Origin of the sequence: Mesorhizobium sp. B2-1-3A, from assembly GCF_006442655.1 — a bacterium.
GTDB lineage: Bacteria > Pseudomonadota > Alphaproteobacteria > Rhizobiales > Rhizobiaceae > Mesorhizobium.
The window spans coordinates 1-56,977 of the sequence record NZ_VFWK01000007.1 but is presented as its reverse complement, the minus strand read 5'-3'; the positions used below and the strand labels follow the sequence as shown (position 1 = coordinate 56,977).

Here is a 56,977-nt window from a genome sequence, read left to right as displayed (position 1 = left end):
TCTGATCGACTTCCCAATTTCACGCCAGGACGTCGCGGAAATGACGGGCACCACGCTTCATACGGTCAGCCGGCTGCTTTCCGCATGGGAGGACCAGGGGCTCGTCAAGAGCGGACGGCAGAGGATAGTCGTGATCGAGCCGCATCGTCTCCTTGTCATTGCTGAAGGTCGCGCGGCAAAGAGTTAACCCACGTCACTTTCGATGGCCGCCTCCAGATCGTGGCGAAGCTGATCCTCATCCAGGTCATGCTCGCGCGCCGCGTCGAAAACGGTGTGAAAGGACGCGATCGGGCAGCCGACGCACAGCATTCCGTGCTGGAGAACGACACGAATTGTCGCCGGCGTCTCGCGCATGATCCCGTCCATGGTCGCATCGGCGTTCAATTTGCGTTTCATGTTGCTTGTCCGCATCTTGCAAACAACTATCCTGCCTGGCCTTTTCAGGGCGTTCGTTGCTCTGAAGCAAAGACGGCGCTGTCTTGCCCTGCGGTCGCGGCTTCGAGGCGCGGTTTGGAGCCGCAGTCGGCCTGCCCGGCATTTGCGATGGATCAAAGCTCGACGCTTCTTGGCCGGATAGATCGATGGCGCCCGGTCTTGACACCGGCCGGTCATGAACCGGTGGCAGCGTCGAAGCGTTGTGCTTCAGCCGGTTCGGTTTAACCCAGCGAAGGAGTCGGAAATGACCGTGCATCCCAGCACCAATCGCTTGTCCGCACAGGAACTGCACGACATCGATGCCTATTGGCGTGCCGCCAACTACCTGACCATCGGGCAGATTTACCTGCTCGACAATCCGTTGCTTCGCGAGCCCCTTCGGCTGGAGCATGTCAAGCCAAGGCTGCTCGGCCATTGGGGAACCTCGCCGGGTCTCAGCTTCATCTATGCGCATCTCAACCGCGCTATCAGACAGCGCGATGCCAATGTCATCTATGTCTGCGGTCCCGGCCATGGCGGACCTGCGATGGTTGCCAACACCTACCTCGAAGGCACCTACAGCGAGATCAATCCGGACGTCGCGTCGGGCGAGGCCGGGATGAAGAAACTCTTCCGGCAATTCTCCTTTCCAGGCGGTATTCCCAGCCATGCCGCGCCCGATGTGCCCGGCTCGATTCATGAAGGCGGCGAGCTCGGCTACGCGCTGTCGCATGCCTATGGCGCGGCCTTCGACAACCCGGATCTGATCGTCGCCTGCGTCGTCGGCGACGGCGAGGCGGAGACCGGTCCGCTCGCGACGTCCTGGCACTCCAACAAGTTCCTTAATCCTGCGCTTGATGGCGCGGTGCTGCCGATCCTCCATCTCAACGGCTACAAGATCGCCAATCCCACCATTCTGGCTCGCATCCCCGAGGACGAGCTGCGTGCGCTGTTCATCGGCTACGGCTACGAGCCGCTGTTTGTCGAGGGTGATGATCCGGCCCTGATGCATGAGCGGATGGCGGTCGTGCTCGACGATGCGCTGGACCGCATCAAGGCGATTCAAGACACGGCTCGCAGCGGCGCAAAGACGGCGCAGTCGCGGCCGAAATGGCCGATGATCGTGCTGCGGAGCCCGAAGGGCTGGACCGGCCCCAAGGAAGTGGATGGCCTGAAGACCGAGGGATTCTGGCGCGCCCACCAGGTCCCGCTGTCGGGCCTTGCCGAAAACCCCCAGCATCTGAAGATGCTCGAGGAATGGATGAGAAGCTACCGGCCCGAAGAGCTTTTCGATGCCGCCGGCGCGCCCGTGGCCGCGATCCGCGCCACCGCGCCGGAAGGCGACAGGCGCATGAGCGCCAACCCGCATGCCAATGGCGGCCTGCTGCGCCGGTCCCTGGAACTGCCCGGCCTCAATGAGCACGCCGTCCCGGTCGAGCGGCCCGGGAGCGTCAAGGCAGAGTCGACCCGCGTGATGGGCAGTTTCCTGCGCGACGTCATGACGTTGAACCAAAGCGCCAGGAATTTCCGCATCGTCGGGCCAGACGAGACGGCTTCGAACCGGTTGCAGGACGTCTTCGAGGTGACGGAGCGCGCCTGGATGGAAGAGATACTTCCCGAGGATGTCCACCTGGCGCGGGAAGGCAGGGTTCTGGAAATTCTATCCGAGCATACCTGTCAGGGTTGGCTGGAAGGTTACCTGCTTACCGGGCGCCACGGCTTCTTCTCCTGCTACGAAGCCTTCACGCACATTGTCGATTCCATGTTCAACCAGCATGCGAAATGGCTGGATGCCTGCCGCAAGCTCGCCTGGCGGCGACCCATCGCTTCGCTGAACTATCTTTTGTCTAGCCATGTCTGGCAGCAGGAGCACAATGGGTTCAGCCATCAGGATCCAGGCTTCATCGACGTGGCGCTGAACAAGAAGGCGGACGTGGTGCGCGTCTACCTGCCGGCGGATGCCAACAGCCTGCTTTGCGTGACCGACCATGTGCTGCAGACATGGAACCGCATCAACGTCATCGTCGCCGGCAAAGCCAATTCCTGGCAGTGGCTGTCCATCGAAGACGCGAAAGTCCACTGCAGGGCCGGCATCGGCATATGGGAATGGGCATCGACCGACGGTGGGGCCGAGCCTGACGTGGTGATGGCCTGCGCCGGCGACGTGCCGACGCTCGAGACGCTTGCCGCCGTTCAAATCCTCAGGCGCCACATTCCCGACCTCAAGGTCCGCGTGGTGAACATTGTCGACCTGATGACGCTGCAGCCGAAGGAACATCATCCGCACGGGCTGTCGGATCGCGAGTTCGATGCGTTGTTCACCAGGGACAAGCCTGTCATCTTTGCCTATCACGGCTATCCATGGACTATCCACCGCTTGACCTACCGGCGGACCAATCACGACAACATCCACGTGCGCGGCTACAATGAGGAAGGGACGACGACGACGCCGTTCGACATGACCGTGCTGAATGGACTTGACCGCTATCATCTCGTGCTCGGCGTGCTCGACCGCATTCCCGGGCCGGCCGGCGCGCACATCCAGCTGAAACAGGCCATGGAAGGCAAGCTGATCGGGCACGCAGCCTATATCCGCAAGCACGGGCAGGACATGCCCGAGATCCTCGGTTGGAAGTGGGAGCGGTAGTCGATGACGAAGCGCCAGGCAGAGAGGACTAGCCCTGCAAAAGCGGCCGGGACCGGTCGGCCATGACCGATGCGATTCTCGTCCTCAATGGCGGCTCGTCGAGCCTGAAGTTCGCCGCCTTTCAAGGGGGCGACGAACTGCATCTGCTGGTGCGCGGCAGCGTTTCGTCAATCGGCGAGCGGCCCCGGCTCCATGTCGCGCCCATGGCGACAACGCCGCCCTTCGACAGGAGCCTTGGCGAGCAGCCGATCTCCATTGGCAAGGCATTCGAGGCCGTTGCGTCCTATCTGGCGGACCGCGGCCTGTTGCGCCAGGTGCGCAAGGTCGGGCATCGTATCGTACATGGCGGCCGGGAGTTTGCCCGCGCAACGTTACTCGACGCGCGCACGCTCGACGCCTTGCGCAAGCTCGAGCCGCTCGCTCCGATTCACCAGGCGATCAACCTGGAGCTCGTCGACCTGGCCAACCGCCTTGTGCCCGGCGCCATGCAGGTCGGCTGCTTCGATACCGCCTTTCACGCCGCCCAGCCTGGGATCGCCAGACTTTATGGCCTGCCGCATGAGATGTCGGAGCAAGGCATCGTGTCCTACGGTTTCCACGGGCTCTCTTACAGCCATATCGCCAGCGAACTCCACAATCGCTACGGCGCCGCCGCCGGTGGCCGAACGATCGTTGCCCATCTCGGCAGCGGAGCGAGCCTGTGCGCGATGAAGGCAGGCGTAAGCCACGCCACCACCATGGGTTTCTCGACGCTTGACGGCCTTGTCATGAGCACGCGCTGCGGCGCGATCGATCCCGGCGTCCTCCTGCATCTTCTGCAGGATCGGAAGCTGTCGCCTGACGAGCTGACCGACCTGCTCTACGAGCGATCCGGCCTGCTGGGGGTATCCGGCATCTCCGGGAGCATGCAGACTTTGCTTGCGTCGAAAGACCCGGCGGCGGTGCGCGCCGTCGATCTTTTCGTCTACCGTATCGGGCGTGAGATCGGATCACTTGCCGCGGCGATAGGCGGGCTCGACACCCTCGTGTTCACCGCTGGCATCGGCGAGCATGCGCCTGTGATCCGACAGAGAATCTGCCAAGCGGCCGGATGGCTGGGCGTCGCGCTCGACAAGGAGCTGAATGCGAACGGCGAAAAATTGGTCAGCACCATGGATTCGCTCGTCGACGTACTTGTCATTCCAGCCGACGAGGAACGTGCGGTGGCCGAAGAGATAGAGCGCTTCGGCACCTCCGCGAGCGGGGGACCGTTCTAGCCTGGCAATTTGGCACCGAGCTTCCGCTGAACAAGGACGAGTGTCGGGTCGTCGGAGTCCGTTGTGACGGTGAAACCCATCTCACGCTCGAGTTCGATAGCCGCGCGGTTTTCGCGGCTCTCGATCGACTCGATCGTCTCGATGCCGTGGTCGTCGGCATAACGCGCGAATAGCCGAGAAACTCCCAGCCGACGCCGAGATGCTTGCGATCCTCGCGAATGCAGATGGCGACTTCGCCACGCCGGTCGGCCGGATCGCTGGCAAGCGTTGCCACCGCGATCATCATTCCGTCGGTCGAGAAGGCGAGAAAATTATGGACGTGCGGATCGTCGGAGCGGGTCATCGCCACCAGCCGCTCGTGCGAAACTTCCTTCACGGCTCCGAGAAAGCGGAAGCGCAGGTCCTCCGGCGTCACATGGGTGAAGAACTCGGCAACAATCGGCTCATCATTGGGACATGCATGACGCACTTCGAAGCGAAATCCGGTGTGAGTTGCAAGTGTGGTTTTCATTTTGCGCCCCTTTCAGGATTGATGCGCGGGATTGGCTCGAATGGCCTCATTCCCCCATTGCCAGCAGCGTATCGCGCTTGAGAATTTCGATGCTGCGCAAGGTGAGCAGGCGGATTACGCCTTTCTCCTTCAGCCGGGTGAAGACCCGCGATACGGTTTCGATGGTAAGGCCGAGATAGTCGCCGATGTCGTTCCGCGACATTGGCAATTCCACCTGCCGCAACCCGCCCTGACGCTCCGACATTTCGACGAGGAATGCCGCGACGCGCTCGATGGCGTTCTGGCGGCCAAGCACGAGGAGATGTTCCTGTGCCCGGGTCAGGCCCTTGAGCGCGAGAGGCAGGAGCTGGCGGGACATGTCCGTGCCTGATGGAGCGCGCAAGACCCGGACGCCGGTTGCGCTGATCGCTTCGGCGAAGAAGTGGTGAGTGGCGTCGGCCTCGAACCCGAAGGTTTCTCCCGCCAGATGGAACGCGCTGATCTGCCTGCGGCCATCGGCCAGCAGCCGGTAGATGCGGACCGCGCCGAACTCGACGTAGTAAAGAGCTCCGGCCTTTTCGCCTTGAGCGTAAATCTCGGTGCCTGCCTGGAAGAAGCTCACTGGCTGCACGGTCGCGCCGTCAAAGATGGCGGCTGGGTTCTGCTGGGGGAGATAGGACGGCAGTTCGATCTTGGCGGAGGCTTGAGCGTACATGGCTGGGGTCCCGGTGAATTCGTGACAACAGCAATCGCGCAAATCCGGCCACGCCGAAATTCGGTTATCTCCCTAAGGGAAACTACTTAGAGCAAGCCCGAAATCATCCGATGGAGCCTGATAAGGCGTGCGCGCAAGATGGTCGGTGCGATTGACCACGATCAAGGCCGGCATGACTTGGCTCGGCAATTATCTGGTCAGGACCAACCAGGAGAATCTGACCATGACCTCCGATATGATTGAAATCTGGGCTGGGATACTGGGCCTTGCCTATCTCGCCGCCGCGGGCCTTTATTTCGAAATTCTTTCTGCCGGAAAGCATGGCCATGGTCCGGCGAGGTACGGTTTCGGTCGTCACATCCGGCCGTGCCCGGTCAAGATCAGGAACCCGCGATAGGAACGAGGTGCCAAACCCGCGCGTTTCCATGCCGAGTGGACGCGGGGCCGTTCTCATCTACTTCTGAGAAACCGGGGAAGCGTGATGAAGGCAATGGTGCTGGAAAAGCCAGGCACGCGTTTGACGCTCGTCGACCGCCCGGATCCCTTGCCGGGAGCGGGCGAGATCAGGCTCAAGGTTGAGGCATGCGCGGTCTGCCGCACCGATCTGCATGTCGTGGACGGTGAGTTGCCGTGGCCGAAGCTGCCGCTCGTGCCGGGTCACGAAATCGTCGGCATCGTCGATCTTGTCGGTGAGGGCGTGTCGCGATCCCGGCTCGGGCAGAGAGTAGGCGTTCCATGGCTGGGGCACACTTGCGGACATTGTCCCTATTGCAGCGCCGGCGCCGAAAACCTGTGTGACCAGCCGCTCTTCACCGGCTATACGCGCGATGGCGGCTTCGCCAGCCATGTCGTTGCCGATGAGCATTTCGCTTTCGAGCTCGACGCTGCCGCCGATCCGGTGTCGCTGGCGCCGCTCCTGTGCGCAGGGCTGATCGGCTGGCGCTGCCTCAAGAAGGCAGGCGACGGGCGGTGCCTGGGCATTTATGGCTTCGGCGCCGCCGCGCATATCATCGCACAGGTTGCGATCTGGCAGGGACGTGAGATCTTTGCCTTCACGCGGGCCGGCGACATTCAGGCACAGGAATTTGCGCGCTCGTTGGGCGTTGCCTGGGCAGGGGCGTCCGACGAATTGCCCGCTGTCGACCTTGACGCCGCGATCATTTTCGCGCCGGTCGGCGAACTGGTGCCGGCGGCGTTGCGGGCTGTTCGCAAAGGCGGCCGGGTAGTCTGCGGCGGTATCCACATGAGCGACATTCCGTCGATGCCCTACAAGCTTCTCTGGGAAGAAAGAGAATTGGTGTCGGTCGCGAACCTGACTCGTCGTGACGCGGAGGAGTTCTTTCCGACAGCGAAGCACGCTCGGGTGCGTACACACACAAAGGTCTATCCGCTGGAACAGGCAAACCAGGCGCTGGATGACTTACGCATGGGCAGGCTGAGTGGCGCTGCCGTCCTCAAGCCGTGACGGCCCTAGCCCGCGCGTTCGCCCAGCCGTTGCATCTGCTTTAGCCATTTCGCCCGCTTCGCGTCGCCGGCGTTCGCGACCATGCCGAACAAGGTCTCGCGCACCGGCCGGATGCCGACAAAGTTGAGGATACCACGCCGCATGCCGGCAATCCCGTGGCTGAAGAACCATATCCGGTAAACGGCCGCCGGCATTCCCATCGTCACCACCAGGCGGGCGGAGCGGCCGCGCAGCAAGGATTTGGTGAAATTTTCGCCTTTGGCCGGGTAGGTGAAAGCCGTGCCTGGTCGCATCACCTGCTCCAGGAAAGCCTTCAGCATGGCCGGCATGGTGCCCAGCCACAGCGGAAAGACAAAGACGAAATGCTCCGCCCAGACGACTGCTTCTGTCGCCTCTCTCAAGCTGCCGGGAATCTCGCCATGCTCGAACTCCTGCATCGTCCGGAGCATCGGAAAGTCGAGCAAGGCCAGGTCGATCTTGCGCACGGTGTGGCCCGCCCTCTCCGCCGCTTCGGCATAGGCCGAAGCCAAGGCCCGGCAGAGCCGGTCAGGGGAAGGGTCGGGGTGGCCGACGAGGACAAGTATACGGCGCGACATGGCTCCCTCCGGTCAGATGCGAGAGACGTTGCTATGGCTGCTCGACCCGGGCCACCTGATAGGTGTGCATGGCGCCGTTGCGCCTTATGGAGACATATTCGCCGGTGACGAAACGCTCCTCGCCGAGATGAAAGCCAACCTCGTCGTCACGATCGCCCTCGGCATAGTCGAAATACCATTGTCCACCTGGCTTGCGGCGCAAGCGGCCGACAAGATCCTGTCCGCCGGTGCCAAAACGGCGGACACGGCAGAAGGCCTTATGCGATTTCCATTCCTCGGCATCCAGCCGTCCCTCGCCGGTGAGCGGAGCCAGCACATCGTAGCCTTCTTCGCTGTCACCTTCCGGATGGCCCTTCTCGCGGGCCAGAAGCAGGCGGATGCTCCTGAATTTGGGGGTAAGGTCGTGCAAGCTGGTCATGGCAAACTCCTTTGACGCCATTCCTACCGCGGCGACCGGGCGTGACCTTGATTAGAGTCAAACACATGATCATCGACTTCCCTTGCCTGGTCTTCCTCGACCATTGCGACAATGAAGATCCGCCAGGCGGTGGTCAGCTCTATGATCCGGTCTTCCTGAAACTGGCAGAAGCGTTGCCCTCAACCACGGCCACCATCTCGGTTGTGATTTCAGCCACCTTGCGGTCCGCCTCGATTCTGCGCCAGGTCAACGGACCGGCATCGCGCTGCAGCTGCCGCGACAGGATGTCGACCGTGGCATCGGAAGGGCCCCCCTTGCGCTCGCTGACCCGGCGCCAAAGTACCGGCGGATCGGCCGCCAGCCAAAATCCTGCAAACGGAACATCCGCCTCGCTCGCGGCACGCTCGATCCTGCCGCGATCCTCCAGCTTGTCGAATACGGCGTCGGCGACGACGGAGCCGCCTGCGGCAAGGATCAGCTCCGAACGCCGGGCGATCTGGCGATAGACGCGTTCCGACACGTCGGGCCAGTAGGCCTTGTCCGGCAGCTTCGTTTCGGCGGCCACGCCATGCATGGCCTTGCGGATGCGGTCGCTCTCGACGATCCTGGCCCCAGGTGGCGCGCCGATCCGCGGCGCGAGCGCTTCGGCGACCGTCGTCTTGCCCGAGCCGCTCAAACCGCCGATTGCGACGAGCCGAGGCGGCGTTTCGGCAAGCAGGGTTTGCGCGAGTTTGAAATAGGATCGCGCTTCGGCAATCAGCTTTGTGGAGTCCTGGCTGCCCTCCTCGACCTGCGTCGCGGTCACGTGGGAGCGCACCGCCGCCCGCACCGCCATGAAAAAAGGCAGGAGCATGAAGCCGTCTTCGTCATCGGCGTCGTCGAGATAGCGGTTCATCACCAGATTGGCGAGTTGCGCAAAACCGCGATGCCACAGGTCCATGAGCAGGAATGCGAGGTCGTAGAGGACATCGACGGTGGCGATCTGATCATTGAACTCGATGCAGTCGAACAGGCGAGGCTCGCCATCGAAGGCGCAGATGTTGCGCAGATGCAGGTCGCCATGGCAACGGCGGACCCGGCCTGCCGCCTCCCGCCGGTCAAGCAGGCCGGTATGGCGAGCGAGGGTGGCGTGAAACGCCGCGTTGAGCGTTTCGATCTCCTTCCCATCGAACACGTGGCTCGTCCCAAATCCGGCCGAATTGATTTCAAGCACACCGCCAATGTTCCCTGACCCGCTGCCGGCGTGGATCACCTCGGCATTGCTGTGATATCGCGCAATCATGCGCGCCACGGCGGTCATCAGCGAGGGGGTCAACTTCGCCGCGACGGCCATGCGATCGAGGAGGTTCGACTGATCGAAGCGAACCATCTCGATAACAGCGTCGACCAGTTCCCCCGATCCATCCATCGCAAGCCGATTTCCCGCACGCGTGATGCGGCGGACATTGAGATAGAGACCGGGCGCCGTCCTGGAGTTCAACTCCACTTCCTTTTCGCACGCGGCGACCCGCAACTCCGGCGTCGAAAAATCGACATAAGGCAGCTTGACCGCGCGCTTCATTTTGAATGCGCGTTGCCCGATAAGGAATATCCGGGAAATGTGGGTTTCGATCGTCTCGACGGGACCGGCCTCGCCATAGGTGGCGGGGTCCTTCAGCATCTCGACCACGGCGTCCTGATTTTGAGCGATCATTGCGTGCACCAGTCCTGCTAGCGTTGAAGTGTCTGGACATAACCGGCGAGGTTTTGAATGCGTTCCGTAGTGATCGCCTCGCCGCCATAGGGGCCGTAGCGCTTCACATCGTCGGGCAGGAACTGATTGCCCCAGACTGGCATGTCGCGCTCACCGTGCTCTGGCACGAGGCCGCGGCCGTCGATGGTGGCATAGACCCGCCAGTAGGGAAATTCGCCGCCATTGCGGCTTGTGAGCGTCGTCAAATTCGCGGGGCGCTTCCGCAATACGTCGGCCATGGGTCCGTCGCCGCTGCCGTCCACGCCGTGGCACACAGCGCAGGAATTCAGATATTCCTGCTGTCCATTGCTCATCTGTTGTGCCGCCGCGGTGCTCAGCGTCAGCGCCAGGAAACCCATCGTCGTCCCGAATCTCATTTGATCCGCCTCCAGCCGTCGATGTCAGGCTAAGGCTTGCGAGGCGCGCGTACGTTGATCGGGATCAATCCTGCGAGGCGATCGGTTTGATCCAGCGCAAGGCAGGAATCCGACCGGCTGGCTACGGCTATGACCACTGTGTACCTTTCCCGAACGAGGAGACGCCGCTATGCCATTCAAGACATTGCTCACGGTTACAGGACCCAATCAGGGAGACGCTGATCTGAAGCTTGCCGCCGGCCTGTGTGAAGAAATCAATGCCCATCTCTCGGTGCTTGTTCTGGTCATCGCGGCGCCTCCCTCCGGCGGGGCATATGCCGAGGTGGTCTCTCCGGTTTGGCTCGCGGAGCGAGAAGCCGAAACGGAAATGCTGCAAAAGCGGAATTCGGCCGTTTCCAAAATGCTGTCGGCGAGCCCGGTATCGACGGACCTGAGTGATGACTACCCGGACTATGCCTGGGCAGACGAGGTCATCGGCCGGCGCGCGCGTTACGCCGATATAACCGTCCTTGGGCCAGACCTGCTTGCGAGCCAAACGCTCAAGGAGAAAGTCATCGAAGGCACGCTGTTTTCGTCTGGAAAGCCAATCCTGTTTGTCCCCAAAGGGGCGCCCGCGACGTTGAAACCGAAACGCGTCCTCGTCGCATGGGATGCGAGCCTGGAGGCGTCGCGCGCCTTGCGAGAGTCGCTCGACATCCTTTCAGGTGCCGATGAGGTGCGGATCGTCATGGTCGACCCGATCGAGGACGAACGGCATCACGGCGCGGAGCCCGGGGCAGACGTGGCGACCTATCTCTCCCGTCATGGCGTAAAGGTAACGGTAGACCGTTTGCCGAGTTCAAACCACTCGATAGCCGACGTTCTCCGCCAGCACGCGGTCGACACTGGCGCCGAACTCATGGTCATGGGGGCCTATGGTCATTCGCGGCTGCGGGAACGGATTTTCGGCGGCGTGACAAGGTCCATGATCGAGGATCCCGGACTGCCGATCATCATGGCTCGTTGAAGGCTGGGTCGAAGTCGCGTGGTCAAGCCGCGCTCATCCCGTCCTGGAACTCCGCTGCCAGCTTTTTGAGGCGGACATCGTCGTCGACAAAGCGGATGTCGTGCGAGGCGGCCGGCATAACTGTCGGCCTCTGCCTTGCGCTGGTATTGTGTGTGGCGGCGGTTCGCTTCCGATTCCCGGATTCGAACTGAGTGCACCAAGTGATTGAAAAACGGCACCAAGCCAGGAATTTGGGTGTTCACCCTACCAATTGCCAAAATGCAACAGGTGGCTGGATGCAATCAAAAATACCAACACCGAGAGAGCGCGTTGTGACTGACGCAAGGGTTGCGTCAAAAATTTATGACGAAAAACCAAGTACTTACGATATGGAAATCGCAACTTGAAGCTGATGGTGCCAGAGGCGGAATCGAACTGTAAGCTATGTATTTGATTTAAATCGGATAATATCAGCGGGGATATCGATCCGTACCCACAAAATTACCCAATCCAAAATCATACCGGTGGTTCGGTTCCGTTATCCACAGAAATTGCATTGCATGATGAGATAGATCCTATCATTTCACCAGTTCCCGCAACCTGATAGTGTTTCAGTTCGAAATTTGGCCGGCTTCTTTCCGCCGCCGTCCGGCCGTCGCGCCACGCGCCGAACTTCTATATGCTTCGTAGAAAGCCTGGGGGATGGAATGGCAGGCGTGAAACTTTCTGGGAATGCAACGGTACTCGACGTGGTCCGAACGCTGGACCAGCCTCGGGGGTATGTTCTTGGCGTGTTCAACAACATGCACGATTACAAAAGGCGCCACGGGTCAGCATTCGTACGCATTGGCATAACGGGAAGAGGTATGATGCCGAACTATCGGCTTGAACCCACCAATGACAGTGTCATCGGCTTCCTGGCCGATCTCGTCCAAGGTGGTGATGTGGATCGACATTTTGTCGCTTACCACGGTCGAAATCATGAGCAATTGGACTGGGGACCAAAAGAACTTAAGGGGCCGCATTGGAGTAGTGCCTATTTGGACCACGAAACGGTGCGCACCCTTCTCCTAGAATTGCCTACTGGAAAGAGAACTTGAAGAATGCCTACTGGACTTAAAGGCCTAGAGCGCGCCGCCAATGTCATTGGAAACGCCGTCAGCGTCATGCGCATTGTAACTGGCGAGGACGCAGACACCGTTTGACAGCAAAGACCCCGCTCAGACGGTTCCGAGTTTCAAACTGAGACGCTACCCGCAACCGGATTTATCGCATTTCATCACCTTCTCGCATCGGCCTCCAAGATACCGGATCCTCTACCCACCGATTGATATCGGATTCGCGCCACCCCGCACCGTTGACGCTTATTTTCAACTGAGCTGGGAAAGTGCCATCGGCGATCTTACGATAGAGGGTGGAGCGGGACAGGCCGGTACGGACAAGCACGGTTCTGAGGCGGATTATTCGGTCGGGTTCGGGCATGGCGCGCGGCCTCCGGCTGATGGTGATCGACACTTGCTGGGACACAGAGGGCGGCCTGCGCCAGTCCGGAAGATCCATTCCCGTCTCACCGCATCGTGGCGTGCAAACGGGGGCAAATCGGAGGGGTGTCAGAGTCCAATCCCCCGCCCCTTACCGATGCCATGGCTGAAGGCCAGTTCCGCGCCCAGGCGACGACCCGAATCCACGTTGATGCCAAGCTCGCGTTTGCGGTTTGCCAGTAGAGATTCAAGCTGTGGATCGCGTTCAAGGCTCTTGGCCATATCGGACATGGCCGAGCGCGTTGACTTGTAGCCGGACATGTCGCCGGCCTGATATTGCTCCCGTCCTGTCCGATCGAGCTTTTGCCAACGTTCCACGAACCGGTCGGCGCGACGGCCCGGATCGATGTCCATCCCGGTGCGGATTTCCGTTTCAAGCTGGAGAGCAAGCACGACGCGGCTGACGCGGCCGGCGCTCGCCTCGCGGACAAGTTCGGGATTTTTCACATAGGCCGCTTCGGCATCGCGCCAGCCATGAGGCCGAACCTTCTCGAAAGCGCTACGCGCATCCCTCAATTCGCGCAGTTGGTCGGGACTGCCCTGCCCATCCGCATTTCCAGTACTGAGGATCGCGTCGAGCGCACGCGCGTGACGCACAAGCGCTTTCGTACGAGCGCTGCGCAACGCCGCTTCCGCGTCCACCGGCACTTTGGTGTCGCGTGGCACTCCCCTGGCAGCAGGATCTCTTTCCGGCGTCCGGCCTGCATCTCCGATCCGCGTCCCGACACTTTCCCTTCCCGGCCCAGGTCCATGTACCTGCATGGGCTCGCTGTCTGCGGGCGAGCGCAACCCGTCCAGCAATCCGCCGATCCTGTCGCGCAGCTTCTCCGGAACGATCCGGCGCACGATCTCGACCACGCGCTCACGGAACGTGATGCCGCGCCGTTCGGCATAGTGTTGCGCCGGGTCGATCCGCTCGTAATCCGACGCCATGTCCTTGGCGCGGTCGCGGGACAGCGTGCGGACGAGCCGGTCCCGCGTACTGAACTCGTCGCCGCCATAATGCAGGTCCATCCCGTCGCGATGCCGCGACAGTGCGACGTAGCTGCCATGTGCATCCATGCCCGGCGTGGCGAGCACATGGGTGCGGTCGACAGTCATGCCCTGCGCCTTGTGAATGGTCGCGGCGTAGCCGTGGTCAATGTGTGCGTAGTCTTTCAGGTCGAACCGCACGGAACGGCCGTCGTCGGTGCGAACCGTCATGCGCTGTGCGCTGACGTCCTCCACGATGCCAAGCGTACCGTTCTTGACGCCGAGCCCGCGCTCGTTGCGCAGGAACATGACGCGGTCGCCGCTGGCGAAGGCCCTTGCACCGCGTTCCACATCCACGTGGACATCGTCGCCGAGATCGCCGGCAGCGCGCATGCGCTCGCGCGCGGCCTGGTTTAGGGCGCGCACCTCGTGGTTTGTGTGGGTGAGGATGATCCGGCCTGCCTCAGGCTCTGCCTGCCTGTCGCGATCCCAGCGTTTGACGAGTTCATTCCGCGCGTCGTCGCGCGTTGCAGCCTGATGCACCATGCCTTGCGCGTCGTAGGCGCTGATCGCAGCGTTGATCCTGCCGGTTGCCAGATCGCGCGTGGCATCACGCTGCCAGTCCTCGCGCTGCCGCCGCACCTGGCCGATTTCGACGCCGCCGTGTCGCTCGTGAATCGAGCGGAATGCAGCGCCGGCTTCGATTGCCTGCAACTGCTGCGGGTCACCAACCAGCACAACCTTTGCGCCAACGTCCGCCGCATGGGAAAGCACGCGCTCCAACTGGCGCGTGCCGACCATGCCGGCTTCGTCGATCACCAGGACATCGCGAGTGGTGAGCAGATCCCTGCCCTGTCCCCAGCTGTGTTCCATACTGGCGATGGTGCGTGACGCGATGCCTGATCCGCCTTCCAGATTCTCGGCGGCAATGCCGGAGAGTGCTGCGCCTCGAACCTCGTATCCCGCTGCTGCCCATGCCTGGCGCGCAACGCCCAGCATGGCGCTCTTGCCCGTTCCGGCAAAGCCGACAACGACACCAAGACCGCGACCATCGGTGATATGCGCAAGCGCATCGGTCTGCTCGCCCGAAAGGACAAGCCCGCGTTGCGCAGCCCGCGCCAGAGCTGCCTCGCGATGTGCCTCACTCACCGCATGTCGCTCGTCCAAATCCATACGCTCTGCCGCGCGGTGAAGGCGCTGTTCGGTCTCGATCATCTGCCTTGTGGTGAAACGGTCTTCGCCGCGTCCGTCCTTGCCGAGTTCGACCAGATCGGGTGCGTTGGTGATGGCGGCCATGACCGCGTTGAACTGCTCCATTCCATCGCTGTGGCGATGCGCGAACTTCGCGATGTCCTTTCGGGTGAAGGTCGATTGCTGATGCGTGATGGCGTCCAGCGCCACGGATGGATCGTCAACGATGCGCGCGCCATTGTTGCGCGCGATCTCGCGATGCAGTTCGGCGCGATCTGCTTCAATGTCGCCAGCAGCAAGGCCACCGTCCTCGATGCGCTGCGCCGGCGCACCAATCTGCGTTTGCGGCTCCAGGGCAATGCCCTGCGCTTCCAGACTGCGATGATCGATGCGGGCGTCGATGTCGAGTTCGGCCAGGCGTTCATTGGCCAGTTCCGCCCACCGCTCGCGCCAGCGCTCGACCAGCTGGGTAGCATTCCAGTCTCGCACCTTTGGACCAAAACCGTTCTCATCGACCGACCGCATGGTCAGCATGACATGAGCGTGCGGTTTGGGACTGCCATCCTCTGCCCTGTCCCAATGCACATTGAGATCGGCGACCATGCCCCGACTGACAAACTCGGCTTGTACAAAGTCGCGCGCCAGTTCGATGCCTTGCGCCTGGCTGAGTTCACGCGGCAAAGCAAACTCCACCTCGCGGGCAAGCTGCGCATCCTTGCGCACCTCGAACGCCTCGACATCGTTCCACAGCCTCTCGCGGTCGCGCCAGGCTTCCGGCGCATCCTGCGGCAACATCACCTCGGAATGGACGACACCGCGCTTGGCGGAGAAGTCGTGGCTGCGTTCGATGCGTTCATCGCGCAACCGCGAGGCCGAGCGGTACGCCGCAGATGCCACAGCACTGCTCCCTGCCTTGCGGCCAATGACCTTGACGTGAAGATGATAGATCGCCATCGCGACCAGATCATTTGCACGTCAAAGCGCACGTCGGCACGACGTATAAGCGCGCCCTCCCTCGAAAAAATCTCGGGATGGACCAGCCCGTCCCGGGCTGTCTCGGCAACCCTGAAGCCTTCCGGCGGACGCTCAACTATCATCCAGAGATCGACAATGAATGGAGGACAGCCATGCGCAAGCCACGGGACTTCGACGCCGAACTGAAGGCGCTAGAGGACAAAGCGCGAGAGCTCAAAACGCGAAAGGTGCAGCAGCTTGGCGAGCTGGTGATCGCCACCGGCGCCGATCAACTGAGCACCGACGAACTGGCCGGCGCACTGGTCGCAATCACTGAGACGAAAGACACGGCAAAGCGCGAGGCATGGGCCAAGCGTGGAGTGATGTTTTTCGAGAGCCGGCCCCGGCGAGCTGCTCCGGAATCTCAGCGCAACCCTCGCGGCGCTCCGGCGCAACCGGGCAGCCCGCAATCGCCGGCAAGCGGCACAGGCTCGGCATGATATGCGCACCTGGCAGGTCGAGCGACGCCAACGCACCCGACATCTGATTGAACTCGGCGGTCTCGTCGTCAAGGCAGGCATCGTCGAGCTCACCAATGACGATCGCGCTACCATCTACGGTGCGCTGCTTTGGATTGCTGATAAGCTCCGAAGCGAGCAAGGCGGACAAGCGCGGGCGCTCTGGGCCGGAAAGGGGAATGCGGCGTTCGCTTTGGAATGGAATGAAGAGCTAACGGGCTAGCGAATATAGCAGTGCTGGCGCGAGCGGCCGACAGCGCGGAGACCTCAAATATCGTAGCGCCGCCCGCGTTATGCTGGCAGCCAATTTCAGGTTCTAAAATCTCGAAGGTCTCGCTGGGGGCAGATTGCGAACCGGCATCTTTAAGGCGCTTCCACTAGCGGACGTTCAAGACGGGACTCTGATAGTCCCAGTCTGCTCTACGCGCGAACGTTCGAAGCGACCGCCTTTGGTGATTTGACTCAGATCGGAAAAACGGTTCGCTCAAAACTGATCTTGGTCGTATCTAGAAGTGCGGCGCCCGACAGGATGAAACTGGGCACTCCTATGTATTGTCTGCAAATTGTAATTCTCAGTCGCTGCTGAGGGACTGCCGTTTGCGCTTGAACGCATGGCCGTGATCCTGTCTCCGTAAAGGCCGGGGTCCGCTCGGCCTGTATGCGGAAAAGTGTATCGTCACGATGCTGTTATGAGTTAGGCTAGATTACCTGCCGCATACCGAAAATGCCACTAGAGCAATCGATGCGAACATCGCCCAGCTGCCGCTGGCGAAGCTGTAAGGATGCCGGAAGAAGAAAGTGAAATGCCATCAGTTCTTGAAACGCACATCGACAATTTGAGTGCCGCCCTGTCAGAGCTAAAGGCGACGGGTGATGATGGTTTTGAGGGCCTGATCGCAGCCACCCTCAATGCGATCACAGGCATTCCGTTCCGGCTCGCCAATAGCGGTTATCAACGCGGGGTGGATGGCAAGCCTGCCTTTGAAGGCGCGGTAGCGTTCGAGGGGAAGCTCTACACGAACGACCTGCCGCGAAAAGACGTTCTCTCGAAAATCCCCGATCTCGTCCGCCATAACGACCACGCCGATCTTGTCTGGGTGCTTGGCGCGACCTGCGCGGTTCCGAGCCAGCTTGCCGATGATCTGCGTGCCGATGGCGCCAAAGAAGGCATCAGCGTGCTGATCCTGGACTGGGTTCCTTCTGATTTTCCTCGCCTCGCCGTGGCGCTCGCAATAGGCGGCGGCAAGGTCGAGGAATTTCTGAATGCCAATCTCAAATCGGATGATGCGCGAAAGAAGGCATCCGCTGCACTGACTGCTATTCGCGCCGATGGTCAGTACCCGCGCCACGAAGAGGCGATTCGCAGAAATCTGGATGCGCCGGGGATGGCCACAGCGATGGCGAAGAAAGCCAACGCAGGATGGTTCGAAGATGCACTATCAACCAAGGCCATGGCGCGCAGCGAACTCGGCCAGCCTCTCGCGCCCAATGACACCGCGATCACGGTTTTGGGGCGTGACGATCTGGTCGATATTCTCGGCCCATACTTCTCGGCCCCTCCGAACGATGACGTTGTCTGCGTACATGGTGAGGAAGGCTGCGGAAAGTCATGGATCGTCATCCAGTCTTGGCTCGCACAATCTGATAAGCCGCTTTTGGTATTCGCAACGCCGGATGATTTTTCGGACACGGCTACACAGGACGATATAGAGGCGCTGCTGATCGCAAAGCTCGTCGCCCAGACAGGCGATGTAAAAAGCGAAGAGAGCGCAATCCGCTGGCGGCGTCGACTGAAGGCTTGGAAGACCGACGACAAGCCGTCGCGGCCGCGTTTCATTCTTGTCATTGACGGGATCAATCAGCGCCCCGGCCGGGCATGGGGCAGAACCATCAGCAATGTCGCCAGCTATGTAAACCCGCGTGGCGGGCTGGTCATATTCACGGCGCGCACACACTACTTCGGCACGCGCGTCAAAAAGGCTCTGAATTTTCCTGCCAAGGAGGTCACGGTTTCCAAATGGAGCACGGCCGAACGGGATCAGATACTCAAACGGCGCAATGTCCCGCTGAACAAGCTTAACCAGTCAGTTGCAGAGTTCCTGCGGAATCCACGCCTTCTTTCGATTGCGCTTGAGGTTTTCGGCGATGACATCGCTGCCTTTGAAGAGCTCAATGTCGAGCGCCTGCTGTTCGAGCACATCATGGCAGGCGTCAAAGAGGACTTTGGCGAGCATCCCGTCGATTTCATCGCGCATCTGCAGGGACAAGCAAAAACGCTATTGGAGCGGGCAACCGCCCAGGTCAGAGACGATCTGCGTATCTTTGATTCCGAAGTTCCAGCTGTGGGCGAAGGCCGCTTCTATCGCCCTGTCCCCGGAGAGCCAAAAAAATACGAACTTAGAGATGAGGGGCTGACGTTGGCCCTTGGGCTAGCCATTCTCGAAAATCTGCGCAAAGCAGAGCGCAACGATCGCAACCTAGACAATGCTCTGAAGGAAGTTCTTGAGCCGATCGAAGCCCTGGACAAAACGGCCAGCGCCGTCATAGCGGCAATCACGGTATGTGCGGCTACCGACGATGATTATTCGCCGGAGATTGCGCGCGCCCTCATCAAGGGATTTTCCGAGCTTCAGAATCCGCCGTCAGATGCCCTTTCTGCGCTGGTCAGCTTTGCTAGAGCAAGACCCTTGGCGCTCGCCGAGACGGCTCGCGATCTCAGTTTGCAGGGTGGGCATCAGCCGAATTTTGACTGGATACAGGCCGCGCTCGTTGAGGCCGCGAAATCGAGCGCAGTCTGGGCCACGGTCGAAGAGGAAGTCCGGCGATGGCTGCGCGCATATTCTCTTTCGCCGGAACGTCGGATGTACAGCAACGTCCGTCACGATTCCCAGGACAAAGTTGTGCAAGAGCGTGCAAAGCGGCAGGGCGAAATTGAACACAATCTCTCCGCCCTTTCTCCTGCCGAAAAGAGCCGTCTGGGTCGACTCATCGAGACAGACGGTGAACTGGATGCGCTGTCACAGCTCGCGCTTGTATTGCTGGCAGGCAAAGCACTTGAGCCGTTCGCTGATGCTTTGACCGACTGGAGTTTCGCACACGCTCTCAGCGGTAGCTACCGGGTACCGACCAAGGACTTCGTCGCCCTTATCGGCCTAAACCGTCGGGATTGGTCGAAAGCGCGTCGCGCATTGCTGCGAGGCTGCGAAGATCTGTCCGCCGATTCAGTGTCAAAAGTAGGCAAGTGGGCACGGCTCCGCGTGCTGCGTGCAACGGGCGAACCGGAAGATGACCAAACGGCAAGCGCGCTCTACGAGGAGCTGATCAAAGACCGCCCAATACCACCAGGTTTGCGTAGTGCGGGGGAAACTTTCGAGCCTTGCGATCCGTTGGCAACAGTCCCGGCCAACCTGAGCGAGACCATCCAGCGCTATCGGAGTCTGGATGCGAGCGCCCTTCGACAGGGTAGGGGCCAAACGGCGCAGGATCACGCGTTTGTCAATGATCGGCCACCCATGGCCCGGTTTGCATCGGACACCGCCATCGAGAAGCATCGTGAGTTTGCAGAGGATGTTGCGAAACGAACGGGCATGCCACTTCGGCAAGGGTTGTTGGAGCTGCGCGAACACGGCGCACTCATCACGGAAAAACTGGCGCGCGCGTTGATCGAAAAATGGAAAATCGGACAGGCGACGGCCGATGTCCAAGGGCTGCCGAAAGATGAGAGCATCATGCTGCAGTATGAACTGCTCATCGCCTTTCCCTTCCTTGATGTCGTGGAGCAGATCGCAATTCTGTTGGCAACGACGAAGGACGAGCCACTTCTGCTTGAGCTGATCAATGAGACTAAGAGGCCAGATGCGCAGACCCTCGACCGTTTCATCGAAGACGTTTTGTCATCCGGTGCGGAATATGAGCAGCATCTCCTGCTTGAGATCGCGGCTGCAACCGGCGCAGAACTCTCAAACAAGGCATGCACCTTCGCCTCAGCATTGATTTCATCGAAGTCGGAGCAGCTTCGTAGCAGCGCGCTCGGTCTGGCTGCCCGTTCCGGGCATCCCGACCTCCTAAAAGCTGTCGCAGAGAGCGACTGGGAAAACAGCGGCGAGGAGGGCAAAGATAGTTTCGAGAGTTGGTACGGCTCGTTTGCATTGCTGGAAGCTGCAAAAACGAGTTTGGCCGATGGAAGTGCAGTTCTCGACCGAATCTCACCGAGCCTCTACGGACGCGCAGCGTCTATGCTCAAGGGGCCCGCGTTGCAGGAAATCGCCCGACGCATCGATGCTTCGATCCGTTTTGCCGCTGGCCTACCGGACGAATTGATTGCCCCCGAAATCGAATTGGAAGCAGAGGATGCCACTTCCGACGAGCCGGTACGCTTTTCAGTTTCGGAGCGGGAATCGGCCTCGGCATCTCCAAACGACTTCTTCAGGCTGCTTTCGGAAAGCAACGACGAATTCCGCGAACGGCAAAACCGCAATTACGATACGTTCGTCGCTTTCAGGGGAGAGCTGACAGCAGCAAAGGCACACATCATTCTCGACCACCTGACGCAAGAGGAGTTTGCGATGATCGTCGCTTCCGATCCTGCAGTTGCAACCCGATGGTATAACCTCTTCATGGAACTTAATGACGCCAAGCTCCCTGCAGTGCACAATCTCATTCTGCTTTTCGCTGGCGCGATTGCCAATACTGACCCGGAGAAGAGTGCGGCGCTCTTTGAGCGCACGGCCTACAGCCGCCCGTTGGTTCGTTTCACGTTCGGCAAGAGCGGCATCGATCTTGGGTCAATGAGTGCCTGGACGGGTGGGAGCTCGCCGGCGCTCGACGCATTGCGCATTACGCGCCTTGACGGCGCCGCTACCGATCAGGCCATCGCAGTTGAAGTATTCTCCGCGCTGCAATGCGGTCAGGTGTCCTTTCTTGAATCTTATGTCGATGAAAAGCTCACGCGGCCCGAGCCAGCCGAAATTGCGCGCGGGATTATGGTCGCCGGCTTCTGCAACCAGAGCCTCCGCAACGACCGGATACTGGAGAATTACAAGGATACAGCGGGTCTGCCCGGTAAAGCATACGCGGCGGCGAGCGCTGCCTATCGGAGCGATAGCTGGGCGCGTCACTGGTTCAAGGTCATGTGCGACACAAACGATCCCGCCACGTTCTGGCAAGCCGGTGTTCTTTTCGCACAATGCGTTGATGGCCGGTTTTCGGTTTGGAGAGACGATTTTGCGCAGGCTGGCGCACCAATCGCGGCTTTCGGGACGAGCCTCAACAACCCGATGACACGGCGGCTCGAAAAGCTCGGAAAAGAGCGCGCGAAGAAGCTTTTCGGTCAGGACGCTCCCGCAGGTATCTTTATATACTCGGCCAACTGACGTTCTTTCTGCGGAGCAAAACATTTGGCTGGCGTTCAATTGGAACAGTGTCCGTTTCCCGCCGGAAGCGGATATCGGGTCGGCAGTCCTCGCGCCGACGCCGTCGCTCACCGCCCAGGAACTTTGAGCGTGGCCCGCTGCTTCTTGTCGCGTGTTTTGTTGGGATCTTCGATAGCCTCAACCGACTGGATGTATTCGGTAATATACTCCGGCGGCAGGCCGTGTTCCCTGCTACCTGCCAAGACAAAGTCTTTGTACCAGCTATAGGGTTTGAGGTTATCGTAGATATAGTCGGGGGTGGCGAGATAGGTAAGGACCTTCCGCCTGCGACCTTTGTCGTTGATGACAGTGACCATCGCGTGCTCGTAGCCGCTGCCCACGCCTTCGGCCTCATCTAGCTTGGCCCGGTCGGAAGGATCGAAGCTAAACAGTACTCCGATCACGCTGTGATCGTTGCCACAGGCAAATGCGTTGCATTTCCCGGACTTGTCCACGCTACGCTTATGAAAGCGAAGCGCATGACCCGGCAAAGTGGCCTTGCCGATTGGCTTGCAGCTCGGCATGCGATCGCGCAGCCGGGCGGTCGACATATTGGACCCGTAGGCAAAATAGACGACTGGCTCCGGTGGCCCGGCCTCTGTGTTCTTCAGGGGCTCGATCGAGGGATTTCCCGGCCTAAGGATCGTGCGCAGCGGTACTGTCATGATGCTGCACTCATCGGTTTCTCCGCCTTGGCGTGTGATGATGGGCTGTCCGTCCCCGACGTCGAGGATTGGAACGGGCCTGCCTGCCCATCCACAGTCGGTACACTGCGTTCGTTCCCAGAGTACACCGGGCGTCTCAGTATTCTCGCCATGTCGGGGTTCGAGATGCGGCGAGCCGCAGTTTGGGCATTCCTTAGGCACACCGCGCAACTCGCGAATGATCAATGATGTCGCCATGCCGATGGCATGTTGGATCAACGAGTGCGCCATCTCGGCATCAATCCAGGTGGCGGACTTTGAATGCGTCAGCCAGTTGGAAAAGGTCCATGCGGACTCAAGCGCACTCTTGAGAGCCCCGCGACGCTCTCTGTTGGTGTCACCCGGCAGGAGATCGTTGCAAATGATCTCGGTCCACGCGCGGAAGTTCGCACGCTGTGGCGGTGTGTCTGTCCAAATTGCCGCGTCTTGCGCGACGCCGATCAGTTCGAGTAGGGCTTCGCGGCAGCGAACACCGACGGCCTGATAGTCCGCGAGGTTATGCGCCTGTGTCAGGGCGGTGCCGGCTTCTTCTAGGTTCTCAAAGACCGGACCGAATGGAAGGATGCGTAGATCATCTTCCTGTTGTTTTTCCGTACGCGGGATGCGGAGCATTAGGCCAATATGGAAGGTCAGAGCAAGGTCCATGTTTGGAAATTGCTCCTGAGAGTAGAGGTTTGTGCCGCCCGTTATTACCCACCAGCGATCCCGGTTGGTGTGGATATCCCACACGTCGTGGCGGGTGTTCAGGACCGCCTCCGAATAGACTTTCTGCATGAAGGTCACTTCGAGGTCGGGCGCCTGCCATTCGAAGTATTCTCGGACCTCCTCGAGTTCCTCTTCCGTAGCTTTCAACATGATCGGCTCCCGCGGCGGCGCATCGCACCGCGCTCTAACGTGTCTGCGAAAGCCTCAACAATAGGCGATCTCGCTGAGCTGAGCCTTAAAATCTAGCGCAGCACCCCAGGATATTCACTTTGTGCCAACAGCGATCCAGGCTCCCAGCTTTGTTCTGGAGCGGCGGAGATTTGGCGCCAGGACGGCCGAATGCCCTTCCCAAGCGGGCCGGCAGCGTCCAAGATTGTGTTGCTTTACGACCACCGGCTAACGCATCCGGATAATCACCATAATTATGCAAGAGGGGCGGCATGGCCGACTATCAGATCAAAATAGAAAATTGCAACAGCATCGATTGTGCAGATATTGTTATAAAAAAAGGAAGCTTAAATATAAAGTACGGCCCTAATGGATTAGGCAAGAGCACCGTCGCCAAAGCCATAGTGAGTCAGGCTCGCAATGATGGCACTCTTCAAGACCTGGCGCCATTCAAAGGCAGGGGCAAGGTCGGCTCTGGCCAACCGAAAGTAGGTGGCATAGAGGGGATCGCGTCGGCTCTGGTATTTGATGAAGAATATGTCAATCAATTTGCGTTTCGGCAGGACGAAGTCGTCAAGAATAGCTTTGATATCTTTATCAAAACTCCAGAGTATTCGAGCACGATGATTGAGATTGAAGGCCTATTTGCAGGTATCAAGAAGGCGTTCTCCGACAATGCGGAAATCGAGCAAGCGACAAAAGACCTGAAAGAGCTGCGTGACGCATTTGGCAAAACTAACGCGGATGGCTCAATTCCGAAATCGAGCAAACTACTCAAAGCCTATGGCTCGGGGAATAAAATTGAAAACATACCGGAGGCCCTTAAGCCGTTTGAATCGTTTATCAAAAGTCCCGACCCATCGAAATGGATTGGTTGGCAGATTAAGGGCAACGAATTCCTGAAGCTCGGGGATACATGTCCCTACTGCTCAACAGTGTTGCCCGAGGGTCCACAAAAGGACATCCCTCTGGCCGTCGCCAAAGAGTATGATGCCACTGCGATTGGCCATCTTAATACCCTCAAGGCGGTAATTGAACGTCTCGGAAAATATTTTAGCACCAAGTGCCAGGAAAACCTTGAAAAAATCACCAAAGCGAAGCTCGAATTAACTGCTCCTGAAAAAAGCTTCTTAAGCGGGCTCAAGACGGACATTGAAGCGCTCATTGTGAAGCTCGAAGGTCTTCGAACAATCTCGTTCTTCTCTCTGCGCGACGTGGATGAGATCGGCGACAAAATACAGCTGCTGAAGATCGACCTTGGCATGATCGACAAGCTGGACTCCGATGAAACTCGAAATGTGACTGATCCAATCAACGCGCAGCTCGAAGAGCTTATAAAGAAGGTTGGAGCGTTGAAAGGCAGCATCAACAAACACAAGGCGAAGATTAAGAAGACTATCGAGGATAATCAAGACAGCATCAATAACTTCCTTAAGTCGGCTGGCTATAAATATTCCGTTATTATTATTCCAGAGCCAGATTCATATAAAATGAAGTTATTGCACCAAGATTTGACGGGACACATTGATTCGGCGTCAAAACACCTAAGCTATGGTGAAAAGAACGCCTTTGCGTTAGTGCTTTTCATGCATCAGGTTCTAAGTGAAAATCCTGATATCATCATCCTCGACGATCCTATATCGTCCTTTGACAAAAATAAGAAATTTGCAATTCTGCACGAGCTTTTTCGGGGCAAGGCAAGTCTTCGAGATCGCACGACGCTTATGTTGACGCACGATATAGAGCCGGCAATCGATGTGATCAAGAGCACGGCCAAGGTGTTTCAAGGATCTCATCCCTCAGCGACTTTCTTGTCATCTAGGAATGGACTGGTAACGGAGGTAGAGATTAAGTCTGATGACATTCATACGTTCGCGACAATCTGCACGGAGATACTGTCGGGACACAGTGATACGTTGATCAAGGCCATATATCTGCGACGTTACTATGAAATAACGGATAACATGAGTCTGGAGTACAATCTGCTCGCAAGCTTGTTTAAGAAACGTGCGACGCCAACCATCCAATCTGCGGCGGAAAATCGGGATATGACGGCGGCTGAAAAAGCTGAGGCGGAGTCAGATATCAAGAAACGTATTCCTGAGTTCGATTACGATTCGCTGTTGAGCGAAGTGAGCGATGACAAGGTTATGAAAGAGAAGTTTTTCGCGACCGAAGTGGGCTACGAAAAAATCCAGCTATTTCGCATTATTAGAGGAAAGCATGAGGACGACATCATAACGAAATTTATCAATGAGTCCTATCATATTGAGAACGAGTACGTCATGCAGCTCAACCCCCATAAGTTTGAGAGTGTTCCTGAGTATGTCGTTGGTGAGTGTACAAGGCTGCTTAACGCCGCTTAGAATTTAGGCAACCATGGCTTAAATGGTCGAGAGCTCACAGCGGTCGCCTATTGCCGCTATGCATAAAGGGGCACTTCTGCATATGAAGCGCCTCCACAGCCGTCACGGGGCATGTGGACCGGAAAGTCTAAGCCGCTGTTCGGAACGAGCGAACCAACGACAGTTTTCGGGGTCGTACATCTTCATTGCGGCCAACCAAGATGAGTTCGAAGCCGACGGGAGGGCGCGCTCGCGAGTGGCTAGGCGCGCATGCAATTGATCGACACGTTAGACGGCGCTACCGGTCGTCTTCGGGCTTAACTAGTTCGACGTGGCAGACACCCAACGCCTGGGAGAGCTCGAAAAGGGTAATAACAGTCGGATTGCGCCGGCCACGTTCTAGACTGCTTAGGTACTGCTGGCTGTAGCCCGACCGAGCTTCCACCTGCTCCTGCGTCAGGCCCTTCTCTCTTCGAAGTCGGGCAAAGTTCCTTCCAACCAGTTGACGCATGTCCATGCGCCACATTCGCCGTTTACATACTTTAAGTTTATCAACTATAATATGTATTTCATGGCCAGTCGAATGGCCATGACGAAAATTGGTGAGGAGGTGTTCGATGCCGCTAGAGACCACACCCATATTCAATGAGCCGACAATTCGGACAACTGCAATTCGGAGGGCAGATGATCCCGCATTGAGCCTATGGACCGAGTGGCATCGGGCTCGACATGTGTCGTTAGTGCTGTGTCGGGTGCAGCAGCGGTTGGAGACACGAATAATGGTCAATACCGGAAAACCGGTATTGACTGCTGGCGGTCCTACAGGGGAGCGAAAGTCGTCGGTCGCGTCGGATGCGGGGTCGAACTATGCGGTAGCCCGAGAGGCCGAGGTGTTTGCCATAACAGAGGTGCTCGGATTCCAGGATGCCATCCCCAACCTTAGGGCTCTATCGCTCGCTGGGATCATCGCAAAGCTGGAAATGATTGTTGGCGCAGACCGGGATATCGGCGACCCAACCGATTTCCCATGGCCGCACATCGCATCCGTTCTTCGCGACTTGAAGGCGATTGCGGGCGATCTGCCGGCCTATCGGTCACACCGCGCTGCTACCCGCGCGGATGTGGCGCGGTATCGCGACGAAGCAGCCAAGCTCGTCGCAGCCTTGGAGGCTTATGGTTGAGCGGCTCAGGTGCATATAGCGTAGGGATCACGCCAGCACGGAAACTGCGATCCGATCGTGGAATGTCCGTCAAACTAATGGTTAGCCTTTAGCGAATCTAGCAGATCTCCCCACTCCTGCATTAGCGCGACCCGCTGGTCCCAATAGGTCGCTCGGTTGTAGGTCCGCCTGATGGCGTTCGTGTCCTGGTGCGCCAGGACTGCCTCAATGACGTCTGGATCGTAGTTGCGGGCGTTGAGGATGGTGCTGGCGGTCACCCGGAACCCATGGGCGGTCACTTCGTCCTTTCCATAGCCCATACGCCGCAGCGCGGCATTCATAGCGTTCTCGGAAAGCGGCCGCTTAGTCGAGCGGATCGAAGGAAAGACAAGGCCGCCATGTTCGGAGAGCGGCCAGACCTCTTCCAAGACCAGAAGCGCCTGTTTGGATAGTGGCACGTCGTGCGGAGCACGCATCTTCATGCGCTCGGCCGGGATATTCCAGATGGCCTTCTTTCGATCGAACTCGTCGCGCATGGCGCCCCGTATCTCGCCGGGACGGACACAGGTGAGGGCGAGGAACTGGAGGGCGGCTTTGAGGGTTGGCCAGCCGTCGTACTCATCGATCGTCATGAGGAGCTGGCCGAATTTCCTTTGATCGGTGATAGCGGCACGACCGTTGACTTTCGGCGGTTGGAGAGCGCCTCGGAGGTGAAGAGTCGGGTCTGTTTCGGCCCGTAAGGTGACGATCGCCAGCCGGAAGACGCTGCCGATCACGCCGCGTAAACGTCGCGCTGTCTCTCTTCGACCACTCTTTTCGATCTTTTGGAGGAGCTGGAAAATTTCGGCTGGAGTGATCTCTTTGATCGGACGCCTGGCGAGTGGGCTGGCTAGGTCTTCGAGGAGCCATTTGGTTTTGGTGACGGTAGCCGCCGCAGCGTCCCGTTCCTCCATCCGCGTGACATAGTCCTCGGCGATTAGGCCGAAGGTGGTGCGGGCTTCCGTGATGGCCGCATCCTTCTGCTCCTTGCGCTTGGCGGAGGGGCTGATGCCAGCGATCAGCAGCCTCTTGGCTTCGTCGCGCTTCCCTCTCGCGTCGAGAAGGGACACCAACGGGTATTTTCCAAAGGAGAGGATGTTTTCCTTCTCTAGGTAGCGGTACCGCAATTGCCAGAGTTTGGAGCCGTTGTTCCTGACGAGGAGATAGAGGCCGTCGCCATCAGCAAGGCGATACGGCTTGCCTCGGGGCTTGGCGTTCTTGCAAGCGAAGTCGGAGAGTGACATGGGTAACGGACCTCCCAGGTATGGGTAACGTCCGGATCGTTACCCACAAACCGATGCGTTGCAACGGCACGCCACGGGTCGGTATGAGCAGCCGAGAAAAGCCAACTTGTTGATTTTGTTGACTAGCGGGATGCTATGAGAAGCTATGGGAAAAGGAAATGGTGCCCAGAGGCGGATTCGAACCACCGACACGCGGATTTTCAGTCCGCTGCTCTACCAACTGAGCTATCTGGGCCTGTTCCGGCAAACGAATTCCCGTGAACCGGATTTCATGAGGGCGCCAGGGGCGCCCCTTGAAAGCGCGTGGGTTATAGCACGGGAATTCGGCCTGTCCAGCGCCCAGCTGTCGATTTCTGGCAGGAAAAGAGATGCCATGGAAAGGCGGCTTCCTCGGGTGCTTTCATCGCTGGAATGGCCTGAGGTCGGCCCCTTGTGGCCAGTCAGCCTCCGTCCCGGCGCCGCCGTTCTTCACCGACAGCGCCGGGCGCGACCATGCGATCGAGCTCGCACTCGAGTTCAGCAGGCGAGAGCGCGATGTCCAGCGCCCGCAAGTTGTCGTCCAGTTCGCCTAGGCTGGACGGCGGCGGCTTGCACGCGGCATAGTCGAAGCCGCATCAAGCCTGAACCTATGCCGGAGATTGGCGTGGCAAGAAATCCCAGGATCACATTCATAGGCGCCGGCTCGACGGTGTTCATGAAGAACATTGTCGGCGACGTGCTGCAGCGGCCGGCCTTGTCGGGAGCAACAATCGCGCTGATGGACATCAATCCGCAGCGGCTGGAAGAAAGCGCTGTCGTCGTCAACAAGCTGATCGCGACGCTCGACGTGAAAGCAAAGGCCGAGACCTATTGCGACCAGCGCACGGCGCTGGTCGGTGCTGACTTCGTCGTCGTCGCCTTTCAGATCGGCGGTTACGAGCCCTGCACGGTGACCGACTTCGAAGTGCCGAAGAAATACGGCCTGCGCCAGACCATCGCCGACACGCTCGGCGTCGGCGGCATCATGCGCGGCTTGAGAACCGTGCCGCATCTGTGGGCGATCTGCGAGGACATGCTCGCCGTCTGCCCGCAGGCGATCATGCTGCAATATGTCAACCCGATGGCGATCAACACCTGGGCCATATCGGAGAAATACCCCGACATCCGGCAGGTCGGCCTCTGCCATTCGGTGCAGGGCACGGCGATGGAACTGGCGCACGATCTCGATCTTCCCTACGAGGAGATCCGCTATCGCTCGGCCGGCATCAACCACATGTCGTTCTATCTGAAGTTCGAGCATCGCCAGCCGGACGGTTCCTATCGCGATCTCTATCCGGATCTCGTTCGCGCCTATCGCGAAGGCCGCGCGCCAAAAACCGGCTGGAACCCGCGCTGCCCCAACAAGGTGCGCTACGACATGCTGACCAGGCTCGGCTATTTCGTCACCGAAAGCTCGGAGCATTTCGCCGAATACACGCCCTATTTCATCAAGGAAAGCCGCCCCGACCTGATCGAGAAATACGGCATTCCGCTCGACGAATACCCCAAGCGCTGCATCGAACAGATCGAGCGCTGGAAGGGGCAGGCGGAAGCCTATCGCTCGGCCGACCGCATCGAGGTCGAGCAGTCCCAGGAATACGCCTCCTCGATCATGAATTCGGTCTGGACCGGCGAGCCGTCGGTGATCTACGGCAATGTCCGCAACAATGGCTGCATCACCTCGCTGCCCCGCGATTGCGCCGCCGAAGTGCCGTGCCTGGTCGATGCTTCCGGCATCCAGCCGACCTATATAGGCGACCTGCCGCCGCAACTGACGGCGTTGATCCGTACCAACATCAATGTCCAGGAACTGACGGTGCGGGCGCTGGTGAGCGAGAACCGCGAGCACATCTACCACGCGGCGATGATGGATCCGCATACGGCGGCGGAACTCGATCTCGACCAGATCTGGTCACTGGTCGATGATCTCCTGGCTGCCCATGGCGACTGGCTGCCGGCCTGGGCGCGGACAAGCCGCAAGACCCACGCGGCTTGATCGGACAACCTGCCGGAAAGACCTCACCGGCGGCGCTTGTACAGACGTTCCCTGCGCATGTGATCAACCGCCACTGCGCAGATAAGGATCGCGCCGATGATGATGCTGTTGTACTGCGGCGGCACGCTGGCAACGATGAGGGCGTTATCGATCGCCGACAGCAGGAGGGCCCCAACCGCAACGCCGGTGATTGTCCCCAGGCCTCCGAGCAAGCTTATACCGCCTATGAGCACGGCCGTGACGACCGAGAGTGTGACCGAGGGCCCACCGGCGGCAACCTGGCCACTTCCAACGCGCGCCGCGTAGATGACACCGGCAAGGCCGGCGGTGGCGCCGGCGGTGACGTAGAGGATCGTATCGAGCCTGTTGACCTTGAGGCCGTTGGCGATCGCGGCTTTGCGATTGCCACCCAGCGCGCGTGTCTCGACACCGAACGGCGTTTGCTCGAGCAGGAACCAGAAGAGCAGCCCCAGCGCGACGGCATAGAGAACGATGTAGGGGATGCCGAGCACGGCTCCCTGACCCAGGGCCTGAAACGTTTCGGGCAGCGGGACAATGTCTTCTCCGCCAGTGAATTGGACACACAGCCCGCCGACGATGAAGAAGGTGCCCAAGGTCGCTATGATCGGAGGCACGTGCAGCCGCTCGATGATCACGCTGTTGACGTATCCGACGGCGGCACCGGCCGCCACGCCCGCCAGCACGGCGAGCGGCCAGGGCGCTCCCCAAACCAGCAGCCACGCGCAGATGATGCCGCCAAGCGTGAAGACGGCGCCCACGGAGAAATCGAGCCCGCCTCCGATCATGAGCAGTGAAGCGCCGCAGCCCATGACGAAATAGATCACCGCCGCGCGGGCGATGTCGGTGAGATTGGCCGGGTTGAGGAATGCGGGGTTGCGAAGCGTGGCAACGATCCCAACCGCCACGATAACCGCCAGCAATGTCGTTTCCTGGCGCAACATCAGTGTAGAAAGGACACCTTGCGAGGCTGTCGAGGATTGGTGTTCTGCCTGTTCGCCGGCCATGGTCTGGTTCCCTCGTTCAGGCAAAGGTTGGATCGGAACTGGCAGTGTCGCCCTGGTTCGCACCTGTGATCAGTCCGATGATTTCATCACGGCTGGTATCCCTGGTGCGTCGCGTCGCGACCGAACGCCCCAGCCGCATGACAGTGATGCTGTCGCTGTTGCGGAACACGAAATCCATGTCGTGGCTGATACAGATGACGGCCTTCCCCTGCTGCCGGAGTTCGCCGAGGATTTCTCCCACATGGGCCGTCTCCCGGACCCCCAGTGCCGCGGTGGGCTCGTCGAGAAGCATGATCGGCAGGTCCATCCGGACCGCGCGGGCGATGGCGACGATTTGACGTTCGCCGCCAGAAAGAAGTCCGATCTGCGTCCGGACCGAACCGACCCTTATCTTCAGGTCGTCCAGCACCTTGGCGGCTTCCGCCTCCATGCGGCGACGGTCCAGCCGGAAGCGTCCTCTGCGCGGAATGGCTCCCAAAGCCATGTTCGTGGCGATGTCCAGGCATTCGACAAGGGCGAGGTCCTGATGAACAACCGAGATACCGAGGTGATGGGCCTCCGACGCGTCGCGCATCTCGACCGACTTTCCGCCCAGCCGCAATTGCCCCTGATCCGGACGGAAAATCCCGCACATGATCTTGAGCGTGGTCGACTTGCCCGCGCCATTGTCACCGACAATGGCATGGATTTCGGCAGCCCCGGCGGTGATATCGACATTCGACAACGCCTTGACGTTGCCGAACGACTTGCCCACCCCGCGCATCTCCAGCGCGGGGGCCGGAATGTCCGGCTGGGCGATCGCCATCACTGCCATCCCTTCGCGAGATACTCCTTGTAGTCGCTCGCGTCGAACATGCGCACGCCAACATCGATTTGCGGCTGAACCGCCTCGCCGTGAGCGATGGCCGCGACGGAATCGACCATTTTGGTACCCGCCGTACAAAGATCCTGCAGCATCAGCTTGTAGACGGTGCCGTCGGCAAGTCCTTGCTCGCCGCCACCTGCCGTCCCATTGGCGACGAATACGACCTTGCCGGTCAGGCCCTTGGACTTGATGGCGGCGGTCCCGCCCTGCGTGGCGGTTCCCATATGCGAGGCGATGACGTTGACCTCGGGATGCGCCGTCAAAAGGGCATTGGCCTGGTCAAGCGCCTTGCTGGCATCGTCATTGGTATAGACCACAGCGGATACGGTGACGTTCTGGGTTTTCGCGGCCGCTGCGGTGAACCCGTCGACGAAGGCTTTGGCCGCGCCGCTTGGTCCCTGCGCCATCAGCCCGACATGCTGCGGACCCTCGCGCTTTGCTATCGCTTCGACAAAGATTTCGCCGACCCGGGTGAAGTTTGCCCCGATGTTCACGTTCGAACCGGATTCCGTTCCGGAAGCGCCATAGAACGTGCCGACCGTGATACCGGCCTTCCCCGCCTGCTGGAGCAAGGGAACAAATCCCGCCGTCGCCGGAAAGGTTAGTATCGCTCCCGCCTTGTTGGCGATGCCTTGCTGAATCTGCTGAATCATGACGGTGGCATCGAGATTGCCGGTGGTCGGGCCGGATTCGGTCGTGGGAATGTTCAGCTCCTTCGCCCGGTTGGCGACGCAATCGCCGATCAATCGCCACGCCGGATATTTGGGCAGCGGATTGACGAAAAGGATCGAGGAAAGGTCCGCCGCTCCAGCAGTCGCTGGTCCGAAGGCGGTGAAGGCACTCAACGTGCATGCCAGCGCTATGCGCGGCAACCGCAGACTATTGGTTCGCATGAAATCCTCCCATTGACGCTTGCGGCCACGGCTCGCCAGCTTTCGAGGACGTTATGCAACAAACATTGGCACGTGTCAATAATAAGTCAGAATGACTTACTAAATATGCCATTACTCGAATAGGGCCATGTCGATGGCTTGCGCCATGGCCCTGTAGCCTGCGTCGCTCGGGTGGATGTGATCGCCGCAATCATAGGCTGGGAGGAGCCTGGTTGGCCGGCCGGGATCGCGGACTGCGGCATCGAAGTCGACAAAGCCGTGAACGCCCTCGGCCTTTCGGATCCATTCATTGACTGCGGCGCGAACCTTCTCTTTCTCGGGCGTGTGAAAATCGCCGACCGGCGATTCCGATGTTGTTCCTTCGAATGGGGTCAGGGTCCCCAGTATGACGCGAATGCCGGCGGTCTCGGCGCGCGCGGCAAGCTGCCTGATCGCCGATATGATTTGTCTTGCCGTTATGGCCTCGTCGGCGCCCGCAAGCGCGGTGTTGGGCCAGCCTATGTCGTTGACGCCCTCCAGAATGACGAGATGCGATACCCTGGGCAGGCTGAGCACATCGCGGTCGAACCGCTCCAAAGCCTTCGCGCCGCGGCGATTGCTCAGAAGCCGGTTGCCGCCGATGCCAAGATTGAGCACGGCCAGGTCCCGCGTCGCGGTGCCGGCGCTGAGCCGCTCGCTCAGAATGTCCGGCCACCGCCTGTCGCCATCTATCTGCGAGCCGTAGCCGTCGGTGATGGAGTCGCCGAAGCAGGCAATCGCGCGCGATCCTTCCTTTGCGTCGACGTAGATGGCTGAAGCGAAGTAGCGGCTGGTGGTGGTTTGCTGGAGCGGCAGGATCTCGGAGGCGGCGAAATTCCCCGGAATGGATATGAATGCCGTCTGCTGCGCTTCGTAATGATGGGTTTCCACCGGAAGATGGCCGCTCACATAGAAACTCAAGGCAAGCCGGGACAGCGCCGGCGTTGCCAATTCCACGGGATCGCTCAACAGCGGAGCTCCCGGCGCGATCGAGGCGGTCGCCTCGCCGCCAAAGGTGAGGGGGCGGCTCGTCAGGGGCTGGATGGCTCCGTCCTCGCCCGCCAGTGCGACATGGGCCGCATTGATGACGACCGGTGCGCTGCCGAACTCGTTCGACAAACGTATCCTTAGTCGCTGGCCGCCGACGCTGATGCGGGCAATCTCGCGAACCGTCTGGTTGTAGAACCCTGGGATCACCATGTCGGCGGCCCACACATTCATAGGGCTGGCAGTCCATGTTGCGATCCAGTAGCCGCGTACCATCTTCGCTTCCCTCGTCTTTGGTCCATGTCAGCTACTTTCAGGTCGCGGATCAAGTCAATAGGTAATTTTGATTGACTTATTTGCCTCCCTCCTGCAAATCCTTGCCAAGGGTCGTATCTGCGTCTGCCAACATCCAGGTCGGCGGGCGCGTCCGTATTGGGGTATTCACGGTGACCGGACGTATAGGGGGCGGAAGCTCTGCCCGAACGAGCGCGAACGGTATCTATCCAGGTTACAGGGGCGCGAACCAGGTCGGCCTCCGCGCGTCGAATGAACGTCTTGCCCTGTCGCTGATCAGGATTCACGGTCAGCTGTCCAAAGCCCAGATCGCCGAGATCACCGGGCTCACCAAGCAGACCGCGTCCGTCATCGTCCGCTCCCTCGAGGCGGAAGGACTGCTGGTGGCGGGAAGGCCCGTCAAGGGCAAGGTCGGACAGCCGTCGGTGCCGATGTCGATCAATCCCGAGGGAGCGCTGTTTCTTGGCCTGCGGCTGGGGCTGCGCCATGCGGACATAGCACTGGTCGATTTTGTCGGCGGGGTCCTGGAGCAGCGAAGGCTGTCCTACGGCGCGGGCGAAATGGGTGAAATAGCACGCATCGCATATACGGCGATCGCCGAGATGCGCTCGCGCCTGACCGCGGCCCAGCATGCGAGGCTGGAGGACATCGGAATAGCGGTCGCTTCGGATATTCTTGCGGCGGTCGCCAACGGCAAGGGCACGGACGGTCCGGAGAGCGCGTGGGCCGAGTTTGAGGACCTGGCCCTGCAAATGGGCAAGGAAACACGTCTATCGATCTATCTCGACCGGGACGCGGTGGCGGCATGCAGCGCGGAATTGGCCTATGGGCTGGCCGGAGGCGCGCCCGACTTCCTCTATATCTTCATCGGGCATTTGCTTGACGGAGGCATCGTCCAACATGGTCGCCTCGGCTTCTCGCGGCGCGATGCAAGGCCTGGGATCGGACGCATCCTGGTGCCATCTGCGACCGGCGGCATGGCACCGCTCGGCACGTCGGTTTCGGTTGACGATGTCGGCCTGGCGCCAGGGTCTCGCGCCCCGGACCCGGAACTCAGGAAATGGATCGAGGCAACCGCGTCCAGCATATCGCTGGCGGTCCATTCGGCATCGGCGCTTGCCACATTCAGGGGCATCGTGCTGGACGGCCTCATGCCGCAATGGGTGAGAGCCGAGCTGGTGCGCGAAATCAGGGAAAAGCTCACGGCGATCGGCGCCAGTGATCTTGCGGCTCTCTTCGTCAGGGAGGGCACGTCCGACCGGCAGGCAGCCGGTCTTGGGGCGGCCTGCATTCCCCTCCTCGACAGATTCTTTTTGCAATCGGACGCCAATGGCCCCGGGGGCTCGGCGGAGGCCTGATCGAAGTCTGGCTCCGCGCTGATGGGCTGGCCTTATTTCGGCTCGTCGGCGTCCGGCTCTTCCTCGTCGTCGCGGGCCTTGATGACATAGGCCCCCTTCAGCCAGCGGTTGAGGTCGATGTCCTTGCAGCGCGTCGAGCAGAACGGAAAGGTGTCGCGCGCCGATGGCTTGCCGCATTCGGGACAGGGGCGCTTTGGGCGCAGCGGCGTGACCTTGGAGTCGGAGTTCATGGCCGTGCGGTGAGCCAGCTCTGATGGATCTTGAAGCCTTCGCCCGACAGCAGCGCCACCGTTTCATAGAGCGGCAGCCCAACGATGTTGGTGTAGGAGCCGACCAACTTGACGACGAAGGCCCCGGCGAGGCCCTGGACGGCATAGCCGCCGGCCTTGCCGCGCCATTCGCCAGAGGCGACATAGGCGTCGATCTCCTCGCGCGGCAGTCGCTTGAAACGCACCCGCGTCTCGACCAGCCGCTGGCGCAGCTTGCCGCCTGGCGTGATCAGGCAGATGCCGGAATAGACACGGTGCGAACGGCCCGACAACAACCCGAGGCAGTTGGCGGCATCATCGAGTGTTTCGGCCTTGGGCAGGATGCGCCGCCCAACCGCGACCACAGTGTCGGCGGCCAGCACGAAGCCTGGCGCATAGTCCGTCTCGGTCTTCAGCGACGCGAACGCCTTCTCTGCCTTTTCCTTCGACAGCCGCTTGGCAAGCGAACGCGGATGCTCGGCACGCAGCGGCGTTTCGTCGATATCGGCGGGCAGGATCCGGTCCGGCTCGATGCCGGCCTGCTGCAAGAGTTCGATGCGGCGCGGCGACCCCGAGGCAAGCACCAGCTTCTGCAAAATGCTCATCGCGGACCAATCGGCCTTGATCTTACTTGAAGCGGTAGGTGATGCGGCCCTTGGTCAGGTCGTATGGCGTCATCTCGACCAGAACCTTGTCGCCGGTCAGCACGCGGATGCGGTTCTTGCGCATGCGGCCGGCCGTATGGGCGATAATCTCGTGTTCGTTTTCGAGCTTCACCCGGAACATCGCGTTGGGCAACAATTCCGTCACGACACCCGGAAACTCGAGGACTTCTTCCTTCGGCATTCGATACCTTTGCTTGGATGGCAGTTCCGGCGCCCAGGCGCGCCCAGGCCGGAATTTCGGCGGAACCTATATGATAATCGTGCGCTTGTGAACACGCTTAATCCGTCGCGTTTTTTGCTTCTGGAGGCAAAAAACGTTGGCTTATGCGCAACTTCAGCCGCTCGCGCACGTCGCGGTAGGCCGCCATGATCTGCTCGCGCGTGCCGCCGGCACCGGTCGGATCCTGCGTCGGCCAGTATTCGACCTCGACGGCGAGCGAGCGGGTGAGCTCCAGCGCGGCATGGTGCGCCTCCGGCGCCAGCGTCACGATCAGGTCGAAATAGTCGTCCTCGAGATCGTCCAGCGTCCTTGGATGACGCTCGCCCAGCGTGAGACCCTCTTCTGCAAGCACGGCGTCGACGAACGGGTCGCGCTCGCCGGCGCGCACGCCGGCCGAGGCGACGAAAATGGTGGCGGGCAGCATCCGGCGCGCCAGTTGCTCGGCCATCGGCGAACGTACGGCGTTCATGCCGCACAGGAACAGGATCGAGCGGGGCAGGGCGCCGGGTACCAGGGCTAGCCCCGCCAGTGCAGCACGCAGACCAGCGTGAACAGCCGTCGCGCCGTGTCGAAGTCGATGTCGATCTTGCCGGAGAGCCGGTCCATCAGCGTCTGCGAGCCTTCATTGTGCAAACCGCGCCGGCCCATGTCGATCGCCTCGATATGGCTCGGCGTCGAGGAGCGGATGGCGTCGTAATAGCTTTCGCAGATCATGTAGTAGTCCTTGACGATGCGCCGCAGCGGCGTCAGCGACAGGATGTGGGTGACCACCGCGGTGCCGTCCTCGCGCGCCACGGCGAAGACCAGACGCTGCTCGGCCAGCGACAGTTTCAGCCGGTAGGGACCGGCGCCGCTGTCGTTGACGGGCTGAAAACTGTTCTCCTCGATGAGGTCGAAGATCGCCACCGCCCGCTCGTGCTCGACATCGGGCGTTGAACGGCCGATCGATTCATCGAGTTCGACATCGATCAGCTTTGCGCGGGTTTGATCGGGGCCCGTCATCTCAGCCTACATGTTCAGCCGTATGGCGACGGAGCGGCCATGCGCGTCGAGCCCTTCCGCCTTGGCGAGCGCGATCGCCGCCGGCGCCAGCACACGCAACTGCTCCGGCCCGAGTTTCAGGACCGAGGTGCGCTTGACGAAGTCAAGCACCGACAGGCCCGACGAGAAGCGCGCCGAGCGGGCCGTCGGCAGCACGTGGTTGGAACCGCCGACATAGTCGCCGATAGCTTCCGGCGTGTGGCGGCCGAGAAAGACGGCACCGGCATTGCGCATCCGCGACAGAAAACCTTCGGCATCGTCGATGGCCAGTTCGACATGTTCGGCCGCGATGCGGTCGACCAGCGGCAGCGCGGCCTCGATGGTCGCGACCTCGATCACCGCGCCGAAATCGCGCCAGCTCGCCCCGGCGGTCTCGCCGCGCGGCAAGCTCTGCAACTGGCGTTGGACCGCTTGTTCGACTGCCTTGCCGAAGGCCGGATCGTCGGTGATCAGGATCGATTGCGCCGATATATCGTGTTCGGCCTGGGCGAGAAGGTCGGCGGCGATCCAGTCAGGATTGTTGTTGCCGTCGGCCACCACGAGCACTTCCGAGGGGCCGGCGATCATGTCGATGCCGACCGTGCCGAACACCTGCCGCTTGGCCGCCGCGACATAGGCATTGCCGGGGCCGACGACCTTGGCCACCGGCTTTATCGTTTCGGTGCCATAGGCAAGGGCAGCGATCGCCTGGGCGCCGCCGACGCGATAGATTTCGGAAACGCCAGCGATGTCGGCCGCCACCAGCACCAGCGGCGGTATGGCGCCGCCGGAGGCGGGCACGCAGATCGCGACGCGTTCGACGCCGGCAACCCTGGCTGGTATGGCATTCATCAGCACCGAACTTGGATAGCTTGCGGTGCCGCCCGGCACGTAGAGCCCGACGGCTTCGATCGCCGTCCAGCGCCAGCCGAGTTCGACTCCGGCGGCATCGGTATAGCGATTGTCCTTGGGAAGCTGCTGTTCATGATAGGCGCTGATGCGGTCGCGCGCGAATTCGAGAGCCCTGATCGTCTGTGCATCGGCGCCATCATAGGCGCTGGCGATTTCGTCTTTCGATACGGCAATGCCGACGCTTTTCAGGTCGGCGCGGTCGAACCGACTGGAATAGTCGATCAGCGCCGCATCGCCCTCGGCGCGAACCCGAGCGATGATCGCGCGCACCGCGGCCTCGACATCGGCGGATACTTCCCGCTTGGTCGTCAGGAAGGCGGCGAAACGCTGCTCGAAATCGGCATCGGACTGGGCAAGCGTGATGGCCATGGGGCGCTCAAGCCTTGTGGACGGGACGCGACGTGGCTTCCCACGCGCCGCCAATATCGGCAAGGCGGGCCTCGATGCATTCGACATCGAGCATGATGGTGCCGCCGCCCGAAAAGATCAGCTCGACGATGCCTGCCGGCTTGCTGATCTCGATGAAGCTGATCGCCAGCAGGGACAGCACCTCGGCGGGCTTGTCGCGGGCAATGCCATTGGTCTTGGCGCCCAGCACCCGATCGAAATGCAGAACGGCCTGCCGCCGCTCATTGTGCTGGCGAAACAGGCCCGACTTCGCCTCCCAGACGAAACGGTTCATGGTCAGCACGAAGCGCTTGGCCGAGGGCAGGTATTCGAGATCACTGACTTTCAGGACGGCGTCCTGAACATGGGCCGAAACGATGCCCAGGTCCTGGTCGTCGAGCGCGATAAGCTTGAGGGCCATGCGGAATTGCACCTGAAGGTTGGTTTCAGCCTTCTGTTAGGCGGTCTTGGCGATCCGTGCAACCGCGCCAAGGGGAGCTGCGACCGGTCAAGCTGCTGATCTCCCCCGCAAGGAGGGAGATTGGATGCAACATCTGCTTTCGCAAATCGCCAGCGCCGAAGGCAGGGTCGCCCTTGCTACGCCGAAATCCGTTCGATCACCGCGCCGCAATTGGAGAGCTTTTCCTCCAGCCGCTCGAAGCCGCGGTCGAGATGGTAGACGCGGTTGACGGTGGTCTCGCCTTCGGCGGCAAGGCCGGCGATGACCAGCGAGACGGAAGCGCGAAGATCGGTGGCCATGACCGGCGCACCTTTCAGCTTCGCGACGCCGTCGACGATCGCCGTCTGGCCCGAAAGCGTGATGTGGGCGCCGAGCCGGGCCAGTTCCTGCACATGCATGAAGCGGTTTTCGAAGATCGTCTCGGTGATGCGCGACTTGCCCTTGGCCATGGTCATCAGGCCCATGAACTGCGCCTGCAGATCGGTCGGGAAGGCCGGGAAGGGCGCGGTCGTGACGTCGACCGGCGAAATGCCGGCGCCGTTACGCTTCACGCGGATGCCGGAATTGGTCTGTGTGATCTCGGCTCCCGTCTGCGAAATCACGTCCAGCGCGGTCTGCAGCAGCTCTGGCCGCGCGCCTTCGAGCACGACATCGCCCCCCGTCATGGCGACGGCCATGGCATAGGTGCCGGTCTCGATGCGGTCCGGAATGACGCGCACGCGCGCGCCCGACAGCGCTTCGACGCCATCGATGGTGATGGTCGGCGTGCCGGCGCCGGAAATTTTGGCGCCCATGGCGTTGAGGCATTCGGCGAGGTTGACGATTTCGGGCTCGCAGGCGGCGTTTTCCAGCACGGTTTCGCCCTTGGCCAGCGATGCCGCCATCATCAGCACATGGGTGGCGCCGACCGAGACTTTCGGGAAGACATAGCGGTTGCCGACCAGGCGGCCATTCTTGGTCTTGGCGATGACATAGCCGGTGTCGACGTCGAGATCGGCACCGAGCGCCTGCAGGCCTTCGAGGAACAGGTCGACCGGACGCGTGCCGATGGCGCAGCCGCCGGGCAGCGACACCTTGGCTTCGCCCATGCGGGCAAGCAGCGGGCCGATCACCCAGAAAGACGCACGCATCTTCGACACCAGCTCGTAAGGTGCCGTTGTGTCGACAATGTTGCGGGCGGAGAAATTGATGGTGCGCGAATAGCCTTCATTCTGCTTCTCGCGGCGGCCATTGACCGAATAGTCGACGCCGTGATTGCCCAGGATGCGGATCAGCTGCTCGACATCGGCCAGATGCGGCACGTTTTCCAGCGTCAGCGTGTCGTCGGTCAAAAGCGATGCGATCATCAGCGGCAAGGCGGCATTTTTCGCGCCCGAGATCGGAATGCTTCCGGCGAGCTTGTTGCCGCCGACAATTCTGATGCGATCCATGGAAGAACGTCCCTCTCGGCTCAAAAAGGCCGGTTCAATCGTTTGAGTATCGGCCCGTCTAGACCATTGGCCAATCTGGTTCAAGAAATAGGATTTCGCCCGCTCCGGTCCAAGAGTGGCCGATTTGAGTTAATCTTTTTGTATTTCCCGGGCCGAGCCGAGCCCTTCCGGCCTCTGGTCGGCTTCACCTGTACGGCGCGAGCGCGATTGCGCCTTGCGTTTCTGCAGATTGGCGCGCAACTGCTCGGCGAGCCGGTCCTTGCGGTCCGTGCCGCCCTTTTTCGGTGATATCGTCTTGTCGCTCATTGTCCCGTCCCGGCCGGCGACCGGCCAACCCTGTTGTTCAGGGATAGCCAACATTGTGGCGCCGCCATGTCATTAAAAGCTATCCGGCAAAGGCTTTCACAGAAGCGTTGTTCTTGGCCTTGCGCTTACCGGTTCGATATGGCAGAAGCCCCGCCATCGGCGGCTGCGGTAGCTCAGTGGTAGAGCACTCCCTTGGTAAGGGAGAGGTCGAGAGTTCAATCCTCTCTCGCAGCACCAGTTCTTCCGAACAGTTTCAATGCGATGTCGTTGCCGGTCACGTTTTCCCGGCACTGGCAGGCGAACGAAGGACGCAGCACGGCACTTTGCCGGTGGAATTTCCGTGGACTTTGTTCCCTTGTGTTCCCGCAACCCCGCGGCGTGGTTACCCTTGCCTGCCTTGAGGTGGTGGCCGCTCGGTTGACCTGAAACGATCCTAGCTACGCATTTCGGCAATTTCTCTTTCGACGCGAAATATAGCCTCCTGGAGGCTGCGTTCGTCCGACATGTCGATGCTTAATGTTGATCTCTCTTTGCCGAGAAGGAGGCTTTTTACCCGGCGGATGATCGGTATCGATTGCAAGTTGGTTTTGGAATCTGCCTCGAACAGCCGCTCCATATAGCTCTGATGAAAGAGCCGGTCCTTCAGCCGTTTCGACAACAAGGGTTCGGCGGCGTCCACACTTATCGCAAGATCCGAAGTGGGTATCAGGTCCAGGACCGTCGCCAGTGACGCCGTGTCCGCAACTCCGCTAAACAGGCTAAGAGAGCAGACAGCCTGAATGAAACCCTGATCGAAAATCACAATTTCCCGATCGCCGACCGAATACTGCCAAGCCACTGATAGGGCAAGGATGTAGCGGCTGAACCTTATCAACCAAATCGGATTTCTCGGCGTTAAAATTCGGACCAGCTTGACTGTCAGCCTGAGTTCATCCGCGTTGTTCAAGGGACGGAAGACAAAGGCGGCGGTTCGCAGTATCGCCCTGACAACACGCTGGAAAGCGTACCAAAGTCCGCCAGGGTCAAGTGGTGTGGAATGGACACCGGGTTGATAGGAAAGCACGACTTTGGCAACGTAGCCCTGAGCTTGCAGACGGCGCTGAAGTGCATGTGCAAATGTTGTTTTGCCCGACCCGGCAGGGCCAAATAACTCGACAATCACGCGATCCGGCTCCGGTGATATGTTCCAAGCCAAGTCACCCTCGACCGGCCTCGGAACAACGACGTAGGGGCGAAACTCGAACACGTTCTCGAAGCAACCAGCAAGCTGCTACATACGTGAACTCGCACCATTTTTTGTTAGCCGACTTCCTCCGTTTGCATGAACCTTTCCTTACGAATTTGTAAGGAATCGATCGGTGAGCCTGTCAGGATGGCGTGGGTTCAAACGCCGAAGATGTGCTTGTGCTCGACGCGCAGCCGCGATTCGCAATCAATGGCCGCTTTGCGCCTCATTGGAGACCCCGGCAGGCTGGAAGTTGATCAGTCTTTCACGCCCATGGCGAGCGCGGCGGCGATGGCATCTAGCCGCTCGGGTGTTGGATGGTTCTTCAACCGCAGCAGATTGAAATCGAGGTGCTCCTTCTTGAACATGGAGACCAGGGTGACGCCTGCTGAATTGGTTGCGAATGCGTAATCGGCGAGAAATGCGACAGCAACGTCAGTCGGACTGCCGCGGTATCCGAGGTCGCCAAGAGCGGCCAGTATCTCCTTTTGCGCATTTAACGTCTCGACGATGCGATCGAGGCCTGAGAAGGACCCATGCGTCACAAACGTTTTGTGCCCGCGAGCGCGCTCCTTCAACTTCCCGAGGTTGGGCTCCAGCGGGGTATTGGCAATCTGAACGAATCGATAGGGCAGCGCTTCATCGAGAGCCGTCATTCCAGCCTCGAGGTCTCCTGCGACCGAAATGGCCCGGGCCTTCCCGTCCTGAACCACGCGCTCCACGGTCCGGATGATATCCTCGCGAACAAGTTCCTCGGCGGTCGGACGGTGCAGCGCAAGGACATCGACGTAATCCGTGCGAAGACGCCGCAGGCTCTCCTCGACGCTTGATCTTATCAACTCCGCGGACAGCGGCACCTTGAAGGGCGTGGGCCGCACTCTTGAAGCATACCGCTTGAGCGCCGGAACCGTCGCAATGGCGATCCGTGACAACGGCTTCAGCACGCGCATGGTAGCGGAGGTCTTCGGCGGACGCATGCCAACCTTGGTGCAGACGTAGACGCTATCGCGCTTCCTGGATGCAAATTCGCCCCAGATCGATTCCGCCATCCCGTCGCCATAGGAAGGCGCTACGTCGTACCACGTTATCCCCGCCTCGTAAGCGCGCTCGAGCGTCTCGAGCCCCTTGCGAACTCCGATGCGAGAACCAAGCGAAGCGCAGCCAAAGCCGACACTTGATACCTTGCTGCCGATAGCTTCGACAAAGACCAGCTTCATGACGAAGACTCGTTTTCAAGCCGGCATCAAGCCCGCCCCCAACCTTAGTCGACTGACATTTTGTCTTTCTGTCAAGGCATGGCGTCCTTGGGGGGAGTCCCGGCTTCCTGCGCCCATTTCGGGCAAAACCCGAACAGCGTGCTCGGCCTCGTCCTTTTCGATCAGCGCGCCATAGTGGCGTTTGCTACCTGATGCCGGGAATTCGTGGGTCGACGTCCATGCTTACTTCCGTCACCAGCTTCCGGCGCAGGGCCGTGGCATAGTCGCTTGGGCCCTTCGGTGTCATGACGAAGGCTTGCGAGCCGCCAATCACCGATTGGGCGAAATAGGATGCCAATGGTTGGTCGGGATTCTCATCTTCTGCTGGGATGGCGATCGCATTGATCGTGTATCCCTTGGCGATGGCGTTGAGCCTGCTGGGCTGGACGGGAAGGCCATCGTTGTTCTCACCGTTGGAAGAGATGTCGATCACTTTCTTGGCCGCCTTTCCAGGAAACTGATCGAGCAGAAGCGTTCCGACGTCGATGGCCGAGGAAACGGATGTGCCGCTTCGCCCCCTGCGAATATGGCCGGTATCGCCTCTCTTGCTGATCACCGAGGCCGCCGCCTTGGCATCTTCCAGCCCGCAGATGCTTGTCCACGGCAGCACGATGCGTGTGTGCCCGGGGCTTGACCATTCAAAGTAGGCCACGCTGATGCAGCCAACATAATTTCGGGTGATGGCCGCGATAATCTCGGGCGAGGTGAGCGCCGCGGCATGCCCCTCGCGCTGCATGTCGGCAATCTCCGGATCAATCGAGGACGAGAAATCGACCGCGAACACGACAGCAACATCAACATTGGCGGCACGGGCTTGCGGCGCCCAAAACACCGAAGCGGCAAGGATTCCCGCCAGTCTCAGATATGAGCTGGCCCGTTTTGCCGGCCCATTGGCCGGTCGTCCCGCCTGCTCGCGAAAGGAGGCCGCCGCGGACAAGGCGCCTGCGTCCTGATGCATGCTTTCGACCATGTTATTCTCCATCCCGACAACCGCTTGCTTTCAAGGCGGTCATTTTCAACATGTGGAAATTTGGCGTGGGGCCTTGGTCCCCACGCCGAACAGCAGCAGGTCGGCTTTGGTCCACAAAAGGTAACAGCCGAGCAAAGTCAGTGGCATGGCGAGCGCCGTGAAGGGCCCGCCCGACCAGACCTCCAGCAGCGCCCAGCCAAGGGCGACGGTTGTCGCCAGCATCGCCGGCAACCGGCTGGCAAGCACCGCGCTGCGGAACGGATCTGGCCAGCCGGCCGGCCACATGGGAACCGGCGTGCCCGGCCTGTGGAAGGTGCTGCCGAATTTGCCCAGCGCATGCAGCAGGCCGGAGGTCGCCGCGAGTAGCGGCTCGCCGAGCAGCAGCAGGGCAACGCCAAGCCCGATGGCGCCTATGCCCGACAGGAAGTCGCCCAGACGGTTCAGGGCGGGATCGGGAGCATCCGGCCTTGCCCAGGCTCGGTGATAGGCCTCGCCGCCGCAGAAGAAGACCAAGGTCGCCAAGGTCAGCGCAACAGTGCCATGGCTGCCGGCGAAATAGTCCATCACCGCGGCGGTGACAGCGCCTTCCTCGTAGAAGCCGACCGGCGCGGCGGCAATCTGGATCGCAAAACCGACGATGAGGCCGAGTGCGTTGCCGCTGTTGTAGTAGCCGCCGGGTCCCTTCAGGCGGGCACGAAGCGCCGATACCAGATGGGCGAGCGGAAGAAGCATTGCCCGCGCGCTCACCACCGCGACCTCGCGACAAGTCCAATCGCCGTCGATAGGGCGATCGGCCCCGTGCCGAGGAGCGGTCGGGTCGGGAATGCGTTCGCATCACCGGCAAGTTTCATCGCATTCCTCCATGGGATATGAAGTGGCGGCGGGACGATCGCCCGCCCAGGCTGCGGGTGCGCCGGCGAGGGCCGCGTTGAAGCTCTGAATTGGACCGGCCAGCAAAGCCGCGCGTGCACGCGGCGCTCGGCTCGACATTGCGACGGACAGGATCGCACCGAGAATGATCGCGGCACCCAGTGCGCCCGCGGGAGAGTTCCGTTCGCCGAGGAAGATCGCCGCGCCTAAAGCCCCGAAGACGCTTTCGGCACTGACGATCACGGCGGCATGACTGGCGGGGGTGAAGCGCTGGGCGGCAATCTGTATGCCGAAAGCGATCGCGGTGGAGAACACGCCGAGGACCGCCAGTTCCGGTCCGGCTGCAAATGCCGCGGCCAGCGACAAGTTGCCTTGCATTGCCCCGAGCGGCAGGGCGAAGGCGGCGGCGCCCAGGAACTGTGTCGCCGCGCTGGTGAACGGCCGCGCATGGGCTTGCATGTACCGGCCGAGCTCGACCATCCACAGCGCATAGCAGGCGGCCGACAGGATGGCGGTGAGATCGCCGCCGCCGAGACTGCCGATCCCGCCGGACAGAAGCAGGGCGCCGACCACGGTCAGCCCGGCGGCGACCGCGAGGCTCGCGGTCGGACGTTCACCGATGAGCAGCCAGGCGGCAAGTGGCGTCATCACGGTTGCCGTGCTCACCAGGAAGCTTGCATTTGTGACCGTGGCGCCGAGATAGCAAAGCTGCTGAAGCGTGATGGAGACGGCAAACAACGCGCCCACCCTGACCAGACTGGAAAAATGGCCCGGCCCTGCGGGCAGTCGCCTTTCGGTCAAGACAAAGGGCAGCACAAGCAACCCCCCGATCAGGCAGCGCAAGCCGACTGCACTCAGTGCGTCAAGATGAACAAGCACCGTCTTTTGTGCGACGTTGCCAAAGCCCCACAGGGCAGCGGCAAACAGCAGCAGCAAATTGGCCTTAAGCTCGGACATCCACCGCACCCCTTGGAGTAGCCTGTCGCGGGCTTGCGATGGCTCCAACCATTTCAGGGCGGCCGGTTTCCGTCCCCCACAACCGGCGTTTCGTTCAGTTGCCCCTACTTGAGCGATGTCTTAATTGATCTGCCGTCACGGTAGCGCTTGAGCGCGTGGTTCCACCGGTTGCTAAGCGTTAGTTTTGAGTTAGAATTTCGTTAGGCTGGGAAGCTGTTAAGAACATGCAAAGTGGGGACAGCGTCGCCGCAAGTAAAATCTCACTCTTCGGCGGCTTTCGAATTGAGAAGGAAACTGTCGGTCCGCTCTGGCTGACCGGGAAGCGGGGCCCCGCGATCATTGCCTATCTGGCCCGGTGTCCAGGCATGACGGCGACAAGGGAGAAGCTGGCTGATCTGCTATGGAGCGATAGCGATAGCGAACACTCGCGCAACAGCTTGCGGCAGACCCTCAGCGTTCTACGCCGGGATCTGTCGCGGGCGGGCGTGGATATCATCCATTCCCGGAGGGAGTTGATAGGCCTCAGGCCGGACGCGGTCCGAGTTGATGTCGAGGAATTTGAATCCGGGCTCTCCGCCCGCTCCGCGCCGGACCTCGAGACAGCTCTGGCGCACTATACCGGACCGTTTCTCGATGGCGTCTATCTGGGGAGCAACGCTTTCGATGACTGGGCGGCGTCGGAACGCGACAGGCTGCTGGGCCGTGCGCTTGAGTCCTTTGAAAAACTTGCCCGCCTCGTGGACACGGAGGCCGGGTTGGCCCTGGCCGATCGAATTCTGGGCATGGAGCCGACGCGGGAGGAGTCCTATCGGCTCAAGATGGAATTGCTTGCCGCATGCGGCCAGCGCGACAGGGCGATAAGGACATACGAGGCTTGCAGGAGCATGCTGAAGAAGGAGTTCGGCGTCGAAGCGAGCCCGGAGACGCGGGCGCTATGGCAATCCCTGCTGTCTGCCGCCGACACGACAAATCCGCAGTCGGCCAACGCTGCTCCAGCCAGCCAGCGCCCCGGGCGCCCATCCATCAGCGTTGCCGACTTCGTCAATCTGACGGGAAAGCGAGGCGATGACTTTTTCGCCAAGGGGCTCGTCCAGGACATTACCACGGCCCTCTCCGAGGTTGCCGACTATGTCGTGCTCTCCGGGCTCCCGTCTTTGGAGAAGAACGGCGATGAACTCAAAACGCCGGCCTTGTTTCGAGCGCGTTACATGCTCAATGGCAGCATTCAGCGATCCGGCGACGAATTGAGGGTGAACGTCCAGCTTGCCGACGCCGGCAGCGGCCAGAATGTCTGGGCTCAGAAATTCGACGGCCACTCCGAGAACGCGCTCGAATTCCAGGACAGGATCGCACAGTCGGTTGTGCTGGCCGTGATCCTCGAACTGCAACTGACGAACTGGAAGGTTCGCGACAAAAGCCCCCCGGGTCCCCCCGAAGTGCGCAGGTTGGTGAACGAAGCTCTCATGAAGTATTTTGAGATGACCCGGGACTCGTTGTTGGTCGGGATAGAGCTCGCCGAGAAGGCCCTTTCGGTAGGCCCCGACAATGCCCGTGCACAGCGAACGCTTTCGATCGCAATCTCCATGAGCGTGGCGTTCGGCGCGCTGCCTCGGGAGCAGGCGCAGATCGAGCGTGCGATTGAGCTTGCGAAAGCATCGGTACTGGCGGTGCCTGACGACGAAATTGCCCGCTGCATCCTGTCATTCGCTCTTGAAAGTTCCGGCCGTATCGACGAGGCGATCGCCGAATGCCAACACGCGATCAGTCTCAACCCAAGCTACCCGTCTGGCCACGGCGACATTTCGATGCTTTTTGCGCTGCGCGGACAGGTCAGTGAAGCAGTGCGTGAGGCCAATGAGGCAATCCGGCTCGGAACGCATGACGTCATCGATTTCTGGCGTCACCACGGCCTGGTTGTGGCGCTGTTTGCCGGCGGAGATGACCGGCGGGCGCTTGAGGTCGCCCGCAAGGTGGTCAGGACAAAGCCGGGCTTTGTTCGCGGCGCCCTTTATTGGGCCGCGAGCGCTTCGGCCACCGGAAACAACGAAGAAGCGTCGCGGGCCATCCATCACTGCCTGTCACAGCTTCCTCATCTCAACCTGGGCAATGTCTGCCCCGGCTTTGTGCCACGCTACGTGAAGGATCATCATCACTCGAGATTCCTTGAAATGCTGTCGAGGGCTGGCCTTCCGAGTTCTTGATGTGGAGTCATGAAGCGCCTGGGAACAACTGGAGATTGATGGAGTGTTTTGCGGAATAGTCTAGGATGCCGGAGGCGATCGAGGGTGCGCGCCATGGGATCCCAGCCGACCGACACAAAACGCCGCTACGAGTATGAGCTCGGCCACACTGATCGGGAGTTGCGACGGTTGGCGACCCAAGCTGCGCTGGTCGAGCCGTTCACACGAAGTTATTTGCAACGCGCCGGGGTAAGTCAGGGCATGCGGGTGCTGGATGTCGGCAGCGGCGCCGGCGACGTCGCTTTTCTTGCCGCGGATTTGGTTGGACCGGCCGGGGAGGTCGTCGGAACCGACCGATCGCCGACGGCGGTTGTCGCCGCGACCGCACGAGCGAAAGAGCATCTGCTAAGCAATGTCGGCTTTGTCGAAGGCGATCCGGCGAAATTGACGTTTGACGTTCCATTCGATGCGATCGTCGGCCGGTATGTGCTGATGTTCTCCCCGGATCCCGTCGAGATGCTGAGAGGCATGACCAGGCACCTCAGACCCGGCGGCGTCATCGTCTTCCACGAGGTGGACTGGACAGGGGCGGGTTCTTTTCCGCCGGCGCCGACTTACGACCGTTGTTTCCGATACATCGTGGAGACGTTCCACAAGGTAGGCACCAATCCCTACATGGGCCTGAGACTTCATGCGGCCTTCATCGAGGCCGGTCTGCCTGCGCCGACGATGGCGGTCAGCGCCCTGGCTGGTGGCGGCTCCGATGGACTAAGCGGCATCGACCTCATTTCCGATCTCGCCGTCACCATGGCACCGGTTATGGAACAGACCGGCGTTATCAATGCCCTGGACCTTCAACCCGAAAGCCTGCAGGAGCGGATACGCGAGGAGGCCACCACCAACGGAAGCGTCGTCGTCGGTCGCTACGAGGTTGGAGCATGGGCTCGCCTGACAGGATCATCCCCGGCCCGCCAATGAACGGAAAGGCCGTTTCCTCTATTCCCGCAGCACCAGGTTTCCTGGTTTCTTGAATTGGCCTGCTTTGGCGCCCCGGCTGTTGTCAGCTGTGCAGATGCGTCAGTTCGAACCCCGCGTCATCCTGCGCGTCGGACAGCTGTTGTTCGGCGGACCGGAACATGTCCGAGAACTCCATCTCGTTCTCCAACATCACACCGCCGACCTTTATGGTGAGGACATCCTCGGTGCCTTTTGGCGCGAAATAGACCTGTGCGACACGCGTCCGGATACGTTCGCCGACTTCCCTGGCCTCTGCTTCCGTCGCGCCCGAGAGGAAAACTCCGAACATCGAGGCCCCGATGCGTCCGACCAGATCCTCCTCGCGCACCGACGACTGTATGGTCGAGACGATGAGCCGCAAGGCCTCGTCGCCCCATTCGAGGCCAAAGCGCATGTTGATGGACCGAAGGTGCTCCGGGTGGATGATCAGGAAGGCGCCCGAGCGTGGTCCTGGCCCTGATCGCTTGGCGGCCCGTCGTTCAATCATCGACGTGAAGACCGGCCCGTTCAGGCAGCCCGTCAGCCTGTCATACGTTCCGGACTTGTTGAGCTCCTGCCGGTAGCGGTGGATTTCGACCCGGTTCCAGCCGATCAGCGCGAAAAGCGGCAGGCCGATGATCACCGGCAGCAGTCCCGCGGTGATCATGCTGCGGGCGAACGGCGTCAGCGTGTCACTGAACAGGAGCATGTAGTTCAATCCAAGGGAAAGGCCGAGGCTCCCGGCTGTTCCCAGGAACGTCAACCACGCGACGCGCTTCCAGGGCTGGGCAGTGGTGGTCGCCATTGGTCTCGTCATTGGCCAATCTCCTGTCAGATCAGCTGGTATAAGGCCTGCCTGCCGTAATTTCGGTTTCGCCGAACCGTACAATTTGAACGATCCATCCTTGGTCTTCGCGCGACTTCGGCAACCGAGCCTGTCCCTCCAGCCTATCGCGGCGGCCCGAAGATACCCATCTCGGCATCCCTGGCGATTGCTTCCGCCTTGCCATAGATGCCACTGGGCAGCGCCATGGCCCAACCATTGGCGACGAGCCAGGCGCCGACATCCTGCTTGCCCAGCCGGCACGGCGCGGCGATGGCAAAGCGCTCGGTTTCCGGCGGCAGAACACAGGTCAGCGCGCGCCCCCGCAGCCAGGCATTGAAGGCCGCGCGGGCGCGCAGCCCACAGGGCCAGGCTTGGTCGCGAAACGAGCAGGTCTGGGCCACGTCGATGTCCAGGGCCCCGCTGATGACCACCTTCCGTCCCATCGATTCGAAAGTCGCCGACGACGTTGCAATTGGATGGTAGAGCAGGGTTTCGCGCCAGTCTTGCGGCATTGGAGTCCTGGGGCGGACGGCGAGGCCGAGTTCACCGAGCGGCGGCCGGGCATCGACCCTCTCGACTTCCGAAGCGTCAACCGGCGGCGGGGCTATAAGGCTCTCGGCAATCCGCCGTGCCGGTTCTCGCCTTGATCCGTCGACAATGGCCGTATCCGCCGGGGCCGCTTGCTCGCCGGAATTTTCCAGCGACGGCGCAGGGCCGGGCCGGTCGAGGGAAAGCAAGGCTCCGGCCCGCATGATCAGGACAATTCCGACCAGCAGTTCAAGGCCCCCGACCGCGATCATCAGGCGGGCATGCCGGCCCATCAGGCCATCGCGGCGTTCGAGCAAGGTCCCGCCGGCAGCCGGTCAGAAACCCGACGTCGATTTGGCAACCAGTTTGAGCACACCCTTTTCTATCCGATAGAATGGCATCGATCTTTGGCTGGATCCGTCGGCGCGAAAACGGAACAGACCTGTCGATCCGCGAAACCCGTTCGGGTTTTCGAGCACCTGTTTGCTGAATCCGTCAGGTCCGACCGCGCTCGCTATCCCGGCTGTCAGGGCAACCATATCATAGGCATAGGCCACATTGACGTCGGCCGGGTAGTTGTATGTCGTCCTGAAGCGGTCGGCGATCGGTCCGGTTTCGCTTGAATCGAGCGTGGCGATGTATGCCCCCTCGAACAACGGATCCATGGGATGTTCCAGCCAGCGGTCCGTTCCGACGACAGAGATTGCCTTTCCCGGAATGCCCTTTGATTTGAGAGCGGCAAGGACGGGCGAGGGGCTGCCGTCGCCGCTGGCAACGATGACCGCGTCGGGAGCGTCGACGAGCGAGCCCATCTGGTCGATCGCCTTCGCGCCACCGTCGCCGGCCGAATAAGGCAGAGTGACCGCGAGCGTTGCGCCATAGATACTAAGGCCGTTCGCCACCCGCTTCTCCACGGCGCCGGCGTTTGAGCCTTCCGCGACCAGCAATACGAACTTCTTGCGGCCTTTCGCGGCGAGCCCAGCCGCGCCCGCCGCGGCGCTGTCGGCTTCGCTGAGGCGCACGGCATAAACCCCGGCGCCGCCCGCGAAATTATCGGCAAGCGCCAGGACCGGCGGCCGCTTTGATCCGGACAGCGTGGCAATATGCTGGGCCGCCGGCAGTTCGGTCGGACCGATGACCACTTTCGACCCCGTCGTTATGGCCTGTACGGCCTGCTTGCTGGCCTGTGCGCTGTCGCCCTTGGTGTCCTCGATCGTCAGCGTCAGCAATCCATTGCCGATATCGGTCATCGCCAGCTTGGCGGCGTCACGCATCTTCCTGCCGGTCTCCCCTGACGTCCCGGACGCCGACAAGGGCAGCAACATCGTGACTTTGGTCGAACCGGTGCCGAGCGACTGGCTCGCCTGGGCCGGACCGGCGCCGGCGGCGCCATTCTGGCCGGCAGGCGCGGCAACCGCGGCCGGATCGAGCACGTCGGAAACGCCGCCTTTCGACTGGCAGCCCGACACTATCGTGGCGAGCGCCAGGGCGATCGCCAAAACTTGCGGGTTGCGGACCTGCCGGCCTGCTTCCATGATTGCTCCACCCTGTGTCTGCCGCCGGGTATTTCCCCGGTCTGGTCTTCAATTCATGTTGCGGCGGATCTGCCGTGCCGTGTTGCCGTGCTCTTCAAGGAGGCGGGCCCTCAGCGCCTTGAGGATGGTTCGATCGCGCCTGCGGCGGCGGACGCGGATCACCCGGGAACCGGCTCATTGTGTCCGGCGCGATACTTCGTGCGGTGGTGTACAGGCCGTCCGCGGCAAGTTCCGTTGGACTGCGCGGCAACGGGCGATGCTGGTCAGGGGGATTATGCCGGCGACCGCCCCCAGGATCGATCGCTCGGCTGTCATGATGGCCAACAGGCGCGGCCTATCCTGTCAGTGCATGTACTCGACCATGCGATCGTGGAAGCACTCGCATTTGTTGAGTGTGTCTTCGTCCTTGTAGTTCGTCTTCAGATAGCCATAGGCCATGCCGCAGGCGACCTTGGCTTCCGATGCCCACACGAATGCCGGCCGGGATGAATTGATCCATTCCGAACTGTTGGCGACGGCGACCGACTCGTCCATCAGCTTCACCACCTGTTGCTTGAGATCGACGATATTGTCGGTCAGCACCAGGTTGGACGTGCTGACGGTGCGGCAATAGTCGCCCACAGGTCCCTCGATGATGTCGGCGGCGAAGCCCGTCGATCCAGCCAGCAGCAGCGCGGCGGCCGTAGCCAGCAATCTTCCACAACGCTTCATGTAAGTCCCTCTCCAAACTGCAATTTTACGTTTCGCTAATATATAGCACGGGACCACGGCCACGCATAAGTGCTAAATCGTGGCCGTGTGCTGCTGATGCTGCGTGTCGTCGTAGAGGATGTTGATCGTGCCGGCGGCAGGTGAGTTCTGCAGCAAGGCGACATCGACGAAGTTGGCGCCCGAGCCGCTAGTGTCCACGCTCAGCGTCTTGGTGCTGGTGTCGTAGTGCACGTAGTTCGTGATGTCGACGGCGGGTGCTTTATCGAACAGCGCAGTCAGGTCGATCTGGTCTCCCTGGCCCTTGTTGTAATCGGTGATCAGATCCTTGATATCCAGGTGCTCGAGCTTGAACGTATCGGCACCACCGCCGCCGGTCAGTATGTTGTAGCCCGGAGCAGAGATAAGAAGGTCATCGCCCGGTCCGCCCGACAGGATATTGGGATCATAGGCAGCGTCACCGGTAAGCGTGGCCTGGTGCCCATCATTGGCGTCGACAACGATGTCGAAGCCATGGCTGGCCTTGTCGCCGTCGCCATCCACGACATCGACATTGAAATGCAACCCGACATCATGCGGTATTTCGGTGGCGGTTGTCACACTGGTGGTGGTACCGCCAACAAGCAGTCCTGTATTGCCGGTATTGATAATTGAGACACCATACATCAGGCTGGCCGAACTGATGTCCAGAACGCCGTTGACAATGTTCATGCTGCCCTGATCGTGGGCAACTCCGTTCTGATCATAAGTGATCACACGAACAGCGTAGTTGCCTGTCATTGCATCGCCGTTGGAGCCCTGCAGGAAATTGATCGTGACGTGATCCATGCCAACTGCGGTCGTTGGATGGGTTGAAGAATTCTTGTCACCATCGCCCTGGAGAAATTTTAGCGTGATCGACTCTTTATTGTCCAAGGTTTGACCGGACCCTATGCCCAAACCATGGGTGTTCGAATTTATCGTGGCCTGATTGCCAAGATTTGTGCCTGAGGTCCATCCTGCGTTACCAGTAAAAAGTATATCAGTGTGGAGAGGGGTTGGTATATTATTCTTTACGGCTATTTGCTCAAGATAAAGGCCGTAATTATTGCCACCAAAGCTCCCGGCGTTGAGTGCTGTCGTATCTGTTACCACTATCGTGGGTACAGGATTGATCACCTCAAAGTTGTAGGTGCCATCCGCCTTCATCGTGACCGTGAAGTAAGGCTGCGTACCCGCGGCGTCGAAGAACGCCGTGTATTTGGCCGTGCCGGTGGCAGCATCGTAGGTCGATGTTGAATGGTCGATTTGTGATATGCTCGCCTGATTGGCCAGTGAAATCGCAATCGTCGACAGTCCGTCGGCGCCGGGCGTATATGACCAGTCGCCGGCATGCGCGCCAGCAGCGTTTGCAACGATCTGGCTCTCGATAGAGGCGATCTTAGGCACATCATCGACGACATCGATCTTGACCGTTCCGGTCACCGTGTTGCCGTTGGTGTCCTTCGCCGTGTAGGTGAAGCTTTCCGCGCCCGTCAGCGTGTTGGCGCCCTGCACCGCACCGCTGTTGAACGGCGATGTCAGCGTGTACGTCCAGGCGCCATTGGCCTGCAGTTCGAACACGCCATGCGCGGTCGTGGTGCTGATCGGCGTGTAGGTGATGCCGGTGCCGGTGACGGCGAGTTGCCCCGTGACCGTCTCCAGCGGGCTCGTCGGATTGGAACCCGTCACCGAACCATGCGTCAGGTCGGAGCCCGTGGTGGTGGTGTCGAGCGCGGCCTCGTACACCGTGCCGGTCTGGTTGACGGGAGCCAGCGTCACGTTGGCGACATTGATCGTCAGCGTCGTCGTCGAAGTGTCGCCGTCGCTGTCCTTGACGGTGTAGACGAATGTGTCGGTCGCGTTCGCCGAGATCGCGTTCGCCGTCGCCTTATACGTATATGAGCCGTCCGCCTGCAGTGTCAGTGTGCCGTATTGGCCGTTGATCTGCGTGTTGACGCCGGTGGTCACCGCCGTGCTGGTGTCGAGGCCAGCCGCGCGCACGCCGATCACACCGCCGCCGGCGGCATAGCCGTCGGCGCCGGGCACGTCGTTCGACAGCACGCCGCCGGCTGTATTGACCTGCAGCAGCGCGCCTTCCGTCACATTGCCGAAATCGGCATTGGCGGTAGGCACGTCGTCGACGATCTCGATGGTGATGGCTGCCGGGGCATTGGCGCCGGTCTTATCGGTAACCGTTAGGCCGAAGACGTCGGTTTCCGTCACATTGGGCACATCGGTGGTTGGAGAGGTCAGGTGATAGACATAGGTCGCAACCCCGGTTGCCGCATTGTAACTCGTGATCGTGAGTGTGCCGTGATCACCGTTGATTACATTGTTGTTGCCCAGGTTGGCGATGAGGATGGTCGTGCCCTTGACGGTGACAGAGGCAACATCGCTCAGGCCGTCCGGATCTGAAACCTTGAATGTGCCGTCGACATCGATGGTAGTTGGACCGACCTTGGAGCCCGCGGGCAGGCCGGCTTCGTACACCATGTCGTTGGCGCCACCAGGATTGCCGGTGTCAACCGTGATCGTGGGTGTGTCATTGGCGCCGTTGATGACGACGGTGACCTGTTGGTCGTCCCAGGCGCCCTTGTCGTCGGTGACGCGCACCGTGTAGGTCTCGGTCACGGTCTGGCCTTGCGCCAGCCCCTGCACGGCGGCGCTGCCGTTGTTGAGGGTGTAGGTCCACTGGCCGCTGCTGTTGACGCTGAAGCTGCCATAAGCCGTGCCGGTGCCCTGCGGGCTGTTGGGGCTGACGCTCCAAGCGGCCGTGTGACCGGTGTCGGGATCCGCCGAGGCCAACTGGCCGCTGGTGGTCAGCGTGCCGTCTTCAGTCACGCCGCCGGCCGCATTGCCCGCCGCATAGCTGATGACGGGGCTGTCGTTGGCGCCGGTGATGGTGACGGTCACGTCCTGGGTCGAGGTCGCGCCCTTGTCGTCCGTCACCGTCACGGTGAAGGTCTCGGTTGCGCTGGCACCTTCGGCCAGCGCGTTGGTTGCGGGCTTGCTGTTGTCCAGCGTGTAGGTCCACACGCCGGTGGTCGGGTTGACGGCGAAGCTGCCATAGGTGCCGGCGGCATTGCCGCTCCAGGTGGCCGTGGCGCCGGTGTCGGGGTCGTGCGAGGTCAGCGTGCCGGTCACTGTCGGCGTGCCGGCCGTCAGCGCGCCCGGATCGGTCGAGGTCGTGCCTGCGATCGCAGTGCCGGGATCGGCATTGCCGGCCTCGACGACCACACCCGTGGTGTCCCCGGTGATCGTGGGTGTGTCATTGGTGCCGTTGATCTCGAAGGTGATGGTCTTGGTGTCGGCGTCGCTGTCGTGATCGGTCAGCGTGTAGCCGAGCGAGACGTTGATGGTATCGCCGCTCTCCAGCGCCTGCGTCGCGGGCTTGCTGTTGTCCAGCACGAAGCTCCAGGTGCCGTTGGCGTTCTGCGTCAGCGTGCCGTAGTCGGTCAGGTTGATAGCGTTGACGCCCAGCGTGGCCGTCACCGTGCCCCAGCTCACCGAGCCCGAAGCCGCTGGGCCATCGGCGCCGAACGTGTTGTTGTAGTCGGTCGTGACGTTGCCGCCGACGGTGGTCGTGGCACCGTCCTCGGTCAGCGCGCCGGCATTCGCATTGTGCGCAGCAGGCACGTCGTCGACGATGACGATGCTGATGGTGCCGTCGCCATGGGTTCCGCCGATGCCGTCGACGGCGACCGCAACGCTGTCGGGCAGCGTGTTGTTGCCGTTGCCGGCGGGGTGGGTCTGCGC

General features: G+C 60.7%; 51 protein-coding genes and 2 tRNA genes (1 of these 53 cut by a window edge). 18 read left to right on the top strand and 35 right to left on the bottom strand.

The window, feature by feature from the left end:
- Positions 1–187, top strand: partial view of a Crp/Fnr family transcriptional regulator gene (locus FJ977_RS27350; RefSeq protein WP_140775293.1) — the 3' end only. Its footprint begins 518 nt before the window's first position; only the last 187 of its 705 coding nucleotides appear in the window; its start codon lies beyond the left edge, outside the window; the stop codon is at positions 185–187.
- Here the strand turns inward: FJ977_RS27350 and FJ977_RS27345 are convergent.
- On the bottom strand, positions 184–384 hold the full coding sequence (locus FJ977_RS27345) for a DUF1858 domain-containing protein (protein WP_348643233.1): 201 nt from the start codon (positions 382–384) through the stop codon (positions 184–186). The genes FJ977_RS27350 and FJ977_RS27345 overlap by 4 nt on opposite strands.
- A 295-nt stretch (positions 385–679) precedes the next feature.
- On the opposite strand from FJ977_RS27345, the gene FJ977_RS27340 reads away from it, so the two are divergent.
- The 3 genes from FJ977_RS27340 (at position 680) to FJ977_RS35965 (ending at position 4,909) form a co-directional block, all read left to right on the top strand.
- Entirely contained in the window at positions 680–3,061 is a 2,382-nt protein-coding gene (locus FJ977_RS27340) for a phosphoketolase family protein (protein WP_140775291.1), read from the top strand.
- A gap of 62 nt (positions 3,062–3,123) precedes the next feature.
- Entirely contained in the window at positions 3,124–4,317 is a 1,194-nt protein-coding gene (locus tag FJ977_RS27335) for an acetate/propionate family kinase (protein WP_140775290.1), read from the top strand.
- A gap of 199 nt (positions 4,318–4,516) precedes the next feature.
- Entirely contained in the window at positions 4,517–4,909 is a 393-nt protein-coding gene (locus tag FJ977_RS35965; protein ID WP_181180089.1) for a hypothetical protein, read from the top strand.
- Here FJ977_RS35965 and FJ977_RS27325 read toward each other — a convergent pair.
- Positions 4,875–5,522: a helix-turn-helix domain-containing protein gene (locus tag FJ977_RS27325; protein ID WP_140775289.1), complete on the bottom strand. Its 648-nt coding sequence runs from the start codon at positions 5,520–5,522 to the stop codon at positions 4,875–4,877. The two genes, FJ977_RS35965 and FJ977_RS27325, sit on opposite strands and share 35 nt — an antisense overlap.
- Positions 5,523–5,649: 127 nt before the next feature.
- Between FJ977_RS27325 and FJ977_RS27320 the strand changes: the two genes are divergently transcribed.
- Positions 5,650–5,919 (top strand): hypothetical protein, encoded by a 270-nt coding sequence (locus FJ977_RS27320; RefSeq protein ID WP_140775288.1) that lies wholly within the window; start codon positions 5,650–5,652, stop codon positions 5,917–5,919.
- Between the two features lie 84 nt (positions 5,920–6,003).
- Positions 6,004–6,987, top strand: a complete 984-nt coding sequence (locus tag FJ977_RS27315) for a zinc-dependent alcohol dehydrogenase family protein (RefSeq protein WP_140775287.1) — start codon at positions 6,004–6,006, stop codon at positions 6,985–6,987.
- Positions 6,988–6,992: 5 nt separating this feature from the next.
- Here FJ977_RS27315 and FJ977_RS27310 read toward each other — a convergent pair whose 3' ends face one another.
- The 4 genes from FJ977_RS27310 to FJ977_RS27295 all read right to left on the bottom strand — a co-directional run bounded on the left by FJ977_RS27310 (position 6,993) and on the right by FJ977_RS27295 (position 10,110).
- Positions 6,993–7,583 (bottom strand): NAD(P)H-dependent oxidoreductase, encoded by a 591-nt coding sequence (locus tag FJ977_RS27310; protein ID WP_140775286.1) that lies wholly within the window; start codon positions 7,581–7,583, stop codon positions 6,993–6,995.
- Positions 7,584–7,614: 31 nt separating this feature from the next.
- Positions 7,615–8,001 (bottom strand): hypothetical protein, encoded by a 387-nt coding sequence (locus FJ977_RS27305; protein WP_140775285.1) that lies wholly within the window; start codon positions 7,999–8,001, stop codon positions 7,615–7,617.
- A 139-nt stretch (positions 8,002–8,140) separates the two neighbouring features.
- On the bottom strand, positions 8,141–9,694 hold the full coding sequence (locus FJ977_RS27300) for a bifunctional aminoglycoside phosphotransferase/ATP-binding protein (RefSeq protein WP_140775284.1): 1,554 nt from the start codon (positions 9,692–9,694) through the stop codon (positions 8,141–8,143).
- A gap of 17 nt (positions 9,695–9,711) precedes the next feature.
- Positions 9,712–10,110 (bottom strand): cytochrome c, encoded by a 399-nt coding sequence (locus tag FJ977_RS27295; protein ID WP_246683356.1) that lies wholly within the window; start codon positions 10,108–10,110, stop codon positions 9,712–9,714.
- Positions 10,111–10,279: 169 nt separating this feature from the next.
- Here FJ977_RS27295 and FJ977_RS27290 point away from each other — a divergent pair, with 169 nt between their 5' ends.
- Together FJ977_RS27290 and FJ977_RS27285 are read left to right on the top strand one after the other, a co-directional pair.
- Positions 10,280–11,116: a universal stress protein gene (locus FJ977_RS27290; RefSeq protein WP_140775283.1), complete on the top strand. Its 837-nt coding sequence runs from the start codon at positions 10,280–10,282 to the stop codon at positions 11,114–11,116.
- 686 nt (positions 11,117–11,802) lie between these two features.
- Entirely contained in the window at positions 11,803–12,195 is a 393-nt protein-coding gene (locus FJ977_RS27285; protein ID WP_140775282.1) for a hypothetical protein, read from the top strand.
- Between the two features lie 166 nt (positions 12,196–12,361).
- Here FJ977_RS27285 and FJ977_RS27280 read toward each other — a convergent pair whose 3' ends face one another.
- Both FJ977_RS27280 and traA read right to left on the bottom strand, forming a co-directional pair.
- Positions 12,362–12,577: an AlpA family phage regulatory protein gene (locus FJ977_RS27280; protein ID WP_140775281.1), complete on the bottom strand. Its 216-nt coding sequence runs from the start codon at positions 12,575–12,577 to the stop codon at positions 12,362–12,364.
- Between the two features lie 128 nt (positions 12,578–12,705).
- Positions 12,706–15,753 carry a Ti-type conjugative transfer relaxase TraA gene (gene traA / locus FJ977_RS27275; protein WP_140775280.1) on the bottom strand — a complete coding sequence of 1,016 codons (3,048 nt, stop codon included), beginning with the start codon at positions 15,751–15,753 and terminating at the stop codon, positions 12,706–12,708.
- 173 nt (positions 15,754–15,926) lie between these two features.
- Between traA and FJ977_RS27270 the strand changes: the two genes are divergently transcribed.
- The 3 genes from FJ977_RS27270 to FJ977_RS27260 all read left to right on the top strand — a co-directional run bounded on the left by FJ977_RS27270 (position 15,927) and on the right by FJ977_RS27260 (position 21,643).
- Positions 15,927–16,253: a conjugal transfer protein TraD gene (locus tag FJ977_RS27270; protein ID WP_140775628.1), complete on the top strand. Its 327-nt coding sequence runs from the start codon at positions 15,927–15,929 to the stop codon at positions 16,251–16,253.
- A 1-nt stretch (position 16,254) separates the two neighbouring features.
- Positions 16,255–16,494: a conjugal transfer protein TraD gene (locus FJ977_RS27265; RefSeq protein ID WP_140775279.1), complete on the top strand. Its 240-nt coding sequence runs from the start codon at positions 16,255–16,257 to the stop codon at positions 16,492–16,494.
- Between the two features lie 559 nt (positions 16,495–17,053).
- The gene (locus tag FJ977_RS27260) at positions 17,054–21,643 is read left to right on the top strand and encodes a hypothetical protein (protein WP_140775278.1); all 4,590 of its coding nucleotides are present in this window, start codon (positions 17,054–17,056) and stop codon (positions 21,641–21,643) included.
- 107 nt (positions 21,644–21,750) lie between these two features.
- Here the strand turns inward: FJ977_RS27260 and FJ977_RS27255 are convergent, their stop codons facing one another.
- Positions 21,751–23,241 (bottom strand): gamma-glutamylcyclotransferase family protein, encoded by a 1,491-nt coding sequence (locus FJ977_RS27255; protein WP_140775277.1) that lies wholly within the window; start codon positions 23,239–23,241, stop codon positions 21,751–21,753.
- Positions 23,242–23,531: 290 nt separating this feature from the next.
- On the opposite strand from FJ977_RS27255, the gene FJ977_RS27250 reads away from it, so the two are divergent.
- Complete coding sequence (locus FJ977_RS27250) at positions 23,532–25,625, top strand: AAA family ATPase (RefSeq protein WP_140775276.1); 2,094 nt, start codon at positions 23,532–23,534, stop codon at positions 25,623–25,625.
- A gap of 277 nt (positions 25,626–25,902) precedes the next feature.
- On the opposite strand, the gene FJ977_RS27245 is transcribed toward FJ977_RS27250, so the two are convergent.
- Complete coding sequence (locus FJ977_RS27245; protein ID WP_140775275.1) at positions 25,903–26,121, bottom strand: helix-turn-helix transcriptional regulator; 219 nt, start codon at positions 26,119–26,121, stop codon at positions 25,903–25,905.
- A gap of 262 nt (positions 26,122–26,383) precedes the next feature.
- On the opposite strand from FJ977_RS27245, the gene FJ977_RS27240 reads away from it, so the two are divergent.
- Positions 26,384–26,785, top strand: a complete 402-nt coding sequence (locus tag FJ977_RS27240; RefSeq protein ID WP_246683355.1) for a hypothetical protein — start codon at positions 26,384–26,386, stop codon at positions 26,783–26,785.
- A gap of 74 nt (positions 26,786–26,859) precedes the next feature.
- On the opposite strand, the gene FJ977_RS27235 is transcribed toward FJ977_RS27240, so the two are convergent.
- Positions 26,860–28,047 carry an integrase arm-type DNA-binding domain-containing protein gene (locus FJ977_RS27235; RefSeq protein WP_140775274.1) on the bottom strand — a complete coding sequence of 396 codons (1,188 nt, stop codon included), beginning with the start codon at positions 28,045–28,047 and terminating at the stop codon, positions 26,860–26,862.
- Positions 28,048–28,206: 159 nt separating this feature from the next.
- Positions 28,207–28,282, bottom strand: a tRNA-Phe gene (locus FJ977_RS27230).
- 408 nt (positions 28,283–28,690) lie between these two features.
- Here FJ977_RS27230 and FJ977_RS27225 point away from each other — a divergent pair.
- A complete protein-coding gene (locus FJ977_RS27225) occupies positions 28,691–30,061 on the top strand; it encodes an alpha-glucosidase/alpha-galactosidase (RefSeq protein WP_140775273.1) in 1,371 nt (456 codons plus the stop codon).
- Positions 30,062–30,084: 23 nt separating this feature from the next.
- Here FJ977_RS27225 and FJ977_RS27220 read toward each other — a convergent pair whose 3' ends face one another.
- The 4 genes from FJ977_RS27220 to FJ977_RS27205 all read right to left on the bottom strand — a co-directional run bounded on the left by FJ977_RS27220 (position 30,085) and on the right by FJ977_RS27205 (position 34,125).
- Positions 30,085–31,086 (bottom strand): ABC transporter permease, encoded by a 1,002-nt coding sequence (locus FJ977_RS27220; protein ID WP_140775272.1) that lies wholly within the window; start codon positions 31,084–31,086, stop codon positions 30,085–30,087.
- A 16-nt stretch (positions 31,087–31,102) separates the two neighbouring features.
- The gene (locus FJ977_RS27215; protein ID WP_210243878.1) at positions 31,103–31,891 is read right to left on the bottom strand and encodes an ATP-binding cassette domain-containing protein; all 789 of its coding nucleotides are present in this window, start codon (positions 31,889–31,891) and stop codon (positions 31,103–31,105) included.
- The gene (locus tag FJ977_RS27210; RefSeq protein ID WP_140775271.1) at positions 31,891–32,844 is read right to left on the bottom strand and encodes a sugar ABC transporter substrate-binding protein; all 954 of its coding nucleotides are present in this window, start codon (positions 32,842–32,844) and stop codon (positions 31,891–31,893) included. Before FJ977_RS27210 ends, FJ977_RS27215 begins: the two co-directional genes overlap by 1 nt.
- 111 nt (positions 32,845–32,955) lie before the next feature.
- Positions 32,956–34,125 carry an SGNH/GDSL hydrolase family protein gene (locus FJ977_RS27205; protein WP_140775270.1) on the bottom strand — a complete coding sequence of 390 codons (1,170 nt, stop codon included), beginning with the start codon at positions 34,123–34,125 and terminating at the stop codon, positions 32,956–32,958.
- A gap of 170 nt (positions 34,126–34,295) precedes the next feature.
- On the opposite strand from FJ977_RS27205, the gene FJ977_RS27200 reads away from it, so the two are divergent.
- Positions 34,296–35,501, top strand: a complete 1,206-nt coding sequence (locus FJ977_RS27200; protein WP_181180088.1) for an ROK family transcriptional regulator — start codon at positions 34,296–34,298, stop codon at positions 35,499–35,501.
- Between the two features lie 32 nt (positions 35,502–35,533).
- Here the strand turns inward: FJ977_RS27200 and yacG are convergent, their stop codons facing one another.
- From yacG to FJ977_RS27155, 9 genes are all read right to left on the bottom strand, one after another.
- Entirely contained in the window at positions 35,534–35,731 is a 198-nt protein-coding gene (yacG, locus tag FJ977_RS27195; RefSeq protein ID WP_140775268.1) for a DNA gyrase inhibitor YacG, read from the bottom strand.
- Positions 35,728–36,354: a Maf-like protein gene (locus tag FJ977_RS27190; RefSeq protein WP_140775267.1), complete on the bottom strand. Its 627-nt coding sequence runs from the start codon at positions 36,352–36,354 to the stop codon at positions 35,728–35,730. The genes yacG and FJ977_RS27190 overlap by 4 nt, the downstream gene beginning before the upstream one ends.
- A gap of 22 nt (positions 36,355–36,376) precedes the next feature.
- Positions 36,377–36,595, bottom strand: a complete 219-nt coding sequence (infA, locus tag FJ977_RS27185; protein ID WP_006200926.1) for a translation initiation factor IF-1 — start codon at positions 36,593–36,595, stop codon at positions 36,377–36,379.
- 97 nt (positions 36,596–36,692) lie between these two features.
- A complete protein-coding gene (locus FJ977_RS27180; protein ID WP_140775266.1) occupies positions 36,693–37,163 on the bottom strand; it encodes a low molecular weight phosphatase family protein in 471 nt (156 codons plus the stop codon).
- Positions 37,151–37,636 (bottom strand): UPF0262 family protein, encoded by a 486-nt coding sequence (locus FJ977_RS27175; RefSeq protein WP_056565905.1) that lies wholly within the window; start codon positions 37,634–37,636, stop codon positions 37,151–37,153. Before FJ977_RS27175 ends, FJ977_RS27180 begins: the two co-directional genes overlap by 13 nt.
- 6 nt (positions 37,637–37,642) lie before the next feature.
- Positions 37,643–38,935, bottom strand: a complete 1,293-nt coding sequence (hisD, locus tag FJ977_RS27170) for a histidinol dehydrogenase (protein ID WP_140775265.1) — start codon at positions 38,933–38,935, stop codon at positions 37,643–37,645.
- A 7-nt stretch (positions 38,936–38,942) separates the two neighbouring features.
- Positions 38,943–39,374: a DUF2948 family protein gene (locus FJ977_RS27165; protein ID WP_140775264.1), complete on the bottom strand. Its 432-nt coding sequence runs from the start codon at positions 39,372–39,374 to the stop codon at positions 38,943–38,945.
- Between the two features lie 176 nt (positions 39,375–39,550).
- A complete protein-coding gene (murA, locus tag FJ977_RS27160; RefSeq protein ID WP_140775263.1) occupies positions 39,551–40,843 on the bottom strand; it encodes a UDP-N-acetylglucosamine 1-carboxyvinyltransferase in 1,293 nt (430 codons plus the stop codon).
- Between the two features lie 129 nt (positions 40,844–40,972).
- Positions 40,973–41,149, bottom strand: a complete 177-nt coding sequence (locus tag FJ977_RS27155; RefSeq protein ID WP_140775262.1) for a hypothetical protein — start codon at positions 41,147–41,149, stop codon at positions 40,973–40,975.
- Positions 41,150–41,311: 162 nt separating this feature from the next.
- On the opposite strand from FJ977_RS27155, the gene FJ977_RS27150 reads away from it, so the two are divergent.
- Positions 41,312–41,386, top strand: a tRNA-Thr gene (locus tag FJ977_RS27150).
- Between the two features lie 196 nt (positions 41,387–41,582).
- Here the strand turns inward: FJ977_RS27150 and FJ977_RS27145 are convergent.
- The 5 genes from FJ977_RS27145 to FJ977_RS27125 all read right to left on the bottom strand — a co-directional run bounded on the left by FJ977_RS27145 (position 41,583) and on the right by FJ977_RS27125 (position 46,427).
- Positions 41,583–42,344, bottom strand: coding sequence for a hypothetical protein (locus tag FJ977_RS27145; protein WP_140775261.1), 762 nt, complete (start codon positions 42,342–42,344; stop codon positions 41,583–41,585).
- A gap of 287 nt (positions 42,345–42,631) precedes the next feature.
- Positions 42,632–43,591, bottom strand: a complete 960-nt coding sequence (locus FJ977_RS27140) for an aldo/keto reductase (RefSeq protein WP_140775260.1) — start codon at positions 43,589–43,591, stop codon at positions 42,632–42,634.
- A gap of 184 nt (positions 43,592–43,775) precedes the next feature.
- Positions 43,776–44,600, bottom strand: coding sequence for a DUF1194 domain-containing protein (locus FJ977_RS27135; protein ID WP_140775259.1), 825 nt, complete (start codon positions 44,598–44,600; stop codon positions 43,776–43,778).
- Positions 44,601–44,645: 45 nt separating this feature from the next.
- On the bottom strand, positions 44,646–45,332 hold the full coding sequence (locus FJ977_RS27130) for a hypothetical protein (RefSeq protein WP_246683353.1): 687 nt from the start codon (positions 45,330–45,332) through the stop codon (positions 44,646–44,648).
- Between the two features lie 102 nt (positions 45,333–45,434).
- Positions 45,435–46,427: a DMT family transporter gene (locus FJ977_RS27125; protein ID WP_140775623.1), complete on the bottom strand. Its 993-nt coding sequence runs from the start codon at positions 46,425–46,427 to the stop codon at positions 45,435–45,437.
- A gap of 224 nt (positions 46,428–46,651) precedes the next feature.
- Here FJ977_RS27125 and FJ977_RS27120 point away from each other — a divergent pair, with 224 nt between their 5' ends.
- Positions 46,652–48,628 carry a BTAD domain-containing putative transcriptional regulator gene (locus FJ977_RS27120; protein ID WP_140775257.1) on the top strand — a complete coding sequence of 659 codons (1,977 nt, stop codon included), beginning with the start codon at positions 46,652–46,654 and terminating at the stop codon, positions 48,626–48,628.
- 93 nt (positions 48,629–48,721) lie between these two features.
- The gene (locus FJ977_RS27115; RefSeq protein WP_140775256.1) at positions 48,722–49,585 is read left to right on the top strand and encodes a methyltransferase domain-containing protein; all 864 of its coding nucleotides are present in this window, start codon (positions 48,722–48,724) and stop codon (positions 49,583–49,585) included.
- An 82-nt stretch (positions 49,586–49,667) separates the two neighbouring features.
- Here the strand turns inward: FJ977_RS27115 and FJ977_RS27110 are convergent, their stop codons facing one another.
- The 5 genes from FJ977_RS27110 to FJ977_RS27090 form a co-directional block, all read right to left on the bottom strand.
- Positions 49,668–50,420 carry a GGDEF domain-containing protein gene (locus FJ977_RS27110; protein WP_246683352.1) on the bottom strand — a complete coding sequence of 251 codons (753 nt, stop codon included), beginning with the start codon at positions 50,418–50,420 and terminating at the stop codon, positions 49,668–49,670.
- Between the two features lie 131 nt (positions 50,421–50,551).
- Complete coding sequence (locus tag FJ977_RS27105) at positions 50,552–51,274, bottom strand: thermonuclease family protein (RefSeq protein WP_246683351.1); 723 nt, start codon at positions 51,272–51,274, stop codon at positions 50,552–50,554.
- 18 nt (positions 51,275–51,292) lie between these two features.
- Positions 51,293–52,492, bottom strand: coding sequence for an ABC transporter substrate-binding protein (locus tag FJ977_RS27100; protein ID WP_140775255.1), 1,200 nt, complete (start codon positions 52,490–52,492; stop codon positions 51,293–51,295).
- A 342-nt stretch (positions 52,493–52,834) separates the two neighbouring features.
- Positions 52,835–53,203: a hypothetical protein gene (locus FJ977_RS27095; RefSeq protein WP_140775254.1), complete on the bottom strand. Its 369-nt coding sequence runs from the start codon at positions 53,201–53,203 to the stop codon at positions 52,835–52,837.
- 72 nt (positions 53,204–53,275) lie between these two features.
- Positions 53,276–56,977: VCBS domain-containing protein (locus FJ977_RS27090; protein WP_140775253.1), on the bottom strand; the 3,702-nt coding region annotated here is incomplete at its 5' end.

What these genes read in the sequence shown, in the direction of transcription:
- FJ977_RS27130 (WP_246683353.1), bottom strand. Translation starts at nt 45,332, where the DNA reads ATGCTTCTTCCGCTCGCCCATCTGGTATCGGCGCTTCGTGCCCGCCTG.
- FJ977_RS27265 (WP_140775279.1), top strand. Translation starts at nt 16,255, where the DNA reads ATGCGCACCTGGCAGGTCGAGCGACGCCAACGCACCCGACATCTGATT.
- FJ977_RS27205 (WP_140775270.1), bottom strand. Translation starts at nt 34,125, where the DNA reads ATGGTACGCGGCTACTGGATCGCAACATGGACTGCCAGCCCTATGAAT.
- FJ977_RS27215 (WP_210243878.1), bottom strand. Translation starts at nt 31,891, where the DNA reads ATGGCGATCGCCCAGCCGGACATTCCGGCCCCCGCGCTGGAGATGCGC.
- FJ977_RS27325 (WP_140775289.1), bottom strand. Translation starts at nt 5,522, where the DNA reads ATGTACGCTCAAGCCTCCGCCAAGATCGAACTGCCGTCCTATCTCCCC.
- FJ977_RS27335 (WP_140775290.1), top strand. Translation starts at nt 3,124, where the DNA reads ATGACCGATGCGATTCTCGTCCTCAATGGCGGCTCGTCGAGCCTGAAG.
- FJ977_RS27245 (WP_140775275.1), bottom strand. Translation starts at nt 26,121, where the DNA reads ATGGACATGCGTCAACTGGTTGGAAGGAACTTTGCCCGACTTCGAAGA.
- FJ977_RS27155 (WP_140775262.1), bottom strand. Translation starts at nt 41,149, where the DNA reads ATGAGCGACAAGACGATATCACCGAAAAAGGGCGGCACGGACCGCAAG.
- FJ977_RS27290 (WP_140775283.1), top strand. Translation starts at nt 10,280, where the DNA reads ATGCCATTCAAGACATTGCTCACGGTTACAGGACCCAATCAGGGAGAC.
- FJ977_RS27120 (WP_140775257.1), top strand. Translation starts at nt 46,652, where the DNA reads ATGCAAAGTGGGGACAGCGTCGCCGCAAGTAAAATCTCACTCTTCGGC.
- FJ977_RS27210 (WP_140775271.1), bottom strand. Translation starts at nt 32,844, where the DNA reads ATGCGAACCAATAGTCTGCGGTTGCCGCGCATAGCGCTGGCATGCACG.
- FJ977_RS27165 (WP_140775264.1), bottom strand. Translation starts at nt 39,374, where the DNA reads ATGGCCCTCAAGCTTATCGCGCTCGACGACCAGGACCTGGGCATCGTT.
- FJ977_RS27270 (WP_140775628.1), top strand. Translation starts at nt 15,927, where the DNA reads ATGCGCAAGCCACGGGACTTCGACGCCGAACTGAAGGCGCTAGAGGAC.
- FJ977_RS27285 (WP_140775282.1), top strand. Translation starts at nt 11,803, where the DNA reads ATGGCAGGCGTGAAACTTTCTGGGAATGCAACGGTACTCGACGTGGTC.
- FJ977_RS27100 (WP_140775255.1), bottom strand. Translation starts at nt 52,492, where the DNA reads ATGGAAGCAGGCCGGCAGGTCCGCAACCCGCAAGTTTTGGCGATCGCC.
- FJ977_RS27235 (WP_140775274.1), bottom strand. Translation starts at nt 28,047, where the DNA reads ATGTCACTCTCCGACTTCGCTTGCAAGAACGCCAAGCCCCGAGGCAAG.
- FJ977_RS27095 (WP_140775254.1), bottom strand. Translation starts at nt 53,203, where the DNA reads ATGAAGCGTTGTGGAAGATTGCTGGCTACGGCCGCCGCGCTGCTGCTG.
- FJ977_RS27305 (WP_140775285.1), bottom strand. Translation starts at nt 8,001, where the DNA reads ATGACCAGCTTGCACGACCTTACCCCCAAATTCAGGAGCATCCGCCTG.
- FJ977_RS27135 (WP_140775259.1), bottom strand. Translation starts at nt 44,600, where the DNA reads ATGGTCGAAAGCATGCATCAGGACGCAGGCGCCTTGTCCGCGGCGGCC.
- murA (WP_140775263.1), bottom strand. Translation starts at nt 40,843, where the DNA reads ATGGATCGCATCAGAATTGTCGGCGGCAACAAGCTCGCCGGAAGCATT.
- FJ977_RS27340 (WP_140775291.1), top strand. Translation starts at nt 680, where the DNA reads ATGACCGTGCATCCCAGCACCAATCGCTTGTCCGCACAGGAACTGCAC.
- FJ977_RS27260 (WP_140775278.1), top strand. Translation starts at nt 17,054, where the DNA reads ATGCCGGAAGAAGAAAGTGAAATGCCATCAGTTCTTGAAACGCACATC.
- FJ977_RS27280 (WP_140775281.1), bottom strand. Translation starts at nt 12,577, where the DNA reads ATGCCCGAACCCGACCGAATAATCCGCCTCAGAACCGTGCTTGTCCGT.
- FJ977_RS27295 (WP_246683356.1), bottom strand. Translation starts at nt 10,110, where the DNA reads ATGAGATTCGGGACGACGATGGGTTTCCTGGCGCTGACGCTGAGCACC.
- FJ977_RS27125 (WP_140775623.1), bottom strand. Translation starts at nt 46,427, where the DNA reads ATGTCCGAGCTTAAGGCCAATTTGCTGCTGCTGTTTGCCGCTGCCCTG.
- FJ977_RS35965 (WP_181180089.1), top strand. Translation starts at nt 4,517, where the DNA reads ATGCTTGCGATCCTCGCGAATGCAGATGGCGACTTCGCCACGCCGGTC.
- FJ977_RS27175 (WP_056565905.1), bottom strand. Translation starts at nt 37,636, where the DNA reads ATGACGGGCCCCGATCAAACCCGCGCAAAGCTGATCGATGTCGAACTC.
- FJ977_RS27315 (WP_140775287.1), top strand. Translation starts at nt 6,004, where the DNA reads ATGAAGGCAATGGTGCTGGAAAAGCCAGGCACGCGTTTGACGCTCGTC.
- FJ977_RS27220 (WP_140775272.1), bottom strand. Translation starts at nt 31,086, where the DNA reads ATGGCCGGCGAACAGGCAGAACACCAATCCTCGACAGCCTCGCAAGGT.
- infA (WP_006200926.1), bottom strand. Translation starts at nt 36,595, where the DNA reads ATGCCGAAGGAAGAAGTCCTCGAGTTTCCGGGTGTCGTGACGGAATTG.
- FJ977_RS27250 (WP_140775276.1), top strand. Translation starts at nt 23,532, where the DNA reads ATGGCCGACTATCAGATCAAAATAGAAAATTGCAACAGCATCGATTGT.
- FJ977_RS27190 (WP_140775267.1), bottom strand. Translation starts at nt 36,354, where the DNA reads ATGAGCATTTTGCAGAAGCTGGTGCTTGCCTCGGGGTCGCCGCGCCGC.
- FJ977_RS27310 (WP_140775286.1), bottom strand. Translation starts at nt 7,583, where the DNA reads ATGTCGCGCCGTATACTTGTCCTCGTCGGCCACCCCGACCCTTCCCCT.
- FJ977_RS27300 (WP_140775284.1), bottom strand. Translation starts at nt 9,694, where the DNA reads ATGATCGCTCAAAATCAGGACGCCGTGGTCGAGATGCTGAAGGACCCC.
- FJ977_RS27115 (WP_140775256.1), top strand. Translation starts at nt 48,722, where the DNA reads ATGGGATCCCAGCCGACCGACACAAAACGCCGCTACGAGTATGAGCTC.
- hisD (WP_140775265.1), bottom strand. Translation starts at nt 38,935, where the DNA reads ATGGCCATCACGCTTGCCCAGTCCGATGCCGATTTCGAGCAGCGTTTC.
- FJ977_RS27240 (WP_246683355.1), top strand. Translation starts at nt 26,384, where the DNA reads ATGGTCAATACCGGAAAACCGGTATTGACTGCTGGCGGTCCTACAGGG.
- traA (WP_140775280.1), bottom strand. Translation starts at nt 15,753, where the DNA reads ATGGCGATCTATCATCTTCACGTCAAGGTCATTGGCCGCAAGGCAGGG.
- FJ977_RS27255 (WP_140775277.1), bottom strand. Translation starts at nt 23,241, where the DNA reads ATGTTGAAAGCTACGGAAGAGGAACTCGAGGAGGTCCGAGAATACTTC.
- yacG (WP_140775268.1), bottom strand. Translation starts at nt 35,731, where the DNA reads ATGAACTCCGACTCCAAGGTCACGCCGCTGCGCCCAAAGCGCCCCTGT.
- FJ977_RS27140 (WP_140775260.1), bottom strand. Translation starts at nt 43,591, where the DNA reads ATGAAGCTGGTCTTTGTCGAAGCTATCGGCAGCAAGGTATCAAGTGTC.
- FJ977_RS27110 (WP_246683352.1), bottom strand. Translation starts at nt 50,420, where the DNA reads ATGACGAGACCAATGGCGACCACCACTGCCCAGCCCTGGAAGCGCGTC.